Origin of the sequence: Siccirubricoccus phaeus, from assembly GCF_008360935.1 — a bacterium.
GTDB classification, from domain to species: domain Bacteria; phylum Pseudomonadota; class Alphaproteobacteria; order Acetobacterales; family Acetobacteraceae; genus Siccirubricoccus; species Siccirubricoccus phaeus.
Genome location: NZ_SRXO01000006.1, coordinates 226,142 through 281,503, shown reverse-complemented (window position 1 = coordinate 281,503; position 55,362 = coordinate 226,142). Strand labels below are relative to the sequence as shown.

The following is a 55,362-nucleotide window of genomic DNA, read 5'->3' as shown; positions in this document are numbered from 1 at the left end:
TGCGTTTCAAGGGGTAGCCCCGATTCGTAGCTGTGGCCGTTCCGCCGCCACACTGTGGCCCGCATGATTTTTGGGACGGACCCTAGGATTACAGTCTGTTTCAAGCCACAGCGCCCAGGGCCAATCCAACAAATCACGCTTTGCGGAGCTTTGTTGCGGCCGTAGCGGGTTGCCCGCCTCAGCCACGCCTTGTTACGCCGGATTTCAGGCGGCGCGTCACGGCGTCGCGAGGGGCGGCAACAACGGATGGGACCGGCATGCGTGTGAAGAGCTCCACCCTGGTGTTCTGCGTCCTGCTCGGCGCGGCGGCCACCACGCCCGGCGCCGAAGCGGCCTCCCAGCGGAGTTCTTCCCCCGGCGCCCGAACGGCCACCCCGGTGGCCCTCCGCACCGCCACCCATCCGGCGGCGCATCGCGCCACCCTCACCCGGGTAGCCCATGCCAGCCCCGCCCAGCGGCGCTCCTCGGGCAGCGGGGGCGGCATTTCCTGCGTGCCCTATGCCCGCTCGGTCACCGGCATGGCAATTACCGGCAATGGCGGCCAGTGGTGGTACAACGCCGCCGGCCTCTACGCCCGCGACCAGCGGCCGGAGCCAGGCTCGGTGATGGCCTTCCGCAGCTCCGGCGGCATGTCCCGCGGCCATGTCGCGGTGGTGCGCCACGTGGTCGGCCCACGGGAAGTGCTGATCGACCATGCGAATTGGGCCGGGCCTGGCATCCGCCGCGGCACCGTCATGCAGAATGTCGCCGTGGTCGATGTCTCGCCGCGCAATGACTGGACCGCGGTGAAGGTCCAGGTGGGGCATGATTCCAACACCTTCGGCCGCACCTACCCGGTCTTCGGCTTCATCCACAACCGACCGGACGCCGATGGCGGCACCGCCTTCGCCGGGCTGCCGATGCACCGGAACATCCGCTTCGAGCAGGTGGCGGAAGCCCCGGCACCCCTGCCGGTGGTGCTGCGCAGCGACGCGCCGAGCGGCCCGGGCGCCCGCCGACGCTGAGCAAGGACCGGGACGGCCGTCGGCGTAGCCCGTCCACCGGCCCCCTGCGTCTGTTTCAGGCCCCTCGGGCTGAAGCTGCCGGCTGACGGCGGGACCACGGATCAGGCGGCATAGACCGCCCGCTCGAATTCCCCCAGCACCGCCAGCACCCGCGGATCGGCAAAAGGCAGGCTCTGGGTCACGATCACGCCGGCGCGGTCGCGCTTCACGTCGATCCAGTAATAGCAATTGGACAGCCCGGCCCAGAAGACGCTGCCGGCGCTGCGGCCATCCGGCCCGGCCTCGTCATTCACCAGGAAGGAGAGGCCCCAGCCGCAGCGCATGCCGGGGAAGAGCGGCACATCATAGGTGGCATCCGGCACTGCCGAGACCATCTGCTGCACCGCCAGCTTCCCGATGTGGTCGCGCATCGCCTCCGCCACCGTCTCCGGCCGCAGCACCCGCGCCCCGTCCAGCGTGCCGCCGTTCAGCCACATGCGGCAGAAGCGCAGATAATCCCGCGCCGTACCGTAGAGCCCGCCGCCGCCCATATGGAATTCCGGCTCCTGCGGGATTTCGAAGGGGATCGGCGTCAGGCCGCCATCCGCGCCGCGGGCATGCATGGCGGTCAGCTTCGCCCGCTGCTCGGGGCCAAGGCGGAACACCGTATCCGTCATGCCGAGCGGGCCGGTGACGCCCTCCCGGATCAGCACATCGAGGGTCTTGCCGGTGACCGCCTCCGCCGCCTGCCCGGCCCAGTCGATGCCGATGCTGTAACTCCAGGCGGTGCCGGGGTCTGCCACCAGCGGCACTGCCAGCGCCCGCTTCTGGCAGGTGCCGGTGGAGGGGATGCCTTCCTTCGCCATATGGGCGGCCAGGTCGGCATGCCACATATTATAGGCGAAGCCGCTGGTATGGGTGAGGAGCTGGCGCAGAGTGATAACGCCCTTCGCCGGCCGCAGCGTCCCGCCCTCCAGCACCATGGGGTTGGCCAGCGCCGGCAGCACCTCGGCGATCGGCGCATCCAGGGAAAGCCGCCCCGCCTCCACAAGCTGCAGCACCGCCGTGGTGGTGATCGCCTTGGTCATGGAGGCGATCCAGCCCACCGTATCCGGCGTCATCGGCAAGCCATTGCCGCGCGAGCCCGCCGCGCCCTCATAGAGGGTGCCGGCCGCATTCCCCGCCGCGGCGGCGATGCCGACCACGTCGCCCCGCTCCACCGCTGCCTGCAGCAGCGAATCCATCCCTTGCATCGTCCCCTACCCTTCCTGGCCGCGCTTATGGGCGATCAGCGCCATCAGCCGCCGGTCGCGCCAGGCGCTGCGTGCCTCGATCTGCTCCAGCGGCAGGGCGGCGCGGCGCTCGGCCGTCACCTTCCCCACCGTCGGGGCGTCGTAATCATAGGGGGTCTGTTCCTCGGTGATCCCGCCCATCAGCGGGCCGAAACGGTCGGCGTAATCGGCGACGCCGCCCGGGGCGTTCAGGTCGATGGTCTCGAAGGGCCCCATGAAGGCCCAGCGCAGGCCCAGCCCGTCCTTCACGCAGGCATCCACGTCCTCGGGCGACATCACCCCGTCGCGGACCATGCGGAAGGCCTCCGCCACCAGCGCCGCCTGCAGCCGGTTGAGGACGAAGCCGCGGGTCTCCTTGAAGGCCACCACCGGCACCTGGCCCACGCGCTGCATCAGGGCGCGGGTGCGGGCGACCACCGCAGGGTCGGTCCAGGGTGCCCCCACCAGCTCCACCAGCGGCACCAGATAGGGCGGGTTCACCGGGTGGGCGACCAGGCAGCGGCCGCGGCCCGCCAGGTTGCCGGTGAACTCGCTGGCCGGGATGCCGGAGGTGGAGCTGGCCAGCACCACCTCCTGCGGGCAGAGCCGGTCCAGCTCGGCGAACAACTCCTGCTTGGGCGGCAGCCGCTCCGGCCCGTTCTCCTGCACATGCACCGCGCCGGCGACGCACTCCGCCAGGGTGGCGACGGGGGTGATGCGGGCGGCGATCGCCTCCGGCGTTTCCTGCACCAGCCCGGCGGCGCGCAGATCGGCGAGGCTGTTGGCGATGAGGCCCATGGCCCTCCCCGCCACCCCATCCACCTTGTCCCACAGCCGGACCTCCAGCCCCGCCCGGGCGAAGACCATGGACCAGGCCCGGCCGATCAGCCCGGCCCCCACCACCGCGATGCGCTCCATCCCCGCCCCCTTTCCGCTCTTTCACGATTCCTTGCGCGCCCCGCGCTTGATCCGGCCGCGGCGCGTCGCGATCTAACGGCGCGTGAGCGAGACCCGCAACCTGCCCGAGACGGCCCCCCCTCCCCCGCTGCATACCCCGCTGGTCTGGGCCTGGGGCAGCGCGCTGCTGTTCGCGACGCTCTGGCTCACCGGCATCATCGCCATGGTGCGGGCCGTCATCGGCCTGTTCGACTGATGCCGCAGCGCGTGCTCGGCGCCTGGATCGGGCTGCGTGGCCGCTGGCGCGGCTATGGGCTGCCGCTCTACGCCTCGCCGCTGCTGCTGGCCGGGCTGCTCGGCGCCCTGGGCGGGGAGGAGAAGATCGTCCTCGGCAGCGCCCTGGGCTTCGGCCTGACGCTGCTGGCGGCGCGGGTGCTGCGGCGGGGGCGGGAGGGCGACATCCGCCGCGCCTCCATCCTGGTGGCAGTGGCGACCGGCCTGGCGGCGCATTACGCGGCGGGGCTGGGGACCATCTACCCCTTCATTCTCGCCTTCGGCGCGCTTTACGGCACGCGGCTGGCCTATCGGGCCCTGCCGGAAACGCCGGCGCCGGAACCGCCCCCGCCCCCGGAACCGCCCGGCCCGCTGGCGGAAAGCCAGGCCCGGCTGGGCCGCATCCAGGCCGAGGCGGCGCGGCTGAACCATGCCGGGCTGCGCGAGACCGCCGCCGCCATGGCCGAGGTGCTGGAGGATCTGGACGCGCACCCGGATCGCCTGCCCCAGGCCCGCCGCTTTCTCGCCGTGCATCTGGACGGGTTGGAGCGCATTGCCACCAGGCTGGCCGCCGGCGCCGACGCCCCTGCCTCCCTGGCGCCGCTGCTGGCCGAGCTGACCCGGGCCGCGGGGGAATTGCGCGGGAATTTGCGGCGCCATGAGACCGAGAACCTGGAAATTCAGGTGAAGGTCCTGTCCGACCGGTTGCGCGAGGAAGGCTTCCGATGAGCACCACCCAGGAGACCCTCACCCAGGAGACTCTGGCCAGCGCCGAGGCCGCACGCGACGCCACCGCCGCCAGCCTGGCCGCCGCGGCGGAGTCCGTCCCGGAGCGGCGGCGGGCGGAGGTGGAGGCGCTGGCCGCCAGGCTCGACATCCGCGAGCCGGGCAACATCCTGCGCTTCGGCCAGGAGGCGCAGAACCGCGCGACGGCCGCCGCCGACGCCATGCTGGAAGGCGCGCGGAACCGGGAGGCGGGCGAGGCCGGCGTCACCCTCTCGACGCTGATCGGCACGCTGCGCGGCTTCGACATGTCCGGCCTCGCCGAGAAGCCGGGCTTCTTCGCCCGCATCTTCGGCCGCACCGGCGCCGAGGTGGCGAAGGTGGTGCAGCGCTACGAGACCATCAAGGGCCAGGTGGAGGGGGTGGCCGATAGGCTGGACACTCACCGCACCAGGCTGCTGGAGGATGTGGAGAAGCTGGAGCGGCTCTACGGCGCCACGCTCGACTGGTTCCACGCGCTGGGCGACCACATCGCCGCCGGCGATCTGGTGCTGAAGCGGGTGGAGGCGGAGGCGATCCCGGCGCTGGCCAAGGAGGTGGAGGGCGGCGACAGCGTCGCGGCCCAGCGGCTGCGCGATCTGCGCGCGGCGCGGGACGAGCTGGAGCGGCGGGTGCATGATCTGCGCCTGACGCGGCAGGTGGCGATGCAGGCCCTGCCCTCCATCCGGCTGATCCAGGAGAACGACAAGGCCCTGGCGGCGAAGATCCAGAGCGTCATCGCCAACACCGTGCCGCTGTGGCGGCAGCAGCTTGCCCAGGCCCTGGCGATCTCCCGCATGCGGGAGGCGGGGCGGACGCTGAAGGAAGCGACCGACCTGACCAACGAGCTGCTGACGGCGAATGCCGAGCGGCTGCGGCAGGGGAATATGGAGGCGCGGACCCAGTTGGAGCGCGGCGTCTTCGATATCGAGGCGGTGAAGCAGGCCAACGCCGCGCTGGTGGCGACGATCGAGGACAGCCTGAAGATCGCGCAGGAGGCACAGGCGAAGCGGGCGCAGGCGACGAAGGAGCTGGAGACGGCCGAGGCCGACATTCGGCGGGCGCTGACTTCGGCGAGGGCGGGGCGGTAGGGTTGAGGAGGGCTCTGCCCTCCTCAAACTCCACCCGCAAAGGGCCGAAGGGCCCTTTGAACCCTTGAGTTTTGCGGTTGGACCGTCGGGTCTGAAACTCATGGTTTCCAAAGGCCCTTCGGCCTTTGGCGGGGCATCAGCGCGGCGTCCGGTGCGGCGCCAGCCACCCCATGCTCGCCTCCGGCTCCGCATCCGTGCTCGGCAGATAGGGCTTGATGTCCAGCAGCGGCGTGCCGGTGATGCAATCCAGGTTCTGCACAAGCAGCACGCCCGGCGCGGCGAAGCCGAGGAAGCGCACCACGGAAAGCGCCACCGGATTCGGCCGGAAGGGCGCGCGGGTGGCGAAGACGCCGCGTTGCTCGCCATCGAAGGGCGGGGTGAACCGCAGCTTCGGCGGCGGCGCCTGGTGCATCCAGTAGAGCAGGATCAGGTGGCTGAACCCCTCCAGCCCCAGCAGCCCGTCCTGATACTCCGGCAGGACCACGGCGCGGCATTCCGGTAAGAGGTCCGGCTGGCGGCCGTTGCGTGGGCAGTCCCCGGGCTTTGCCCAGGGGGTTTCCAGATGGCCGATCGCCGCCAGCTTCATGGCGGCGGCAGAACCGCGCGGCTGCCGAACAGGCTGTCGATCTCCGCCTCGCTGTAGCCTGCCTTCGCCAGCACCGCGCGCGCATCCTCGGAGAGGCGCGGCGCCAGTTTCAGCTCGTCCGGCCCGGCGGCGGAGAAGGTGACGGGGCGGCCGAGGCCGGTCATCGCGCCCTCTGTCGGGTGCTGCTCCTCGCGCAGCAGCCCCACCTCCCAGAGATGCGGGTCCTCCAGCAGCCCCTCGATAGTGTTGAAGGGCATGGCGGGGATTTCCCGCTTGCGGAATTCCGCCGCCCATTCCGCCGTGGGCCGCGTCCGCAGCGCCTCCGCCCGCAGGGTGAAATAGGCGTCCACGTTGCGGAAGCGGGCGACCACGCTGTTGAAGCGCGGATCCTCTTTCAGCTCCGGCCGGCCGATCGCCTCGAAGAAGGCGAAGGCCTGGGCATCGGTATTGGCGGAGACGGCGATATAGCCATCCTGGGTCGGGATCGGCCTGGCGTCCGGGTTCATCACCCGCGGATCGCCGGTCGGGCCGTCCTTGTCGAAGGTGCGGCGGAACATGTGCTCGGTGAGAACGAAATGCGCCATGCTTTCATACATGGGCACCTCGATCTCCTGTCCCTGCCCGCTGCGCTCGCGGGCGAAGAGGGCGGCGGTGATGGCCTGGGACGCGATGATGCCGGTGATGTGGTCGCAGAGCACGAAGGGCGCGAAGCGCGGCGCCCCCAGCACCCGCCCCAGGGCGGCGGCGAAGCCGGACATGCCCTGGATGATGGTGTCGTAGGCCGGGCTGTCATGGTAGCGGCCGCGCTTGCCGAAGCCGGCGATGACGCAGAAGACCAGGCGCGGGTTGCGCGGCCGCAGCGCCTCCCAGGTGATGCCGAGGCGGGCCAGCGCGGCGCCGCGCATGTTGGTCACCAGCACGTCGGCCTGCTCGGCGAGGCGGAGCAGGACGGCCTTCCCTGCCTCGGTCTTCAGGTCCACGGCGATGCTCTGCTTGCCGCGGTTGAAGTGGATGAATTTCGGCGACATGTCGGGCGAGGGCGCGGGCCCGCCCAATTTGCGCAGCAGATCGCCTTCCGGCGCTTCCAGCTTGATCACCTCGGCGCCCTGCTCAGCCAGCGTCAGCGTGCAGGAGGGGCCGACGACGACGGCGGTGAGGTCCAGGACCTTGATGCCGGAGAGCGGGCCGGTGGGCGCCGCACCCCCACCCCGGCCCTCCCCCGCAGAGCGGGGGAGGGAGTCGGTCCCCTCCCCCGCTGGCGGGGGAGGGTTAGGGTGGGGGTGGTTCATGCCGCCGCTCATGCCGCGCACTCCGCCAGCGTCTCGAAGGCCAGCCTTCCGCCCTCATCCAGCGCCCAGAGCCGCAGCTTGCCCGGCGCTTCCGCATGCGCCGCCAAGGTCACCTCCCGCCCGACGAAGAGCGGCCTTCCCGCGCGCGTCGTCACCTTCGCCACGGGCCCGGGCAGCAGGCGCTTCGCCAGCTCCGTCAGCTTCGTCGTGGTGATGCCGCCATTCACCACCAGCGCGGGGTAGCCCTCCACCTGGCGGGCGTAATCCGCGTCGTAATGGATGCGGTGGCCGTTATTCGTCGCGGCGGAGTAGCGGAAGAGCAGCGTGGTGTCGGGCGTGAAGCTCTCCCGCACCGCCGCCGCCGGCAGGTCCGGCGGCGGCGACTCGGCGGGCTTGGCGCCGGGGGTGGCGGCTTCGCGGTAGACGAGGTCCTGCTCCTCCACCACGCATTCCCGCCCCTCGCTTTCGATGCCGTGGCGGATGGTGACGAAGATCATCCTGCCGCTCCGCCCCTCCTTCGGGGTGATGGCGGCGATGCGGGAGACGCGCCGTACCTCGGCGCCGATCGCGATGGGCGCGTTGAACCAGGTGCGACGGCCGGCGAACATGCGGCGCGGCAGCTTCACCGGCGGCAGGAACTCGCCCTTTGCCGCGTGGCCATCGGGGCCGAGGCCGCTCTGCCGCGCCAGCGGGCCGAACAGCACCACATGCCAGCCCTCCGGCATCGGCGCGCCGCGCCTCAGCGCCATCGGCTCCTGATCCAGCAAGGCGGCGAGGCGGCGGAGCAAGGTCAGGCTAGCCTCATCCTCCACCACCTCGCTGCGGCCGATCCAATCCTGCAATGCGTCCATCGGCGTCCCACCCCCTCGCGCCGCATCATCGGGCGGGGCGGGAGGACGTCAACGGGGCTGCACGCGCGGGTCGCCGCCGGGGGTGCCGGGGGGCGGAATGACCGGGGTGGTGTTGGGCTGCGGCGTCGGGGCCGGGGCATGGATGCCGGGGTCCACCGCCGGCGGCGGGCGCACCGCGCCTTCCGTCGGGGGCGGCGGCGGGGTGATGGGCGGGCCGGAGGGCTGCTCCGGCGGCGCCGGGGCCGGCGCGGGCGGGCGCGGCTGGGGCGATTGCGCCAGGGCAGGCGCCGCCAGCAGGGCAAGAGCCAGGACACCGAGGCGGTTCATCCGCCAGCAACGCGGCAGGGGGCCGCAGGTTCTGGGGGCTCCGCCCCCAACCCCGCCAGGGGCTCCGCCCGTCGGACGCAGCGCGTCCAACCCCCGCCGGGGCCAAGGCTTGGCCTCGGATCCCGCCCTGAGTCTGCTGGTTCAACCCGACGTCAGGCCAAGAGATCAGCCCGCGCTTCCGCCAAATGCGCCGCCAGATGTGGGGCGAAGGATCGGGCGGTCTCGACATGCCAAAGCGCCTCGCCGCGGCGCCAGAGCAGGATCTCCACCTTGCCGAACAGGGTGCGGGTGCAGGCGCCCGCAGGGAAATGCGTCAGATCCAGCGGGCAGCCCTCCGCCAGCAACAGCGGTGCATCGGGACCGGCGAGGCTGACGCCGGCGCGGCCGGCGGAAACCTCCGTCACCCAGGCGCCGCCGGGCCAGGCCGGCGGCGCTTCCGCCATGACCCACCATTCATCGGGGCCCAACGCCAGCACATGCACCGCACCAGCGGCGGCGGCCTGCAGCAGCGGCGGCACCTTCAGGCCCAGCGCCCCCAGCGGCGCGGGATCGCCGCGCAGCACGTAACGGCGCAGCGGCGGCAGGGGCACGATCTCAACCATGCAACCGCTTGCCCTCCGGATCCCAGAAGACGGGCGGGACGACCAGCAGGGGCTGGCGCGGGCAGTCCAGCCGCGTCGCCTGCACCGTCTCGCCGTGCCGGGCCCGGCCGCCGGCCAGCAGCCCCAGCGCGATCGGCTTGCCGAGCGCCGCGCTGGCATAGGCGGAGGTGACATGCCCCTCCGCGACCCTTGCCCCTGACGTGGCGAGGAGCTGCGCCCCTTCCTCGGGCAGGCGCCCATCCAGCGGCGCCAGCCCGACGAGCTGCCGCCGATCCGGCCGCTGCATCTCCGCCCGCGCCAGGCTGCGCTTGCCGATAAAATCCCGCTTGCCCTTCCCGATCGCCCAGCCCAGGCCAAGATCGAGCGGCGTGACGGTGCCATCCGTCTCCTGCCCGACGATCACGTATCCCTTCTCGGCCCGCAGCACATGCATGGCGTCGGTGCCGTAGGGGGTGGCGCCGGCGTCGATCAGCGCCTCCCACAGCGCCGGCAGCCGGTCGGACGGGACGTTGATCTCGTAGCCGGGTTCGCCGGTGAAGCTGACGCGGAAGAGGCGGGCGGGGATGCCGGCAACTTCGGCCTCCGTCACCGCCATATGCGGCAGGGCGGCGAGGTCGCAGCCGCGTACCAGCGGCGCCAACATCTCCCGCGCCGCCGGGCCTTGCAGCGCGGCGACGCCCCAATGCTCGGTGGTGGAGGTGAGCCAGGCGCGCAGCTCGGGGAACTCGGTCTGGGCGTAGTCTTCCAGCAGGTGCAGCACGTGGGCGGCGCCGCCGGTGGTGGTGGTCAGGTGGAAGCGGTCTTCGGCGAGGCGGGCGAGGACGCCGTCATCGAAGAGGAACCCGTCCTCCCGCAGCAGCAGGGCGTAGCGGCAGCGGCCGGGGCGCAGCGAATGCACGGCGTTGACGTAGCAGCGTTCGAGGAGCTCGGCGGCATCCGGCCCGGTGATCTCGATCTTGCCGAGGGTGGAGGCGTCGAGCAGTCCGGCCTGCTGCCGGACCGCCAGGCATTCGCGCGCCACGGCCTCGCGCAACGCCTCCCCGGCCTGCGGATAGGCGCGGGCGCGCTGCCACTGCCCCACCGGCTCGAATACCGCGCCGCGTGCCTCGGCCCATTCATGGCTGGGCGGGGTGCGGATGGGGTCGAAGAGCGGGCCGCGATGGCGGCCGGCCAGGGTGCCGAAGGAGACGGGCGTATAGGGCGGGCGGAAGGTGGTGTGGCCGGTTTCCGGCACCGTGCGGCCGCTGGCCGCGGCGGCGGTGGCAAGGCCCAGCATGCCGCCCACCTTGCCCTGATCGGTCGCCATGCCGGTGGTGGTGTAGCGCTTCACATGCTCGATGGCGCGGAAGCCTTCCTGCACGGCGAGGGCGATGTCGCGCGTCGTGACGTCGTTCTGCGGATCGACGAAGGCATGACGAGCGGTCAGCGCGCCGGCGGCGATGGCGGCGACGGGATGGCCGGGGCCGCGGCCGGTGGCGCAGGCGCCGGTGCAGGTCAGCGCCTCGGCGACCTCGCCGGGCAGGAAGGCATCGGCGGCTGCGTCCCAGCGCAGCTTGCCACGTGCCTGAGAGAACAGGGCGAGGTTCGGCGTCCAGCCGCCGGCCATCAGCACCAGGTCGCAGGAGATGGGCGTGGCGCGGGCAGCGTCTGGGCTGCCATCCGGACGCAGCGGCGCCGCCAGCACGCCGGAGACGCGCACGCCGCCGCGCGTGGCGGCGATGCCGTGCGCGGCGCGCACCTCGATGCCGCGGGCACGGGCGGTGTCAGCCAGGGGCGGTGCGGCGCGCAGATCGAGGATGGCGGCGATGCGGGCGCCGGCCTCCTGCAAGGCGAAGGCTGCCTCATAGCCGCTGTCATGCGCGGCGAGCAGCACCGCCTGCCGCCCCGGCAGCACGGCCCAGCGCGCGGCATAGGCGCGGGCGGCGTCGGCCAGCATCACCCCCGGCCGGTCGTTGTCGCGGAAGGGCAAGGGGCGTTCCAGCGCACCGGTCGCCAGCACCACCCGCACGGCGCGGACCTGCCAGAGACGCTCGCGGAGGCCGTCCGGGCGGTCCAGGATTTCCGCGAGAGAGACGAAATTCTGCAGCCCGTAATGGAAGGCAGTGGTGCGCGGCAGCAGGGTGACACGCGGATTGGCGCGGAGTGCGGCGAGGCCCGGCACCTCCCCGGCAGAGAGGAGGCGGCGGCCGCCGAGCTCCGGCTGCTCGTCGCAGAGGATGACGCGGTCGCCGGCCTCGGCGGCGGCCAGCGCGGCGGCGATGCCGGCACGGCCGGCGCCGATGACCAGCGTCTCGCAATGGGCGTAGCGATGCGCGTAGCGGTCCGGATCCGGCGCCTCCGGCGCGCGGCCGAGGCCGGCCATGCGGCGGATCAGCGGTTCCCAGCGGCGGTGCCAGGCCTCGCGCCCGGGACCGAGGAAGGTCTTGTAGTAGAAGCCCGCGGGCAGCAGCGGCCCGAAGAGGCTGGCCGCCGCCGCAAGGTCCAGGCGCAGCGACGGAAAGCGGTTCTGGCTGCGGGCGGTGAGCCCCTCCACCAGCGGCACCATGGTAGCGCGGGTGTTGGGTTCGCGCCGCCCGGGGCCGCAGTCGAGCTCCACCAGCGCATTGGGTTCCTCGGCACCGGCGGAGAGCAGACCGCGTGGGCGGTGGTACTTGAAGCTGCGGCCGAGCAGGTGGACGCCATTGGCGAGGAGGGCGGAGGCGAGCGTATCACCCGCGACGCCCGAATAGGCACGGCCGTCGAAGGTGAAGCGCAGGGGCTTGCCGCGGTCGATGCGCCCGCCGCTCGGCAGCCTCATGGCGTTTCGCCGGGCTTGGTGGTGGCGGAGATGCGGTCCGTCAGCGTGTGGCGGCGCGCGTTGAAGAAGCGACCGCAGCCATGGGCGTGGCGCCAGCGTTCGGCGTGCTCGCCGCGCGGGTTGCTGCGTTCATAGAGATAGGCGGCCCACGCCGCGTCGGAGACGGCGGCAGGATCGGCAGGGCGGGCGATATGGGCTTCGCCGGCATGGCGGAATTCGATCTCCGGCCGAGGGCCGCACCAGGGGCAGGTGATCAGGAGCATCGGATAGCCCGTACCCTGCAGGACGCCGTAGCGTCCGGGCGCGCGATGCGCGCTCGGCGCCGCGTCGAAGGCGCTTCGAAAGCGCCTTCGGCCAGCGAGAGAGGATGCCGCATCCTCAATGCATCACCGCCGCCGCCGCCGCCTCGTCAATGACGCGGCCGGTCACGAAGCGGTCCAGGCTGAAGGGCGCCGCGATGGGGTGCGGCTCGCCGCGGGCAATAGTGGCAGCGAAGACATGGCCGCTGCCCGGCGTCGCCTTGAAGCCGCCCGTGCCCCAGCCGCAATTCACGTAAAGCCCCGGCACCGGCGTCCTCCCGATGATCGGCGAGCGGTCCGGCGTGACGTCCACGATGCCGCCCCAGGCGCGCAGCATGCGCATGCGCCGGAAGATCGGGAAGATCTCGCAGATCGCCTCCAGCGTATGCTCCAGGATCTGCACGTTTCCCGCCTGGGAGTAGGAGGTGTACTGGTCGGTGCCGGCGCCGATCACCAGCTCCCCCTTGTCCGACTGGCTGATATAGGCGTGGATGGTGTTGGACATGGCAACGCAGGGGAAGACCGGCTTCACCGGCTCGCTCACCAGCGCCTGCAAGGGGAAGCTTTCCAGCGGCATGCGCAGCCCGGCCATCACCATCACCAGGCTGGTGGAACCGGCCGCCACCACCCCCAGCTTGCCGCAGCCCACATGGCCCTTGCTCGTCTCCACCCCCGTCACCGCGCCGCTCCGCGGATCGCGCGCAATGCCGGTGACCTCGCAATTCTCGATGATGTCGACGCCCAGCGCGCTGGCGGCGCGGGCATAGCCCCAGGCTACCGCATCATGCCGCGCAATGCCGCCGCGTCGCTGCAGGGCGCCGCCCAGCACCGGGTAGCGGATGTGGGCGCCGATATCCAAGGGCGGGCAGAATTCCTTGCACTCCGCCGGCGTCAGCCACTCATTGTCCACGCCGGCCAGCCGGTTGGCATGGACATGGCGCTTGAAGCTCTGCACGTCATGCTCGCTATGCGCCAGCATCAGCACGCCGCGCGGGCTGAACATGACGTTGTAATTCAGCTCCGCCGAGAGCCCTTCCCAGAGCTGCACGGCATGATCGTACAGCGCGGCGCTTTCGGGGAAGAGGTAGTTGCTGCGGATGATGGTGGTGTTGCGCCCGGTATTGCCGCCGCCGATCCAGCCCTTCTCCAGCACTGCGATGCGGCCTGGCTTGTGCTCCTTCGCCAGGTAATAGGCCGTGGCGAGGCCGTGCCCGCCGCCGCCCAGGATCACCACGTCATAAGCCGGTTGCGGCCGCTCCGGGCTGCGCCAGTGCGGGTGCCAGCCGGCATGGCCGCGCAGCGCCTCGCGCGCCAGGGTGAGGAAGGAGAAGCGTTGGGCCATCGGCCATCGCTATAGCCCGGGTGAGCCTGGCGGGGAATCGGCCCACCGCGATTCGGCGGCTTGTCACCGAAGGCCCGCATGCGATGCTGCGCTGCATCAGCCTGGGGCCGAGGGGTCGCGGGCGGCACTCCCACCCTCCCAGGCCTGCCGGCCTGGGCCACTCCCTCCCCCGCAAGGCGGGGGAGGGTTGGGGTGGGGGTGCTGCTCGCACGCCGCTCGGCCCCTCACCGCCGCGGATGCCCGATGCCGAGCCTGACACCCACCAACTCCCCCATCGTCGCCGCCTATGTGGCGAAGACCCCGCGCTCCGCTGCGCTGCACGCCCGGGCCAGCGGGCACCTGCCCAGCGGCATCGCGCATGACAGCCGCCACACCGACCCCTACCCCATCTACACCGACCGCGCCCTCGGCCCCCGCAAATGGGACATGGACGGCCATGAGCTGGTGGATTTCTACGGCGGCCATGGCGCCCATCTGCTCGGCCATTGCGACCCGGCAGTGACGGCGGCGGCCCAGGCCCAGCTCGCCCGCGGCACCCAATTCGGCTCCTGCCACGCGCTGGAGGTGGAGTGGGCCGGCCTCATCACCCAGATGGTCCCCTGCGCGGAGCGGGTGCGCTTCACCTCCTCCGGCACCGAGGCGACGCATATGGCACTGCGCCTGGCCCGCGCCTTCACCGGGCGGCGGAAGATCATCCGCTTCCAGAAGCATTTCCACGGCTGGCACGACCACATGGCCTTCGGCGTGGACGGGCATTTCGACGGCAGCCCCTCCCCCGGCGTGCTGCCGGAGCTGGCCGCCGAGGTGGTGCTGCTGCCGCCCAACGACATCGCGGCCGTGCGGCGCGCCTTCGCGGAGGATGACGACATCGCCGCCGCCATCCTGGAGCCGACCGGCGCCTCCACCGGCATGATCCCGACCGGGGCCGAATTCCTGCGCGCTCTGCGGGAAGAATGCACCGCCCACGGTGCCGTGCTGATCTTCGACGAGGTGGTGACCGGCTTCCGCATCGCCCCCGGCGGTGCCCAGCAGGCGCTGGGCGTGACGCCCGACCTTTGCACCCTGGCGAAAATCGTCGCGGGCGGGCTGCCGGGCGGCGCGGTGGCGGGGCGGAAGGGCATTCTCGACTGGATCGATTTCGAAGTGTCGGCGGCCAAGGGGCGGGAGAAGATCAAGCACCAGGGCACCTACAACGCCAACCCGGTCTCCGCCGCCGCGGCGATCGAGACGCTGCGCCGCATCCGCGACACCGATGCCTGCGCCCGTGCCACCGCCGCCGCCCAGGCCATGCGCCGCGCCTTCAATCAGGTGCTGGCGGAGGAAGGCATCCCCTGGGCGGTCTATGGCGATCATTCCGTCATCCATTTCTTCACCAACCCGGCCGGACTCGACCTCGACCCGCTGGCCTGGGACGCCAATGCGCAGCCAACCGCCCGTTTCGGCGCCGACCCGCGCAAGCAGATGCTGGCCAAGCTCTATCTGGCGCTGGTGGTGAACGGCATCGATCCGAAAGGCCCACGCGGCGCCATCCTCTCCGCCACCCATGGCCCGGCGGAGATCGAGGCCGCCGCCGAGGCCTGGCGCCGCAGCCTGCGGATGCTGAAGGAAGAGGGCGAATTGCGGCATTGAATTGACAAGCGCCCGCCGGCGGCAGGACGCTTCGCGTCAACCACCAAGGCGCGGAGGAACGCCATGCGCAACAGCCGAATCACGGTGCGGAAAGTCTCGGGCGCGGTCGGGGCAGAGATCGACGGGGTGGACCTCGCCGAGGCCGCGGATGGCGAAATCGCCGACATCCGCGCCGCGCTCAACGCCCATGGGGTGCTCTTCTTCCACAACCAGCGCCTGAACGCCGAGCAGCAGAAGGCGCTGGCGCGGCGCTTCGGGGAGATCTTCATCCACCCGAACTACCGCGGCATGACCGCAGACCCGGAAGTGGTGACCATCCGGCGGGAGCCGGGCGATACCGCGATCGTCGGCGAGGAATGGCATGCCGACACCACCATGTGCGAGGCGCCGCCCATGGGCGCCATCCTCTATGGCATCGAGGTGCCGGAATGGGGCGGCGACACCCTCTTCGCCAGCCAGGCCGCGGCTTATGAGGCGCTCTCGCCCGGCATGAAGCGGATGCTGGAAGGGCTGCGGGCGGTGCATTCGGACCGCCGCGTGGCCGGCCCCCAGGCCGGGATGAATGCCCGCCGCTCCACCAAGGTGCGGGAGGATGCGGAGTGGCGGGAGACCATCAGCCTGCATCCCGTGGTGCGGACGCATCCGGAGACGGGGCGGAAGATGCTCTTCGTCAACCACAGCTACACGGTGGGGTTCGAAGGCATGTCGGAGGCAGAGAGCCGGCCGCTGCTGCACTACCTGATGGAGCATGGCCACCGGCCGGAATTCACCTGCCGCTTCCAGTGGCGCACCGGCTCCGTGGCGTTCTGGGACAACCGCGCGGTGAAGCATATCGCGCTGAACGATACCGGGCCGCAAAGGCGGGTGATGCGAAGGGTGCAGATTGCGGGGGATGTGCCGGCTTAGGCAGGGCCCCGCGAAGATCGGGGGCAGAGCCCCTGGTGGGGTTGGGGGCGAAGCCCCCATCCTCAATTCGAGAACCACATCCTTCGCAGCTCCCCGCCCGAGCCGACCGGCGAGAAGCTGTAGCCCTGCACCCGCCGCGTCAGCCCGCGCAGGTTCACCGTGTTGTAGACCCAGATATCCGGGCTCTCGGCGATGACGATACGCGAGGCCTCCTGGTACATCGCCTCCCGCTGCGTCTGGTCCAGCGTGGTGCGGGCGCGGGTCAGCAGCTCGTTCACCCGTGGGTTCTCGTACCAGGCGCTGGCCTTCCAGGTGCCGTGGAAGCGGCTGTCATACATCTGGCCGATCCAGTTCTCCGGGTCGATGAAATAGGCGGAGATCCAGTGGATCCACATATCCGGCGTGGTCTCCGGCCTGGTCGCGCTGGTCACCACGTTGGGCATGGTGTCCGGCACGATGCGCACATTGATGCCCAGCCGACGGAGATCCGCTTGGAACATCTGCGCCGCCTGCACCGTCTGGTCGAGATTGGCGAGGCTGTGCAGCTCGATCTCCCGGCCCAGCGGCGCCCCGGCGGCGCGCGCCTTGTCGCAATGCGCCTTCGCCTTGGCCATGTCGTAGGGGATGGGGCGGAGGTCGGGCGGGTTGCCCCAGAGGTTGTTCGGCAGCGGCCCGCCGATGCGCGTCACCATCCCCTTCAGGATGATCTGGTTGAAGCCGTCGTAGTTGAAGGCATGGGCGAAGCAGAGCCGTGCATCCAGATTGTCGAAGGGCGGCTTCCGGTTGTTCATGCGGATCAGGAAGATGCGCATGCTCTGGTCGCGGGCGACGCGGGCCGTCTGGCTGCGCTCGATCCGCTCCACCTGATCGGTCGGCAGATAGCTATCGGTGGCGTCGATCTCGCCGCGCAGCAGGGCGAGGACGCGGGTGCTGGTCTCCATCACATTGCGCCAGCGGACGCTGTCCACCGGTCGGCGCTCGGTGCTCCAGCCCATGAAATGCTCGGGGAAGCGCTCCATGTCCAGCGCAGTGCGCGGCTGGTAGGTGGAGGGCTCGAAGCGATAGGCGCCGGAGCCGGCTTCGTTCGCCGCCAGCCAATCGGCGCCCCAGTCATTGTCCTTGATATGCGGCTGGATGACGCGCGGATTGACGATCGCCACCACCGGAATGGCGGCGAGGAAGGGCGCGTAGACGCTGTCCAGCACGAAGCGCACGGTGCGCGCATCAGGCGCCGTGACGTTCTCCGCCTTCAGCACGGGCGTGAAGGCGGCGGAGGGCGCCATGCGCATGGCCAGCAGGCGGCGGAAACTCCAGACCACATCCTCGGCGGTCAGCGGGCTGCCATCGTGGAAGCGGATGCCCGCGCGCAGCCGGAACTCCCAGGTCAGCCCATCCGGCGAGACGGTGTGGCTTTCCGCCAGCCAGGGGACCAGCTCGTTCCCCTGGTAGCGGTAGAGCCCGTCATAGAGGTTCAGCAGCACGAATTGGCTGGGCACGTCGAAGATGGCGTGCGGGTCCAGCGAATTGGTGAAGGTATCGCCCCAGACCAGCGGCCGCTGCGGCTGCGCGGCGGCAGGGCCGGCGAGCAGCGCGAGCAGGGCAAGCATCGGGGCAAGGCGCGGGCGTGGCATGGGGTGCTCCCGGCAGGGGATGGTGCGCGACCTCATTCCGTGCTGGTGGGCAGGGTGCGGCCGGCGAGGAAGCCGCCATCCACCGGGATGGTGGCGCCGCTGACGAAATCCGCATCGGCGGAGAGCAGGAAGCGCACCACCGTCGCGATGTGCTCCGGCCTGCCGCGGCGGTTCAGCGGCACCATGGCGCGGAAAGCCTCGTCGTATTTCGGGCGGGTGGGCTTGTGCGGCAGCGGGATCATCGCCGGCGCCACCGCATTCACCCGGATGCCCTGGGGGCCGAGCTCCTGCGCCAGGCTCTGCGTCAGCATGACGATGGCGGCCTTGGAGGCGGAATAGGCCGCGGCGCCGATGCGGGCGGAAAAGGCCGCGGTGGAGGCAAGGTTGACGATCGCCCCCTCCCAGCCCTTCGCCGCCGCCAGCAGCGCATAGGCGCGGGAGCAGAGGAAGGTGCCGCGCAGGTTGATGTCCAGCACCCCGTCCCAGGCGGCGGCGTCGGTGGTGGCCAGCGGCGTCGGCGTGGTGACGCCGGCATTGTTCACCAGGCCGATGATCGGCGGCGCCTCCGCCGCCACCTTGGCGAAGAAGGCGTCGATCGCCGCGGGATCGGCGATGTCGAGCGGCAGGAAGCGCACGCCCTCGCCCAGCTCGCGCGCCGTCGTCTCGCCCAGCGCGATCTCGCGGTCCGCGAGGATCAGCCTGCGGTACTTGCCCAGCAGCGCTTCCGCCGTCGCGCGGCCAAGCCCGCGCGCGGCGCCGGTGATCACCACCGTTCCGTCGATCATCCTGCCTCCAGCATTGGTTGCGCCATTCGTGGCGATCAGTCCCGGCCGGTGGCTGGCAGTTCTCCCGGAGAAAAGATAAGCGCGTTTCGGAGAGCGCGGCTAGACCTGCATCGTCCTGACACAGCCAGGCCGATGCAGGTCTGGGGTCCTTGAGCCCGCGATTCACGGCCTGAGCACGCCACCTCCGGCGGGCACGCCCAGGCCGATCGCAGGCTATCCCGCGCGGACGGCACCACAGGCGATGAGGGCCGCAATCTCCGCTTCCGTCATACCGGCTTCGCCCAGGATCTCCACGCCATGCTCGCCCAGCCGCGGCGCCGGGCGGCGCGGCGAGGGTTCACCGCTCGAAAACCGCATCGGCACCGCCATGCGGGTCACGGGACCTTCGCTCGGATGCTCCTCGGTGGAGAAGAAGCCGGTGGCCAGCAGATGCGGGTCCTCGAAGATGCTCTCCAGCGTGTGCACCGGCGTCACCGGCAAATCGGCCTGCTCCAGCAGCGCCAGCCATTCGGCGGTGGTACGGGTGAGGAATTCCTCCGCCAGCATGCCCAGCACGGCATCGATGTTCGCGGTGCGCGTGGCATGGCTGGCGAAGCGCGGATCGGTGGCAACCAGATCCGGCCAGCCGACCGCGGCGCAGAAGCTGCGCCATTGCCGGTCATTGTAGATCATGGTGCAGACATGCCCGTCCTTCGTCCGGTAGGGGCGCCGGTCGGGCGAGAGCAGGCGGCCATAGCCGCCCACGCCCTCCTTCGGGTCGAAGACCTTGCCGCTGAGATGGTCGCCGAGGACGAAATTCACCATGGTCTCGAACATCGGCACCTCGACGAGCTGACCCTCTCCGCCCCGCTCCCGATGCACCAGCGCGGCATTGATGGCGCCGAAGGCGGCGAGGCCGGTGATGCGGTCCGCCATGGCGAGCGGGACGTAGCGCGGCTCGCCGCCATTCACGCGGGCGTTCAACGCGGCGATGGTGGTGGCGCCCTGCATCAAATCGTCATAGGCCGGGCGCGGGGCATAGGGGCCGTCCTGGCCATAGCCGAGCACCGCGGCATAGATCAGCCGCGGATTGACTTCATGCAACGTGGCGTAGTCCAGCCCCAGCCGGGCCATGGCGGCGGGGCGGATATTCGTCACCAGCACATCGGCGGTGCGGGCCAGGCGCAGCAGCACCGCGCGACCTTCCTTGTGCTTCAGGTCCAGCACCAGGCTGCGCTTGCCGCGGTTGATGGTGAGGAACATGCAGCCCATGCCGGGGTTGCGGGCCGGGCCGATGAGGCGGACCACATCGCCCTCCGGCGCCTCCACCTTCGTCACCTCGGCGCCGAGCTCCGCGAGGAGCTGAGTGCAATAGGGGCCGACCAGCACGGTGGTGAGATCGAGCACGCGAATGCCCGCAAGTGGTCCCGGCATGGGGGTTGCGTTCCTCTCCTGAATCCAGCGGCGGTTCAGCATCCGCGGGCCTGGTCTGCGCTGGGCGCGGTGCAACGGGCGCCCACCCCCAGCCCTACACCGCATCGCCGCCGCCGGCCAAGCCACCAGCCAGGGCGCCATGCCTCGGCCGAATGGCGAGGTCCGGGCGGGCCGTGCTAGAATGGAATCATGCGTCGTGCCACAGCCCTGGACCTCCTCCGCCGGCATGAGGCCGAGTTCCGGCAGATCGGCCTGCGGCATCTTCACCTGTTCGGCTCGGTGGCTCGGGACGAGGCCGGCCCCGATTCCGACATCGATCTCTTCTGCGACTATGAAAAGGGCCGGTTCAGCCTGTTCGACCTGATGGACGCGCAGGCCCGGGTGAGCCAGATCCTCGGCTGCAAGGTGGATCTGACGACGCGCGACGGCCTGCACGCCATGCTGCGGCCCGGCATCGAAGCGCAATCCCTGCGGGTCTTCTGATGTCCCGGCGCTCGCCCGCGCCTTGGCTGGCCGATATCCTGGACGCGATCGCCCGCATGCGGGACGCCGTGGGCGATGCTTCGCTGGAGGAATTCGAGGCCGATTGGCAGCGGCAATGGCTGGTCGAGCGCCGCGCGGAAATCGTCTCCGAGGCGAGCCGCCACCTTCCTCCCGAGCTCAAGGCCCGCGGGCCGGACATCTCTGGCCGAAGATCGCCGGCATTGGTAATGTCCTGCGGCATGACTACCACCGGGTGGCGCCGGCCGTGATGTGGGCTCTGATCCGCGGTCATCTGGCGCCGCTGGAGCAGGCCTGCCGGGCCGAATTGGCGCGGCTTCCGCCATCCGACCGGCGTTGAATCCGCCTCCCTACCGCGCCCGCTCGATATTCCATAGCACCGGGAAGCCGAAATCGATCACCCCCCGCAGCTCCGCCCGCCACACCGCCGGCGCCTGGAACTGGCCGGAAAGCGGGAAGGTCGCGTATTCATGGGAAAGCCGCTGCAGCTCCGCCGCCAGCGCCCGCCGCTTCGCCGGGTCGCTTTCCGCGGCGAAGGCGGCCAGCACCGGCTTCATCGCCTCCACGCAATAGCCCCAGGGCTGGTTGTCGGTGCAATTATAGCCGACCGCGACGTTGGAGAGCGGGTCCGCCATGTCGAATCCGGTATAGATCACCGGCACGATGTTCCAGCCGCCGCGGTCGATCGGCTCCCGCCCCACCCAGCGCTGGGCGATGGAGGACCAGTCCGAGGCCTGCACATCAAGATTGAAGCCGGCCCGCTTCAACTGGTCGATCACTACCAGCGCCATCGGGTTGATCAGCGCGCTGTCGGCCGGCTGCAGGATGGCGATGCGCTCGCCATTGTACCCGGCCTGCCGCAGCAGCTCCCGCGCGCGGTCCAGATTGCGGCCGGGCACCAGATCGGCGCCGGCATTGCTCGCATAGCGCGTGCCGCAGAGATAGATGGAGACGCAGGCACTGTCCGCCATGCCGTCCGGCAGCCCATGCCCGGCCACCACCTCCGCCTTGTCGATCGCCGCCTGCACCGCGCGGCGCATCAGCACGTTGTCGAAGGGTGGCTGGTTGAAGTTCAGCGAGACGCCGCCGACGATATGCGCAATGCCGCCGGGATTGGCGATGACCAGATTCCGGTCCCGCCGGAAGCGCGGCAGGTAGTCGATGGGCGCGTATTCCAGATAATCCACTTCGGCCTGGGTGATGGCGGCAGCACGCAGCGCAATGTCCGGCAAGGTCACCAGCTCGGCGCGCTCCAGCTTCACCACCTTGCCGCCGGCCAGCCCGTCGGCCGGCTCGGCGCGCGGCACGTAGCGCGGGTTGCGGCGCACGGGGGTGCGCTCGCCGGGGATCCATTCGCTGCGGTTGAACAGGAAGGGGCCGCTGCCCACCACCTCCGGCACCTGCGTCGTCGGGCCGGTGGTGCCGGCCAGGCGGGCGGGCATGATGAAGGGGACATGGACGCTCGGCTTGCCCAGCGCGTCGATGACGCCGCCGAAGGGTTGGGCAAGTTCCAGCACGAAGACGTTGGGCGCCGTCGCGGTCAGCGCCTTGGCGGCGGCCATCAGTCGCCGCCCGATCGCATCCCGCTGGCCCCAGCGCCTGAGGGAGGCGACGGCATCCTCCGCCGTCACCGGCGTGCCATCGCTGAACTCCAGCCCGGGGCGCAGGGTGAAGGTCCAGGTCAGCCGATCCTCGCTGACCTGCCAGCCCTGCAGCATCTGCGGGCGGTACTCGCCCTTGCTGTCCATCGAGACCAGCGTGTCATAGACCAGATAGGCGAAGTTCCGGGTGACGAAGGAGGGGGAGGCGATCGGGTCCAGATTCTGCAGCCCGACATTCACCACCACGCGCAGCGGCCGCTGCTGCGGCTGCGCCATCGCCCCGCCCGCCAGCATCCCCGCGGCCGTGAGGCCGAGCAGCCAAGATCCGATCCGCATCCCCACCCTCTCCTTCCCTGACCCTGCCCTGCCGCGCGCACCTTCGGCCGCGCGGCATCCGCCCGCCACATGCATGCGGCGGGCCAAGGCGGCAGCGGCGTCAGTCCTCGATCCCTTCCGCCGCCCGTGGCGGGTGCCGCCCGGTCAGCCAACCGCCATCCACCGCCACCACCTGGCCGGTGACGTAGGAGGCCTCCGGCGAGGCCAGGAAGGCGATCACCGCCGCCACCTCCTCCGGCCGCCCGGCGCGGCGCAGCGGCGTCGGGTGCAGGATGGCGCGGCGGTAATCGGCGTTCTTCAGGTAATTCTCGGTCATCGCCGTCTCGATGACGCCCGGCGCCACCGCATTCACCGTAATGCCCTGCGGCCCGATCTCGGCGGCAAGCTGACGGGCGAATTGCGCGATGCCGGCCTTGGCCACGGCATAGGGTGTGGTGCCGGGGTAGCCGGCCATGCCGAAGGTGGAGGCGACGCTGACGATGCGGCCGCCCGGCCGCGGCAGGTGCGGCAGCACCTCCCGCGTCACCCGCAGCACGGCGCCGAGATTGACGTCGAGGAAGCGGGCGATCAGCGCGTCATCCGACTCCGCCAGCGGCCTGGAGCCGCCGATGCCGGCATTGTTCACCAATATGTCGATGCGCCCGAAGGCGGAAAGCGCCGCCTCCGCCAAGCGCCTGCCCGCCCCCGGCGCGGCCAGGTCCAGCACCAGCGCCGGCGCGCCCAGCGCGGCGGCGGTCTGCTCTACCTCCGGCGCCAGATCGGCCAGCAGCACAAGGGCGCCGTCCCGCACCAGCCGCGAAGCGGTGGCGGCGCCGATCCCGCGCGCCGCGCCGGTGACGATCGCCGCCTGGCCGGCGAAGCGCGGCAAGGGAGAAGAATCCTCAGGCAAGCCTTCCTCCATCCACGGGCAGGGCGACGCCGGTGATGAAGGCGGCGGCATCGCTCAGCAGGAACAGCACGGTCTCCGCCACCTCATCCGCATGGCCGAAGCGCTGCATCGGGTGGCGGGCGCGGAAGGCGGCCTGGCGCGCCGCCCGCGCCACCTCGTCGCCGGCGGAGGCGAAGGTCGCCTCCAGCATCGGCGTCTCGATGGAACCGGGGCAGACGGCATTCACCCTTATGCCCTCCGCCGCATGCACCAGGGCAAGGCTCCGCGTCAGCATCACTACCGCGCCCTTGCTGGCGGAATAGGCCGGCAGGGTGGCGGAGCCGGCCAGCCCGGCGGTGGAGGCGAAGGTGACGATGGCGCTGCGCCCCGCCTCCCGAAGCTGCGGCAGCATGGCGCGGATGGTCAGCCAGGTGCCCTTGACGTTCACGTCGAACAGCCGGTCCCACTCCGCCTCCTCCACCATCTCCGGCGGCAGAGCGGGGCCGAGGATGCCGGCCGCGGTCACCAGCAGATCCGCCGGACCGAAGCGGGCGGCGCAGGCCGCGGCGGCGGCTTCCAGATCCGCCGCCTGGGTCACGTCGCCCGTCACCGTTTCAGCATAGGTGCAAAACGTGGCGGTGCCGGCGAGGCCGACCGCGCTGCGGTCGAACAGCAGCAGCCTCGCCCCCTCCCGCGCCAGAGCCAGGGCCGTCGCTCGTCCAAGCCCAGACCCGGCGCCGGTGACCATCGCCACCCGGCCTTCGAAGCGCCCCGCCATCCGCCCCAGCCCGTATTACATAGCAATATGGGACCAAGCGCTTCGGAATAGGTCAACCGGGTCGCGCTATTTTCCTCGCGCTTCCGCCAAATGGTCGAAGCGGCGGGTGAAGCTGCCAAGGCCCTGGGTCTGGCTGCGCAGCTCGATGATGAGGTCGGCGAGCTCGGCTTCCGGCACCAGCGCCTCCACCGCCTCCCAGCCGCCCTGCTCCTCCAGCATGGCGAAGCCGAGGATCTGGCCGCGCCGCGCCGTCAGCAGGCGCTGCGCCCCGGGGGCATGGCCGGCGGGCACGCGCAGGGTGACGTGGTCCACCGGCTCCAGCAGCACCGGCCCGGCCTTGGCCAGGCCCTCCTGCATCGCCATCCGGGTGGCGGTGGCGAAGGCCATGTCGCTGCTGTCCACCGAATGGAAGGTGCCGTCCAGCAGGGTCACCGCCACATCCACCACCGGGTGGCCGAGCGGGCCCTTCCGCGTCGCCGCCTCGGCAGCCTCGGCGACGGCCGGGATGAAGCGCTTCGGCACCGCGCCGCCCACCACCTTCTCGTCGAAATGGAAGCCGGCGCCGCGCGGCCGCGGGGTGATCTCCAGCTTGACGTCGGCGAATTGGCCGTGCCCGCCGGTCTGCCGCTTCAGCCTGGCGTGCTGCACCACGCCATGGCGGATGCTCTCGCGATAGGGCACCAGCGGCCGGGCGGTCTTCAGCTTCACCCCGCCGGCCAATGCCGCCAGCCGGTCCAGCGCCGCGCGCAGATGCAGCTCCCCCTGGCCGGAAAGGATGGTCTGGCCGCTCTCGGCATCGAGGCTGAGGCCGAGGGCGGGATCCTCCTCCACCAGGCGCTGCAGCGCGGCGGCCAGCCGCACCTCCTCCTTGCGGTCCTCCGGCAGCAGGGCGAGGGCGTGCACCGGGGCGGGCGGTGCCGGAAAGGGCAGAGCGGGGCCGCCCGAGGGGATACCGATCGTGGTGCCGGCGGCCACGCCTTCCAGCCGGCCGAGGGCGAGGATCTCGCCTGCCGCCCCCTCCGCCGCCTTCTCCAGCTCGCCCCCCGGGGCGCGGTAGAGGCCGCCGATGCGGTGGCCGGCGAGGCTGGCGCCGTCCCTGAGCCCGCCGCGCCAGAGCCGCGCCCAGGCCAGCCGCCCGGCATGGCCCGCCTGGCGCAGCCGGAACACCTGCGCCAAGGGCGGCCCCTCCGGCGCGATTCCATGGCGCGCGGCGGTCACCTCCGGCCCGGGCGTGTCATGCCGCAGCGCCTTCCACAGCCGGCGGATCCCGCCCGCCGCGGCGGCGGCGCCGAACAGCACGCCGACCACCGCGCCGCTCGCCTCCCCGGCCCGCAGCGGGCGATAGATCTCCGGCGGCTCGGTGGGCTGCTCCTCCAGCAGCTTCTCCAGCAGCCCGTCATCATGGTCGGCGAGGCTTTCCAGCAGGGCGGCGCGGGCTTCCGCCTCGCGCGGCCGCACCGAGTCCGGCAGCGGGATGCGGTCCGAGGCGGCGCCGTTGCGGTAGCGATAGGCGCGCCCATTCACCAGATCGACATAGCCGGTGACCGCCCCCTCCTCCCGGATCGGCACCTGGCGCAGCAGCAGGCGGCGGCTGGTCTCCTCCTGCAGCAGCGGCAGCAGGTCGCGGAGCTGCTCGGCGCATTGGTCGATCTTGTTGAGGAAGAGCAGGGCCGGCAGCCCCGCCGCCTCGATCTGGCGGAAGACCGGGCCGAGGGCGGCGACGCGGCCCGGCACCGGCTCCGCCACCACCAGGGCGAGGTCGGCGATGGCAAGCGCCGCGGCGGCGTCATGGGCGAATTCGACGGAGCCGGGGCAATCCAGCAGCGCCCAGCTTTCCGCGCCATGCATGGCGTGGGCGATGCGCAGCTCCCCCGGGGCGGCGCGCGGCGCGCCGCGGCGCAGCGGCGTTTCGGCGGCGGCCAGCAGTGCCTCGAACAGGGTGGATTTGCCGCTGCCCTGCGGCCCGACCAGCGCGATGCAGCGCGGCCCGGCCGCGCCGCCTCCTCTGCCGCTTTCGGGGGTTCCGGTGGGGGTTTCTGCCATGACATGCCCTCCGCATGGTGGCGGTCCGGGCGCGGGCGGAAAGGCGCCGCCGTCGCGGCCGGCCGCTGGGCCTTTCCGGCCCATTGCCTGCGCCGCGCCGGGGGCGAGGCGCCCGGCCAGCCTAGACCCGGCGGGGCGGCGGCTGGCCAGGAAATTCGGGCCTCCGGCACCGGCGCGGTGAACCAATGGGAAATAATCTCTCGGCAAGGTCTGTTCCACTGGAGGAGACCGTTGCGGTTTGGCGGGATTTGCCCCGGCTGACGCGGTGACGGCGCGAAAGGATGAAGGAGCATGACGTCCCCCCCGCCCCCCGTTTCGGCCGGCAGCCTTTCCGCGCCGATCTCGCTGGGCCTGGCCGGGCTGGTGGCCCTGGCGCTGCTGCCGCCGGAGGCGGGCTTCCTGGCCGGGCTGGCGGCGGCGCTCTGGCTCGGCATCTCCATCGCCGTGGCGCGGCGGCGGGTGAGCGCGGCGGGCCGGGCGCGGTAGGCCCCGCCCGCCGCCGGGCGCGCGCCGAGGCCCCTTCCGCTTCCGGCCCGGCGGGTTAGGCTGGCGCCGAGGATAAGGGAGGGACGGCATGAGCGAGGCACGCGCCGGCAATCTGGGCGAATATCCCCTGCAGGGGAAAGTCGCGGTCATCACCGGCGGCAGCAACGGCATCGGCGCCGCCGCGGCCCGGCGCCTGGCGGCCGCCGGGGCCAGGATAGTGGTGGGCTACAACCAGGGGGCGGAGCGCGCCGCCGCGCTGGTCGCCGCCCTGCCTGGCGAAGGCCACAGCGCCCTGCGCACCCCGATGGAGGACAGCGCCGCGCTGCGCGACGCGGCCGCGGCGGTGCAGGCGACATACGGCCGCTGCGACGTGCTGATCAATTCCGCCGCCACCACCCGCCCGGTGCCGCATGCCGATCTGAAGGCGCTGGACGATGCGCTGATCGACCGGGTGCTGGTGACCAATGTGCGCGGCCCCTTCGCCACCATCCGCGCCTTCGCGCCGATGCTGAAAGCCAGCGGGGATGCGGTGATCGTCAACATCTCCTCGCTGGCCGCCATCACCGGCAGCGGCAGCAGCGTGATCTACGGTGCATCGAAAGCGGCGATCGACACCATGGGGATGTCGCTGGCGCGGGCGCTGGGGCCGGAGATCCGGGTGGTCTCCATCTCGCCCTCGATGGTCGCCACGGATTTCGTGCCGGGGCGCGGCCGCGAGGTGGTGGAGAAAGCGGCGGCGAAAACGCCGCTGAAGACGGTAACGGAGGCGGATGACGTGGCGCTCGCCGTCATGGCGGCGATCACCCATCTGCGGCTGACCACGGGAAGCGTCATCCTGGTGGATGGCGGCAACCACCTTTAGCAATCCCCACGACGCCGCCACGCGGCGCCGCGGGGGCTCCGGAATCGCTTGGCGATCAGCGCCCCGCACAGGCCGCAGCGGCAAAGCCCGCCGCAGCGCAACGGGCAGCGCAGCCGGCAACGGGGCAGGCGGCGGCCCGGCCCGCTCAACCCGCTACACCGCCTCGGCATCGGCGACACCGGGGATGACCTTCATCGCCTGCACCAGCTTCGGCGAGACGTTGAAGCCGCCGGGCAGCGCCATCTCCACCTCCTGCCCCTGGCCGGTGCGGGCGACGACGGTGACGCGGCCCTTGCCGCGCCCCTCGCGCAGCAGCATGGCATGGATGTGCTCCACCGCGCCGGTGCTCTCCAGCCACAGCCTTATGCCCTGGCCGACGCCCTGCGCCGCTTTCTCCAGCGCCTCCACCTCCTGCGCCGTCAGCCGCAGCATCTCGCCATCCATCCGCAGCTCGGCGGTGACGAGGATGGCATTGCCCTCCGCCAGCAGTTCGCGGCAGCGGGACAGCACCTCGCTGAACAGCGTCACCTCGATGCTGCCGCTGGCATCGGAGAGGCTGACCCAGGCCATGCGGCTGCCGGTGCGGGTCGGGCGCTCCTTGGCTCCCACCACCGTGCCGGCCAGCTTCACCCGCCCGGTGCCGCCCTTGGCCCGCTCCGCCACCCGCACCACCGGCGTCACGCCCAGCCGCGCCAGCACCGGCTTGTAGGTGTCCAGCGGATGGGCGGAGAGGTGGAAGCCCACCGCCTCCGCCTCATAGCTCAGCTTCTCCAGCATCGGCCAATCCGGCACATCGGGCAGGCGCAGCGGGTCCGGCTTCGCGCCGGCACCGCCGAACAGGGCGATCTGCGCGCTGACGCGATCCTCGGCAGCGGCCTGGGCGCGGCGGAGGATGGTCTCGGCACCCATCACCAGCCGGGCGCGGTTCGGCTCCAGGCTGTCGAAGGCGCCGGCCTTGGCGAGGTTCTCGATCTGCATCTTGTTCAGCAGCTTCGGGTCCACCCGCGCGGCGAAATCCGCGACCGAGGCGAAGGGCCCGCCCTGATCCCGCGCCGCCACCAGATCCCGCATCGCCTGGGCGCCGACGCGCTTCACCGCGGCGAGGGCGAAGCGGATGGCATCCTTCCCCTCCTCCGTCCGCTCCACCAGGAAGTCGGCGCCGGACCGGTTCACATCCGGCGGCAGCACGGCAATGCCAAGCCGCGACGCCTCCTGCATATGCCCCGCCAGCTTCTCCGTCTTGTCGAGGTCGAGCGTCATCGATGCGGCGAGGAAGGCCACCGGATGGTTCGCCTTCAGCCAGGCCGTCTGGTAGGAGACCAGAGCGTATGCAGCAGCGTGCGACTTGTTGAAGCCGTATTCCGCGAACTTGGCCATCATGTCGAAGATCTCGGTCGCCTTGCCGGGATCGATGCCGTTCTTCACCGCGCCCTCGGTGAAGATGGCGCGCTGCTGCTCCATCTCCTTGGCGATCTTCTTGCCCATGGCACGGCGCAGCAGGTCGGCGCCGCCGAGCGAATAGCCCGCCAGCACCTGGCTGATCTGCATCACCTGCTCCTGGTAGACCATGATGCCGTAGGTCTCGGCCAGGATGTCGTGGATCTTCGGGTGCGGGCTCTCCCAGGGCTCGCCATGCTTGCGCTGGCAATAGGCCGGGATATTGGACATCGGGCCCGGGCGGTAGAGCGAGACGGCGGCGATCAGATCCTCGAAGCGGTCCACCTTCATCTGCCGCAGGCAATCCCGCATGCCCTGGCCTTCGAACTGGAACACCCCGGCCGCGTCGCCCTTGCGCAGCATCTCATAGGTTCGGGCATCGTCCAGCGGGATGGCGGCGATGTCGATGTCCTGGCCCTGGCTGCGCAATATGGCCAGGGCCTGCTGGATCACCGTCAGCGTCTTCAGGCCGAGGAAGTCGAATTTCACCAGGCTCGCCTGCTCGACATATTTCATCGAGTACTGGGTGATCAGCATCTCGCTGCGCGGATCGCGGTAGAGCGGCACGATATCCAGCAGCGGCTTGCGGCCGATGACGACGCCGGCGGCATGCGTCGAGGCGTTGCGGTAGAGGCCTTCGAGCTGGTTGGCGATTTCCAGCAGCCGCGCCACCTGCTCATCCGCGTCGCGCATCTGCTGCAGCCGCGGCTCACCCTCGATCGCCTGGGCCAGGGTGACGGGCTTGGCCGGGTTGAAGGGGATGAGCGAGGCGATGCGGTCCACCTGGCCATAGGGCATGCCCAGCACGCGGCCGACATCGCGCACCGCCGCCTTGGCCTGCAGCTTGCCGAAGGTGATGATCTGCGCCACGCGGTCCGCGCCATATTCGCGGCGGACATAGTCGATCACCTCGTCGCGCCGGTCCTGGCAGAAATCGATGTCGAAGTCGGGCATCGAGACGCGTTCCGGGTTCAGGAAGCGCTCGAAGAGCAGACCGAAGCGGAGGGGGTCCAGATCGGTGATGGACAGCGCCCAGGCGGCGACGGAGCCGGCGCCGGAGCCGCGGCCGGGACCGACAGGGATGCCCTTCTCCTTCGCCCATTGGATGAAGTCGGCGACGATGAGGAAATAGCCGGAGAAGCCCATCTGCTCGATGACGCCGAGCTCATAGGCGAGCCGCTCGCGGTAAATCTCGCGGTCGGTGACGTTGAGCGCATCGAGCCGGGCTTCGAGACCGCGCTTCGCCATGAGCTGCACGGTTTCGGCTTCCGTCATACCCTCCTGCACCTTGGGGCAGATAGGTAGTTCCGGCTTCTTCGTCTCCGCCATCACGGCGCAGCGGCGGGCGATGGCCAGGGTGTTGTCGCAGGCCTCCGGCAGATCGGCGAAGAGGGCACGCATGGCGGCGGCGGGCTTGAACCAGTGCTCCGGCGTCACGCGACGGCGGTCGGGCTCCGCCATGGTGCGGCCCTCGGCGATGCAGAGCAGGGCGTCATGCGCCTCATGCATCCCCGGCGTGGCGAAATAGACGTCGTTGGCGGCGACGATGGGCAGTTCCAGCTCCTCGGCCAGGCGCAGCAGGCCGGGTTCGACGATGCGCTCGATGTCCAGGCCGTGGCGGTTGAGTTCCACCACCAGCCGGTCGGCGAAGCTTTCCTTGAGCTGGGCGAGCAGCGCCTTCGCCACGGGGAAGCGGCCCTCCGCCAGCAGCCGGCCGAGCGGGCCGAAACTGCCGCCGGTGAGGAGGATGAGGCCCTCGGCATGCTCCATCAGCGTCGCCAGCTTCAGGCTGGCGCGGCCGGAGGGGTCGTTGCCGAGGAAGCTTTTCGAGGACAGGCGCTGGAGGTTGTCGAGGCCCTGGGCGTTCATCGCCAGGGCGACGATGGGGTCGGGCGGCTGGCGCTCCGCCTCCGGCCGCTCATCGCTGGCGGCGCGGGAAAGGAAGAGCTGGCAGCCGATGATGGGCTGCACGCCCTTGCCGCTGCAGGCCTGCGAGAATTCCAGGGCACCGAAGAGGTTGGCGCTGTCCGTCAGCGCCACGGCAGGCATGCCGGCCTCCTTCGCCAGCGTCGCCAGCTTCTCGGCTTTGATGGCGCCCTCGCTGAGGGAATAGCTCGAATGAACGTGGAGGTGGATGAAGGCCGAGTCGCTCATGGGCCCAATTTAGCACCGAGGGAGGGCCCTGGCTGCGGCAGTGCCGCAGCCCCTCAAGCTCCACCCGCAAAGGGCCGAAGGGCCCTTTGAACCCTTGCGTTTTGCGGTTGGACAGTCGGGTCTGAAACTCATGGTTTCCAAAGGCCCTTCGGCCTTTGGCGGAGGGAGCTCGAGGGAGGCAGAGCCTCCCTCGAACCGGTGACGCCGGTTACAGCTTCCAGGCCGGCCTACGCCTATCTCGCGGCCCCAGATCACAGGAGCCGCCCATGTCCCGCCTGCCTCTGCTTTTCCTCGCCACCGCCGCGCTGTGCCTGGTGGTCGGCGTCGCCATGGGGATCGCCATGGGCATCACCCATGATTTCCACCTGGCGCCGGTGCATGCCCATCTCAACCTGCTCGGCTGGGCATCCCTGGCCCTGATGGGCCTGACCTACCGCGCCTGGCCGGTGCTGGAGGCGAGCCGCGCAGCCGCCCTCGCGCAATACGGGCTTTCCGCCGGCTCGGCCCTGGCCTTCCCCTTCGGCATCTATCTCTCCATCGAGCACCAGCAGCCCATGCTGGCGATCATCGCCGCCATGGTCTGGTTCGCCGGTGCGCTGCTCTTCCTCGCGCGGCTGGTGCTGCTGCTGCTGGGCCGCACGGCGCCGGCGCCCGCCCTGCAGCCTGCCGAGTGATCAGGCCGGCACCACCTTCCCGTCCCTGAGCGTCACAACCCGATCCATCCGCGCCGCGAGGGCCGGGTTGTGCGTGGCGATCAGCGCCGCCACGCCCTGGCCCCGCACCGCTTCCAGCAGCTCGGCGAAGACGAGGTCGGAGGTGGCGACGTCCAGATTGCCGGTCGGCTCATCCGCCAGCAGGATGCGCGGGGCGTTCGCCAGCGCCCGGGCGATGGCCACGCGCTGCTGCTCGCCACCGGAAAGCCGGCCCGGCCGGTGATGCTCCCGCCCCGTCAGGCCGAAGCCGGCGAGCAGCGCCCGCGCCCGCTCTTGCGCCTGACCGTGGGGCGTGCCGGCCGCCATCTGCGGCAGCACCACATTTTCCTCGGCGGTGAATTCCGGCAGCAGGTGATGGAACTGATAGACGAAGCCGATGGTGGTGCGGCGGATCGCCGTGCGCCCGTCATCGGACAGCGTGCCGGCGGCGCGGCCGCCGACGAACACCTCGCCGGCATCCGGCCGTTCCAGCAGCCCGGCCAGATGCAGCAGGGTGGATTTGCCGGTGCCGGAAGGCGCGACGAGGGCGACGATCTCCCCCGCCTCCAGCGCCAGCTCCGCGCCGACCAGCACGGGCAGTTCCCCTGCCTCGGTGCGGTAGCGCCGTTCCACCCCCGCCAGGCGCAGCGCAGATTCACTCATTCCGCAGCGCCTCGACCGGATCCAGCCGCGCCGCGCGCCAGCTCGGGTAGATGGTTGCCAGCAGGGAGAGGCCGAGGCCCATGCCGACCACCTGCATCACCTCATTCGGGTCGACCACCGCCGGAAGCTGGGAGAGGAAATAGACCTCCGGGCTGAACAGCTCCGTTCCCGTCAGCGCCTGCAGACCCTGGCGGATATGCTCGATGTTCATGCAGAAGGCGAGGCCCAGGGCGAAGCCGATCAGCGTCCCGGCAAAGCCGATGGAGGCGCCGCAGAGCAGGAAGATGCGCAGCACATTGCCCCGCGTCGCCCCCATGGTGCGCAGGATGGCGATGTCCCGCCCCTTGTCCTTCACCAGCATGATGAGGCTGGAGATGATGTTGAAGGCGGCGACGATGATGATGAGGGTCAGGATCAGGAACATCACGTTCCGTTCCACCTGCACCGCATTGAAGAAGCTGCTGTTCGCATCCTGCCAATCGACGATGCGCACCGGGTGCTGGCCGAGGGCGCGGCGGATCTCGAAGTTCAGGGCGCGGATGCGGGTCGGGTCCTGGGCGAAGACCTCTATCTGGGTCGCGGCGTTGCCGGTCTGGAAGTAGAGCTGCGCCGCCTCCATGGGCATGAAGACGAAGCTGCTGTCGTACTCGTTCATGCCGACATTGAAGGTGGCGATGACGCGATAGGCGCGGACGCGCGGCACGGTGCCGAAGACGGTGGCGCGGCCTTGCGGCGAAACCAGCGAGAGGCGGTCGCCGACCGTGATGCGCATGCGGTTGGCCAGGCCGGTGCCGATGACGACGACATCGTCACCGGCAAATTCCTCCAGGCTGCCGCGGCGGATGTTGTTGGCGATGATGCCCTTGGCGCGGAGATCCTCCGGCTTGATGCCGCGCGCCAGCCCGCCGGCGGCGCCACCCGCCTCGCTGGTCAGCAGGACCTGGCCTTCGATGATGGGGTTGGCCGCGGTCACGCCAGGGACGCGGCGGATGGCCGCGGTGATCTCGTCATAGTCGGACAGCGGCCTGCCATCGACGGAGAAGACGCCGAGATGGCCATTCAGGCCCAGGATCCGCCCCAGCAGCTCCTGCCGGAAGCCGTTCATCACGCTCATCACGATGATCAGCGTGGCGACGCCCAGCGCGATGCCGACCAGGGAGAAGATGGCGATGACGGAGACGAAGCGCTCCCCCTTCCGCGCGCGGAGATAGCGGAAGGCGACGGCGCGTTCGAAGGCGTTGAACATCAGGCGCCTCCCTCCCCCGCTCCACGGGGGGTTGGACGCACTGCGTCCAGCGGGGTGGGGGCGTTGCCAGGCGTCGGGGCGAACGCACCCCCACCCCGGCCCCCCTCCGCAGGGCGGGGGAGGGAGACGTGGCCCGTCATCAACCCGCCTTCACCCGGGCGATGGCGTCATCCACGGAAAGCTCCACCCGCTCCCCGGTGGCGCGGCGCTTCAGCTCCACCTTGCCGGCGGCGGCGCCGCGCGGGCCGATGACGGCCTGCCAGGGGTAGCCCATGAGGTCGGCATCGGCGAATTTCACACCGGCCCGTTCCTCGCGGTCGTCATAGACGGCGTCGGGGGCGAAGGCGTCGTAGAACCTGGCCGCCAGCGCATCGGTACCGGCATCGCCCTGCTTCAGGTTCAGCACCGCCAGCTTGAAGGGCGCCACCGCTTCGGGCCAGCGTATGCCGGCCTCGTCGTGATTCGCCTCGATGATGGCGCCGACCAGGCGCGAGACGCCGATGCCGTAGCTGCCCATCTCCGGCACCACCGGCTTGCCATCCGGGCCAGAGACCGAAAGCCCCATCGGCGCGCTGTACCTGGTGCCGAAATGGAAGATGTGGCCGATCTCGATCCCCCGCGCGGAGACGCGCTGCGCCTCGGGGATCGCCGCCCAGGCCGCCAGATCGTGCTTCTCATCGGTGGCGGCGTAGCGGCTGGTCCAGAAATCGACGATGGGCGAGAGATCGCCGCCATAGTCCACCGGCTGGGACAGCACGTCGAACTCCAGCAGGTCCTTGTGCAGGAAGACCTGGCTCTCGCCGGTCTCCGCCAGGATCAGGAATTCATGGGAGAGGTTGCCGCCGATCGGGCCGGTATCGGCCTGCATCGGAATCGCCTTCAGCCCCATGCGCGCGAAGGTGCGCAGATAGGCGACGAACATCTGCCGGTAGCTGCGCACCGCGCCGTCATGGTCCAGGTCGAAGGAATAGGCGTCCTTCATCAGGAATTCGCGGCCGCGCATCACGCCGAAGCGGGGGCGCACCTCGTCCCGGAATTTCCACTGGATGTGGTAGAGGTTGCGCGGCAGGTCGCGGTAGCTCTTCGCATAGCCCTTGAAGATCTCGGTGACCATTTCCTCATTGGTCGGGCCGTAGAGCATCTCCCGCTCGTGCCGGTCCTTCAGGCGGAGCATTTCCGGGCCATAGGCGTCGTAGCGGCCGGATTGGCGCCAGAGATCCGCGGTCTGGATCGTCGGCATCAGGATTTCCTGGGCGCCGGTGGCGTCCTGCTCCTCGCGGACGATCTGCGCCACCTTCTGCAGCACGCGCCAGCCCAGCGGCAGCCAGGCATAGATGCCGGCACTGGTCTGCCGGACCATCCCGGCCCGCAGCATGAGGCGGTGGGAGGCGATCTGCGCCTCCGCCGGGGTTTCCTTCAGGGTCGGCAGGAAGGCGCGGGAGAGGCGCAAGGCGGGCTCCTGGGAAGACTGGAGCGTGATCGCGCGGGCCGGGGCGGCCGCAAGCGTGAATCACGCGGTCGGACATGGGTGGCGGCGGACACTAGCTTGCGGCGCCCCCGGTGGGAACGGCCAGGGCGATGCGGCAGCCCGGGGGCAGCCCAAGCCGCGCCGATGACCATTGCTCAGGCATGGGAATAATCGAACACGCCACCCGGCTCTGCCTTGGCGGAAATTGCTTGGCGGTCGGCCGTCCATCCGCTAGACGAAAAAAAGGGCCGCGCCCGTCAGGGCACGGCCCGAGTTTAGGGAGGAAACGCCAGTCACACGGCAGGAAGAGGACCAACCCTCTTCCTGCAGGCATGGTGGCGCGGACCCACAACACCGCACAATGCCAAAGGCTGCCGCCATCGCCAAAAAAAACGGCGTTCAGACAGTGCCTGCAACAACAGAAGGCGACATCCGGGACAATCCCCGGAAAGTCGCTCATTTTTCAGGCAGAGCTAACCAGCCGCTGCGGAAGCTCAGCCAGTCACTGGCGATCAACGCATAGGCCCCGGCGAAGATCACCGCCGCCACCAACGTCGTCAGCCCCACCTTCATCAGGAGTCGTGGCCGCTCCGGCAGGCCGCGCCAGCCGCCGGCGGCGTCGCCCTCCGCCCGCGGCGCGGTGCCGATGGGCAGGATGGCGAAAAGCGTCAGCCACCAGATCAGGAAATAGACGACAACGCCGTTGAACCAGCCCATGGGCCGCTAGATCCGCAACAAATGGACTTCCACATTGGGCCGCTTGCGCAGCCGCCGGCCGACCGCCTTGCGCAGCACGCTGCGGGCGGCTTCGCGCAGGGCGTCATCCTCCCGCCTCAGGGCGCTGGGCAGCTCCCCCACCGCCCGGGCCAGATCGGCGGCGAGCTGGGCCGATTCAGGCGTCTCGCCATCGAACAGGCCGGGGGCGGAGATCTGGGGCTGGCCGATCACCCGCCCCCCGGCATCGACAGCGAAGGAGGCCATGACGACGCCGTTGAACAGCATGCGCTTGCGCGCCGCCAGCACCCCGCCGGAGAGCGGCAGCAATCGGCCATTGTCCACCGCCAGCCGGCCGGTGGGCACGCCCTCCACCACCTCCGGCCGGCCGGGGGCGAGGCGGAGGACGTCGCCATCCTCCACCAGCACCGGCGTGGCCTGCAGCGACTTGGCCAGCGCCGCATGTTCCGAGAGGTGCCGCCATTCGCCATGCACCGGCACGGCGTATTTCGGCTTCACGAGCTGGTAGAGCCGCTTCAGCTCATCCCGCGCCGGGTGGCCGGAGACATGCACCATATGATCGTCGGCCGTCATCACCCGGCAGCCGCGGCGGGCGAGCTGGTCCTGCAACAGCAGGATGCCGCGCTCATTCCCGGGAATCATGCGGGAGGAGAAGATGACCGTATCCCCCTCCCCCAGCGCGATGCTCGGATGGGTGTCGGCGGCGATCTTCGCCAGCGCCGAGCGCGGCTCCCCCTGGGAGCCGGTGCAGATGATGAGGAGGTTGTCATCCGGGATGAAGCCCGCCGCCTCCTCCGCCACGAATTCCGGCAGGCCGGTGAGGTAGCCGCATTCCCGCGCCGCCGCCTCCGCATTGCGCAGGCTTCGGCCGAAGAGCGAGACCTGCCGCCCCGCCGCCTCCGCCGCCCGGGCGATGCTCTCGACGCGCGCGACATTGGTGGCGAAGCAGGTGACGGCGACGCGGCCGCGCAGCCCGCGGATGATGGCGGTGAGGTTCCGCCGCACCTCGGCCTCGGAGCCGGAATGGCCCTCGACCAGCGCATTGGTCGAGTCGCAGACCATGGCAAGCACGCCCTCCTCGCCCAGCCGGGCGAAGGCAGCCTCATCGGTCGGGCCGCCGATCAGCGGGTCCGGGTCCAGCTTCCAATCGCCGGTATGGACGACGAGGCCGTGCCGCGTGCGGATGGCCAGCGCCTGCGCCTCGGGCACCGAATGCGCGACGCGGAGGAATTCGAGATCGAAGGGCCCGAGGCGGAAGCGGCCGCCCAGCGGGATAGTATGGATCTTCGCCTCGCCCAGCAGCCCTGCCTCGCCCAGCTTCCGCCGCAGCACGGCGGAGACGAAAGGGCCGGCATAGATCGGGCAGCGGAATTGCGGCCAGAGATGCGCAACGGCCCCGACATGGTCCTCATGCGCATGGGTGATGACGAGGCCTTCCAGCCTCTCCCGCCGCTCCGCCAGCCAGGCGGGGTCCGGGACCATCACCTCCACCTCCGGATGCTCCGGCCCGCCGAAGCCGATGCCGCAATCCACCGCCAGCAACCTGCCGTCGCAGCGGTAGACGTTGAGATTCATCCCGATCTCGCCGGTACCGCCAAGGGGGATGAAGGCCAGGTCGTCGGCGGCGTCGGGTAGGGCCGCGGGCAAAAAATCGTTCATTCCCTCATCTTCTGGTGTCGGCTGCCGCAGGATCCGGGTGGCACGGGGACGAGTATAGCGCAGACGGCCGCTTCTGCCGCCCCCGCCGCCTCAATCCCTTGCCTGGGTCCGACTCAAGATGGGGGTGGGGTTGCGTTCCGCCAACAGGCGCAGCCCTTCCAGCGTGATATCGGGATCGACGATCTCGATCACCTCCGTCCCTTCGGCGATGAGCGGGGCCAAGCCGCCGGTCGCGACGATCTTCAGATGCGCCTCCTGCTCGGCCTGGATGCGCCGTACGATGCCCTCGATGAGGCCGACATAGCCCCAATAGATGCCGGATTGCATGGCGGCGACGGTGTCCCGCCCCACCACCGCCTGCGGCCGGCCGATGCCGATGCGCGGCAGTCGCGCCGCCGCCTTGTGCAGGGATTCGATGGAAAGGTTGATGCCGGGCGCGATGACGCCGCCGAGATAGGCGCCATCCTCCCCGACCACGTCGAAGGTGGTGGCGGTGCCGAAATCGATGACGATGAGCGGCCCCTTGTAATGGTGATGGGAGGCAAGGGAGTTCAGCAGCCGGTCCGCGCCCACCTCCTGCGGCCGGTCCACCCGGATCTCGAAGCCCCATTCGACGGTGGAGCGGGCGATCAGCGGCTCCACGCTGAACCATTCGCGCGACAGGCGGCGGAGGTTGTAGAGCGCCGCGGGCACCACCGTGCCGATGGCGCAGCGGTCGATCTCGGCCGGCTTCAGCCCCGCATATTGCAGCAGGGCGAGCAGCCAAACGGCGTATTCGTCCGAGGTGCGGCCGGCCTCCGTCGCGATGCGCCAGCGGCCGCGCCATTCCGTGCCGTCATGCACGGCGAAGACGACATTGGTGTTCCCCGCATCGATCGCGAGCAGCATGGGTTTCGTTATCCTCCCACCTCGCCCGCCAGGATCCGGTGGCGCGTGCCGCCGGACTCCAGCAGCAGCGCACCATCCTCGGCGAGGCCAGCGAAGGCGCCGGCAGTAACCGGGCCGGCGGTCAGGGTCAACTTGGCACCTGGTTCCGGGCCGCGCCGCAGCCATGCGGCGCGGATGGGGGCGAAGCCCTCGGCCAGCATGGTGCCGCGCCAGTGCAGCAGCCGGGCGAGCAGGCAAGGGGCGAATTCCTCCGGCGTGGCGGTGGTCGCCAGGCAGGCGGTGGGGCGGTCCGCCAGGCTCGGCGCGTGGCGCAGATTGACCCCGATGCCATAGGCCAGCCAGGCGAGGGTGCCGTCCGGCGCCAGGGCGGTCTCGGTGAGGATGCCGGCGCATTTGGCGCCATGGCGGAGCAGGTCGTTCGGCCATTTCAGCCGGAGCGAGGCGGGTTCGGCATCGAGCTCCGCCGCCGCCTCCGCCAGGGCCACGGCGGCGAGCAGCGCCCATTGCGGCGCCTGCCGCGCGGGGACGGCAGGCCGCAAAAGGGCCGAGAGATAGAGATTGCCCGGCGGCGACCGCCAGGGCCGGCCTTCCCGCCCCCGCCCCGCGGTCTGTTCCCGGGCGAGGATGGCCAGCCCTTCCGCCTCCCCCGCCTCCGCCCTTTCCCGCAGCAGGGTGGCGGTGCTGCCGAGCTCGGCATGCACCTCCACACGCCAGAAGGGCAGCCGCCAGAAAGGCGCGCCCCGGCCTGGCGGCGGCGCGGTCAGCCGAGCAGCGCCGCCGCGGCCGCCTGGGCCGCGGCCAGCAGCGGCGCCGGCCAGAGGACGAAGAACAGGGTGAAGAGGCCGGAGGCCGCCATCACCACGGTCAGGCTGGCGGGCGCCGGATCCAGCGCGCCGGCGGGCGCATCGAAGAACATCACCTTCACGATGCGCAGGTAGTAATAGGCGGAGACCACGCTGGTCAGCACGCCGACCACGGCGAGGGTCCAGAAGCCCGCCTGCACCGCGGCGAGGAAGACGTAAAGCTTGCCGAAGAAGCCGGCGAGCGGCGGGATGCCGGCCATGGAGAACATGAAGACCGCCATCCAGACGGCGGTGCCGAGATCCGTGCGGCCGAGCCCCGCGAGATCCTCCACCTGCTCCACCGCGCGGCCCTTGCGGCGCATGGCGATGAGCACGGCGAAGGTGCCGAGATTCATCGCGACGTAGATGGCCATATAGACCAGCAGCCCGCGCAGCCCGACGTCATTGGCGACGGCCAAGCCCATCAGCGCATAGCCGACATGGCCGATGGAGGAATAGGCCATCAGCCGCTTGATGTTGCGCTGGCCGATGGCGGCGAAGCCACCGAGGGTCATGGAGCCGAGCGAGACCAGGGTGATGACCTGCTGCCACTGCCCCGCCAGGTCGCCGAAGGGCCCGACCAGCACGCGGGCCAGCAGGGCGATGGCGGCGACCTTGGGCGCGGCGGCGAAGAAGGCGGTCACCGGCGTCGGCGCGCCTTCGTACACGTCCGGCGTCCACATATGGAAGGGCACGGCCGAAACCTTGAAGGCGAGGCCGGCGATGACGAAGACGATGCCGACCACGACGCCCGCGGTAACGCCGCTATCGGCCGAGAAGGCATCCGCCAGCCGGTCGAAATTGGTGGTGCCGGCGAAGCCATAGACCAGCGAGCTGCCATAGAGCAGCAGGCCGGAGGCGAGGGCGCCGAGAACGAAATACTTCAGCCCTGCTTCGGCGGAGCGGGCGCTGTCCCGGTTGAAGGCGGCGATGACGTAGAGCGGCAGGGAGAGCAGCTCCAGCCCCAGATAGAGGGAGAGCAAATCATTCGCCGAAATCATCACCATCATGCCGATGGTGGCGAGCAGCATGAGCAGGGGGAATTCGAAGCGCCCCAGCCCTTCCTTCGTGTTGTAGTCGAGCGAGAGGAGGATGCCGATGGCGGCACCGCCGATCGCCAGCAGCTTCATGAAGCCGCTGAAATCATCCGCCACGTAATGGCCGCCGAGCGCCGTGCCCTCCGGCTGGCCCAGCACCAGCACGGCGGCGAGCAGCAGCGAACCGATGCAGGCCATGCTGACGGGGAAGAAGGTCTCCTGCTTCGGCAGCACGCCGGCGACGAGGATGACGAGGCCGGCAATGGCCAGCACCAGCTCCGGCAGGGCAAGGGTCCAGGTCATGCGCTTACATCCCCGCCAGGCGGCTGACACTCATCGCCGCCTCATGCCGCTGCACCAGGGCAGCGACGGAGGCTTCGAAGAAATCCAGGAAAGGCTGCGGATAGACGCCCATCCACAAGGCCAGCAGGATGAGCGGTGCGAAGACCGCATATTCCCGCGGCGAAAGGTCGAGCAGCGCCCGCAAATCCGGCTTGGTCAGCTTTCCGAAGATCACGCGGCGATAGAGGTACAGCATATAGGCCGCGCCCAGCACCATGCCGAGCGCGCCGCCGAAGGCGACCCAGGGGTTGATCCGCCAGGCGCCGACGATGACGAGGAACTCGCCGACGAAATTGGCGGTGCCCGGCAGCCCGACCGAGGCCATGGTGAAGAGCATGAAGACCATGGCGTAGGAGGGCATGATCTTCGCCACGCCGCCATAGCGCAGGATATCCCGGCTATGGACGCGGTCATACAACACGCCGACGCAGAGGAAGAGCGCGCCGGAGACGACGCCATGCGCCAGCATGGTGAAGAGCGCGCCGGACAGGCCCTGGGCGTTGATGGTGAAGATGCCGATGGTGACGATGCCCATATGCGCCACGGAGGAATAGGCGATGAGCTTCTTCATATCCTCCTGCGCCAGCGCCACCAGCGAGGTGTAGACCACCGCGACGACCGACAGCACGAAGATCAGCGGCGCGAATTGCACCGAGGCTTCCGGCAGCAGCGGCAGCGAGAAGCGCAGGAAGCCATAGGCCCCCATCTTCAGCAGCACCCCCGCCAGGATGACGGAGCCGGCGGTCGGCGCCTCCACATGCGCATCCGGCAGCCAGGTATGCACCGGCCACATCGGCACCTTCACCGCGAAGGAGGCGAGGAAGGCAAAGAAGATCCAGGTCTGGGCCGCGCGCGGCACCTGGTACTCGAACAGCTCCGGGATGTCCGTGGTGCCGGCATTGTACCAGAGGTAGAGGATGGCCAGCAGCATCAGCACGCTGCCGAGCAGGGTGTAGAGGAAGAATTTGAAGGCGGCATAGACCCGCCGCGGCCCGCCCCAGACCCCGATGATGAGGAACATCGGGATCAGCACCGCCTCGAAGAACACGTAGAAGATGATGAAGTCGAGCGCGGCGAACATGCCGACCATCATCGTTTCGAGGATGAGGAAGGCGACCATGTATTCGCGGACGCGCGTCTCGATCGCCTCCCAGGAGGCGAGGATGCAGAGCGGCGTCAGGGCGGTGGAGAGCAGGACGAAGAGGACGGAGATGCCGTCCACGCCCATATGGTAGCCGACGCCGAATTCCGGCAGCCAGCTCAGCTTCTCCTCGAACTGGAAGCCGGCGGAGGAGGTGTCGAACTTCACCCAGAGAATGAGGCTGAGGAAGAAGACCAGCAGGCTGGTCCACAGCGCCGTCCAGCGGGCGTTGCGGGCAACCACCGCCTCCTCCCCGCGCACGAAGAGGATGATGGCCGCCCCTGCCAGCGGCAGGAAGGTGAGGAGCGAGAGCAGCGGGAAACCAGCGGCGTTCATGCTCAGCGCCCGATCAGGAAGAGGGAGACGAAGACGACCAGGCCGATGATCATCGCGAAGGCGTAGTTCGCCACCCGCCCGGTCTGGATGCGGACCGCGCCGCGGGCGACGCCGACGGCAAGGCTGGCGGCGCCGTTCGGCATGCCGTCGATGATCTGCGCATCGCCGGTCTTCCAGAACACCATGGCAAGGCGGCGCGCCGGGCGAACGAAGATGGCGTCGTAGAGCTCGTCGAAATACCACTTGTTCAGCAGGAACAGGTAGAGGCCACGGAAGGCGGTGGCGAGCCGGCCGGGGATGCCTGGCGCCAGCATGTAGAAGACATAGGCCAGCGCGATGCCGCCGATGCCCATCACCGTCGGCGCCAGGGGCACCCAGGCCGGCACCTCATGCATGGCGTGCAGGATGTGGTTGTGCTCCGCGTTGAGGATGGCGCCGTGCCAGAAGCCATGCTCGTGCTCGCCGATGAAGAGCGGCGCGAAGATATAGCCGGTCAGCACCGCGCCCACCGCCAGCAGCAGCAGCGGGATGAGCATCACCGCCGGGCTCTCATGCACATGCTCCATGGTGTGGTGGTCCGCCCGTGGGGCGCCATGGAAGGTGAGGATGAGCAGCCGCCAGGAGTAGAAGGCGGTGAGGAAGGCGGCGATCATGCCGCAGAGGAAGGCATACATCCCGACGCCGCTATGGCTGGCGAAGGCGGCTTCCAGGATGGCGTCCTTGGAATAGTAGCCGGCGAAGAAGGGGATGCCGGCCAGCGCCAAATTGCCGATCCACATCACCGCATAGGTGATCGGGATCTTGCTCCAGATGCCGCCCATCTTCCGGATGTCCTGCTCATCCGACATGGCGTGGATCACGCTGCCGGCGCCGAGGAAGAGCAGGGCCTTGAAGAAGGCATGGGTGAAGAGGTGGAACATCGCCACCTGATAGGCGCCGACGCCGGCGGCGAAGAACATGTAGCCGAGCTGCGAGCAGGTGGAATAGGCGATCACCCGCTTGATGTCGTTCTGCACGCAGCCGATGGTCGCGGCGAAGAGCGCGGTGGAGGCGCCGACCACGGTGACGACGGCGAGCGCCGTCGGCGCGTATTCGAAGACCGGCGACATGCGGCAGACGAGGAAGACACCCGCCGTCACCATGGTAGCGGCATGGATGAGGGCAGAGACCGGCGTCGGGCCCTCCATCGCATCCGGCAGCCAGGTGTGCAGGCCGAGCTGGGCAGACTTGCCGCAGGCGCCGATGAAGAGCAGCACGCCGATCAGCTCCAGCGCCGGGATGCCGCCGAAGCGGTCCTCCAGATGCTGCGGCACGGCGGCGAAGATGGTGTCGAATTCGATGCTGCCGAAGACGTAGAAGGTCAGCGCCACGCCCAGCATGAAGGAGACATCGCCGACGCGGTTCACGATGAAGGCCTTCATCGCCGCGCGATTCGCGCTCTCCCTATCGTACCAGTAGCCGATGAGGAGATAGCTCGCGAGGCCGACGCCCTCCCAGCCGAAGAAGAGCTGGGCGAGGTTGTCCGCCGTCACCAGCATCAGCATCATGAAGGTGAAGAGGGAGAGATAGGCGAAGAAGCGCGACGGCGTCTCGTCATGCGACATGTAACCCACCGAGTAGAGGTGGATCAGCGTCGAGATGAAGGTGACCATGGCCACCATGACAGCCGCCAGCGTGTCGTAGCGCAGCGCCCAGGCGAATTCTAGGCCGCCGACATCCATCCAGGTGACGATCTCCACCGTCACCGGATGGCCGGAGAGCGCGACCTGGCCGAAGGCGAGGCTGCCGCAGATGGCCGCCAGCACCATGCAGATGACGGTGGACCATTGCGCAGCCTTGTCGCCGATCCAGCGGCCGAGGAAGCCGCTGATACAGGCCCCGAGCAGGGGGAAGAAGATGGCGCCGACGAACATGCCCCCTAGCCCTTCAGGGTCGAGATGTCCTCGACCTCGATGCTCCCGCGGTTGCGGAAGTAGATGACGACGATGGCGAGGCCGATCGCGGCTTCCGCCGCGGCGACGGTCAGGACGAACATGGCGAAGACCTGCCCCGCCAGATCGTCCAGGAAGGCGGAGAAGGCGACGAAATTCAGGTTCACCGAGAGCAGGATGAGCTCCACGCTCATCAGGATGACAATGACGTTCTTCCGGTTGAGGAAGATGCCGAAGATGCCGAGGACCAGCAGGATGGCGCTGACGGTCAGGTAATGGGCGAGGCCGATCGTCATCTCAGTGATGCCCCCCATGGTGCGCGTCGTGGGTCACCTTGGGCGGCTCGGCCTCCGGCTCCGGCGGGCGGCGGATGCCGAGGGCCTTGATGCCGGCGCCGACGGGCACTTCTTCCAGCACCACGGAACCGCTGCGGGCGACCTGCACGGCGATGTCCTGCCGTTTCGTTCCCGCCCTCTCCCGATGCGTCAGCACGATGGCGCCGATCATCGCCACCAGCAGGATCAGCCCGGCAAGCTGGAAGAGATAGACGTAATCCGTATAGAGGATGCGGCCGAGCGCCGCGGCATTGGTGACGCTGGCGCCCGGGTTGGGCGAGAGGCGCAAATCATCCGCCTGGTCGGCGAAGGACCAGCCGCTCAGCACCAGCAGCAGCTCCAGGAACAATATGCCGCCGATGATGGCGCCGATCGGCGCGTAGCGCTGGAACCCCTCGCGCAGCCGGGCGAAGTCGATATCCAGCATCATGACGACGAAAAGGAACAGCACTGCGACGGCGCCGACATAGACGATGACCAGGATCATCGCCAGGAACTCCGCCCCGGCGATCAGGAAGAGCGCCGCAGCGTTGAAGAAGGCGAGGATCAGGAAGAGCACGCTGTGCACGGGATTCCGCGCCGTCACCACCATCACCGCGGAGGCGATGAGGATGGCGGCGAAGAGGTAGAAGGCGAGAGCAGCGATCATGGTCGTCCCGCCTCAGCGATAGGGGGCGTCGAGTTCGAGGCGCCGGGCGATCTCCGGCTCCCACCTGTCGCCGTTGGAGAGCAGCTTCTGCTTGTCGTAAAGCAGCTCCTCCCGCGTCTCGGTGGAGAATTCGAAGTTCGGTCCCTCGACGATGGCGTCCACCGGGCAGGCTTCCTCGCACATGCCGCAATAGATGCATTTCACCATGTCGATGTCGTAGCGCGTGGTGCGGCGGCTGCCATCCTCGCGCGGCTCGGCCTCGATGGTGATGGCCTGGGCGGGGCAGATCGCCTCGCACAATTTGCAGGCGATGCAGCGCTCCTCCCCGTTCGGATAGCGGCGCAGCGCGTGCTCCCCCTTGAACCGCGGCGAGAGCGGCCCCTTCTCATAGGGGTAGTTGATGGTGACCTTCGGCCTGAAGAAGTACTTCAAGGTCAGGGCCATGCCGGAGACGAGCTCCGAGAGCAGCAGGCCGCGGGCAAGGCGATCGAGCGTAGCCATTTTTCCCCTCAGGCCGGCAGCCAGCCGGTCAGCTTCAGGACGGCAGCGGTGATGACGAGCCAGACCAGGCTGAAGGGCAGGAACACCTTCCAGCCGAGGCGCATGAGCTGGTCGTAGCGGTAGCGCGGGAAGGTCGCCCGCACCCAGATGAAGACGAAGAGGCAGAGGCAGATCTTCAGCGCGAACCAGATCGGCCCGGGGATCCAGGTGAAGGGCTCCACCGCCACCGGCGGCAGCCAGCCGCCGAGGAACAGGATGGTGGTCAGCGCCGACATCAGGATCATGTTGGCGTATTCGCCGAGGAAGAAGAGGGCGAAGGTCATCGAGCTGTATTCGACGAAGAACCCCGCCACCAGCTCGCTCTCGCCCTCCGGCAGGTCGAAGGGCGCCCGGTTCGTCTCCGCCAGGATGGAGATGAAGAAGATGACGAACATCGGGAAGAGCGGGATGAAGAACCACACATTCTGCTGCGCCCGCACCACCTCGGAGAGGTTCAGGGAGCCGACGCAAAGCAGCACGGTGACGATGACGAAGCCCATGGAGACTTCGTAGCTGACCATCTGCGCCGCCGAGCGCAGCGCGCCGAGGAAGGCGTATTTCGAGTTGGACGCCCAGCCGGCGATGATGATGCCGTAGACGCCGAGCGAGGAGATGGCGAAAAGGTAGAGCACCCCGACATTGATGTCGGCGATCGCCCAGCCGTCATTCACCGGGATCACCGCCCAGGCCAGCATGGCCAGCATGAAGAGCAGCATGGGCGCCAGGATGAAGAGGAACCGGTTCGCGCCGGAGGGCACGATGGTCTCCTTCATCAGCATCTTCAGCGCATCGGCGAAGGGCTGCAGCAGGCCGAAGGGGCCGACCACATTGGGGCCCTTCCGCAACTGCATGGCGGCCAACACCTTGCGCTCCGCCAGCGTGAGGTAGGCCACGGCGATCAGCACCGGCACCAGCAGCGCCAGGGTCTGCGCGATGGTGATGGCCAGGATGCCGATGGGCGTGGAAAGGAAGCCGTCCATCGCCGCCTACTCCGCCGCCAGCCGCGCTTGCGGCGCGCCATAGACCCGCGCGCATTCCGCCATGGTGGCGGAGGCGCGGCTGATGGGATCCGCCTGCCAGTAATTCGTCACCGCCAGCGCGAAGGGCGCATCGCTCACCGCCGTCGGATCGCCGGTCGGTCCGCTGGTGTCGGCGCAGCCATGCGGCACGAAGCCGTGGCCGGCGAAAACCGGATTCGCCTCCGCCAGCTTCGCCCGCAGCGCATCCAGCGTGTCGTAAGGCAGGCGGTGGCCGAGCAGCTCGGATAGCGCGCGGAGGATCTTCCAATCCTCCCGCGCCTCGCCCGGCGGATAGACCGCCAGCCGGCCATGCTGCACCCGCCCCTCGGTATTCACCCAGGTGGCGTCCTTTTCGGTATAGGCAGCGCCGGGAAGGATCACATCGGCGCGGCCCGCGGCCGCCTCGCCATGATGCCCCTGGTAGATGACGAAGGCGCCCTCCGGCAGCGCCGGCGGCTCCGCCCCCAGCAGCCACAGCACCTCCAGCCCCACCGCCAGGCCGCCGGTGAAGCCGAGATCCAGCGGCGCCACCTGGCCGCCGAAATGGTGCAGCAGGTTGAAGCCGTGCCACTCCGGCTGCAGCATGTTGTTCCCGGCGGCGATCTTCCAGGCGGCGGCCAGCACCGCCTCGCCATCCGCCCGCGCCAGCGCGCCGCGGCCGAGGATCAGCATCGGCTTCTTCGCCACCCGCAGCAGCTCGTTGAAGCGATGCGTGCCGGCGGCCAGGGCGCGCAAGGTCACGCCCCCCTCCCCCAGCCAGTCATGGCCATAGGTGAGGTCGAGGCCGCGCGGCCCGACGAAGCCGATCGGGAAGCCGCCCGCCACCGCGCGCTTCCTGATGCGCGCATTGATCACCGGCGCCTCGATGCGCGGATTGGCGCCGATGATCAGCAGCGCATCCGCCTCCTCGATGCCGGCGATGCCGGTGTTGAAGGTGTAGAAATCCCGCCGCGAGGCATCCACCGCCGCGCCATCGGTGCGGCATTCGAGGTTCCTGCTGCCCAGCGCCGCCATCAGGTCGCGCAGCGCCAGCGCCGCCTCGGCATCCACCAGCGGCCCGGCCACGGCGCCGATCTTCTCGCCTGGCACGCCCTTCAGCTTCGCGGCGATGGCGGCGAAGGCCTCGGCCCAGCTCGCCGGCTGCAGCTTGCCATTCTTGCGGATCCAGGGGCGGTCCAGCCGCCGGCGCTTCAGCCCGTCAAAGGCGAAGCGGCCGCGATCGGCCATCCACTCCTCATTCACGTCGTCATTGGTGCGCGGCAGGATGCGCAGCACCTCGCCCGAGCGCGTATCGACGCGGATATTCGTCCCGGTCGCGTCCAGCACATCGATGCTGTCCGTCTTCCGCAGCTCCCAGGGCCGCGAGACGAAGGCATAGGGCCGCGAGGTCAGCGCACCGACCGGGCAGATATCGATGAGGTTGCCGGAGAGCTCGGTGGTCAGCGCCTTCTCGACATAGGTGCCGATTTCCATGTTCTCGCCGCGATTGGTCGCGCCGAGCTCCGGCACCCCGGCCACTTCCGTGGCGAAGCGGACGCAGCGGGTACATTGGATGCAGCGGGTCATGATCGTCTTGACCAGCGGCCCCATATACTTGTCCTTGACCGCCCGCTTCTCCTCCATGTAGCGGCTGCGGTCGAGGCCATAGGCCATCGCCTGGTCCTGCAGGTCGCACTCACCGCCCTGGTCGCAGATCGGGCAGTCCAGCGGGTGGTTGATGAGCAGGAATTCCATCACCCCGCGGCGGCCGCGGCGGACCATCTCGCTGTCGGTGAAGACCTTCATGCCATCGGCCACCGGATAGGCGCAGGAGGCGATGGGCTTCGGCGCCTTCTCCACCTCCACCAGGCACATCCGGCAATTGCCGGCAACGGAGAGGCGTTCATGGTAGCAGAAGCGCGGGATCTCCTTCCCCGCCGCCTCGCAGGCCTGCAGGACGGAGACGCCGTTCGGCACCTCCACCTCGATGCCATCGACCGTGACCTTCGCCATGCGCGCCTACTCCGCCGCCATGGGCAGCGTCGGGGCGGGCGAGCCCTTCGACGCCTTGTAGGCGGCAATGCGTTCTTCCATCAGCGGGCGGAAATGCCGGATGAGGCCCTGCACCGGCCAGACGCCGCCATCAGCGAGGGCGCAGATGGTGTGGCCCTCGATCTGCCGCGTCACCTGCTCCAGCACGTCGATCTCCTCGACCTCCGCGCGGCCCTCGACCATCCGGTCCATCAGACGCTTCTGCCAGCCCATGCCCTCGCGGCAAGGGGTGCACTGGCCGCAGCTCTCATGCTTGTAGAAGGCGGCCAGCCGCGCGATCGCCTTGATGAGATCGGTGGATTTGTCCATCACGATCACCGCGGCGGTGCCGAGGCCGGTGCGGTGCTCGCGCAGCGCGTCGAAATCCATCAGCACGTCGTCGCAGATCTTCTTCGGGATCATCGGCGTGGAGGAGCCGCCGGGGATCACCGCCAGCAAATTGTCCCAGCCGCCGCGCACCCCGCCGGCATGCCGCTCGATGAGCTCCTTCAGCGGGATGCTCATCTCCTCCTCCACATTGCAGGGCTTGTTCACATGGCCCTGGATGCAGAAGATCTTGGTGCCGCTGTTCTTCGGCCGGCCGAAGCCGGCGAACCAGGCGGCGCCGCGGCGGAGGATGGTCGGCACCACCGCGATGGTCTCGACATTGTTCACCGTGGAGGGGCAGCCATAGAGCCCGACGGCCGCCGGGAAGGGCGGCTTCAGCCGCGGCATTCCCTTCTTGCCCTCCAGGCTCTCGATCAGCGCCGTTTCCTCGCCGCAGATATAGGCGCCGGCGCCACGATGGACGTAGAGGTCGAAATCCCAGCCGCTGCCGCAGGCATTCGGCCCGAGCAGCCCCGCCGCATAGGCCTCGTCGATCGCCGCCTGCAGCACCAGATGCTCGTTGTAGTATTCGCCGCGCACATAGATGTAGCCGGCATGCGCGCCCATCGCGACGCCGGCGATGAGGCAGCCCTCCACCAGCGTATGCGGGTCATGCCGCAATATGTCGCGGTCCTTGCAGGTGCCGGGCTCCGACTCGTCGGAATTCACGACGAGGTAGTGCGGCCGCCCATCGCTCTGCTTCGGCATGAAGGACCATTTCAGGCCGGTGGGAAAGCCCGCGCCACCACGCCCGCGGAGGCCGGAATTCTTCACCTCCTCGATGATCCAGTCGCGGCCCTTCTCGATCAGCGCCTTGGTGCCGTCCCAATGGCCGCGCCGGCGCGCCGCCTCCAGCCGCCAGTCATGCAGGCCATAGAGGTTGGTGAAGATGCGGTCCTTGTCGGTCAGCGCCATCGCCTCACTCCCCCGGCACGTCGGTCAGCGTCAGCGGCCCGCCTTCCGGCGCGCTGGTCTGCCGCCCGATCACGGAACCCGGCTTCGGCCGCTCGCCGCGCCGGAGCGCCTCGATCAGCTTCACCGTGCTCTCGTAGTCCAGATCCTCGTAGTAATCATCGTCGACGCAGAGCATCGGCGCGTTCACGCAGGCGCCCATGCACTCCACCTCGCTCAGCGTGAACATCCCGTCCTCGCTGGTCTGGCCATAGCCGGAGACATGCGCCGCATCCTTGCAGGCCCGCAGCACCTCGTCGGAGCCGCGCAGCCAGCAGGGCGTGGTGCCGCAGATCTGCAGATGGTAGGTGCCGATCGGCTTCATGTTGAACATGAAGTAGAAGGTGCCGACCTCATAGACCCGCATCGGCGCCATGCCGAGCCGCGCCGCCACCGCATCCATGCCCTTCACCGGGACCCAGGCGCTGCCCGTCACGCGCTTCATCTGCCGCTGCACCACATAGAGCAGTGGGATGACGGCGCTGGCCTGCTTGCCCGGCGGGTAGCGCTTGAGGATCTTCTCGATCTGCGCCTCGCTCTCCGCGTCGAAGGCGAAGCTCTCCGGCTGCACGACCTCTTCACTCACCGGTCGATCTCCCCGAAGACGATGTCGAGCGAGCCGATGATCGCCACCGCATCGGCCAGCATATGGCCCTTGGAGAGCGCCTCCATGGCCTGCAGATGGGCGAAGCCCGGGGCGCGGATCTTGCAGCGATAGGGCCGGTTGGTCCCGTCCGCCACCATGTACACGCCGAACTCGCCCTTCGGCGCCTCGGTCACCGTATAGGTCGCACCCTCCGGCACGTGATAGCCCTCGGTGTAGAGCTTGAAGTGGTGGATCAGGCTTTCCATGGAGCGCTTCATCTCACCCCGCTTCGGCGGCGCGATCTTGTTGTCCTGGATCTTCACCGGGCCGGGCTTCAGCCGCGCCAGGCATTGCTGGACGATGCGCAGGCTCTGCCGCATCTCCTGCATCCGCACCAGATAGCGGTCATAGCAGTCGCCATGGCGGCCGACCGGGATCTCGAAATCGAGGTCGGCGTAGATCTCATAGGGCTGCGCCTTGCGCAGATCCCAGGGCAGGCCGGAAGCGCGGATGCAGGGGCCGGAGAAGCCCCAGGCCATCGCCTGCTCCGCGCTCATCACCCCGATGTCCACGGTGCGCTGCTTGAAGATGCGGTTCCCGGAGAGCAGCGATTCCAGCTCATCCACGAATTTCGGGAATTGCTCGCACCAGCCGGCGATGCGGTCGGTGAGCCCCGCCGGCAGATCCTTCGCCACGCCGCCGGCGCGGAAATAATTCACATGGTAATGGCTGCCGCCCACCGCCTCGTAGAATTCCAGCAGATGCTCGCGCTGCTCGAAGCCCCAGAGAGAGGGAGTGATGGCGCCGCAATCCAGCGCATAGGTGGTGATGTTCAGCAGGTGGTTCAGGATGCGCGTCAGCTCCGCGAACATGGTGCGGATCACCCGCGCCCGCTCGGGGATCTGGTCCTCGATCCGCAGCAGCTTCTCCACCGCCAGGGCGAAGCTGTGCTCCATGGACATCGGCGAGACATAGTCCAGCCGGTCCATATAGGGCAGCGCCTGGAGATAGGTCTTGTACTCGATCAGCTTCTCGGTGCCGCGATGCAGCAGGCCGATATGCGGATCGGCGCGCTCCACCACCTCGCCCTTCATCTCCAGGATGAGGCGCAGCACGCCATGCGCCGCCGGGTGCTGCGGGCCGAAATTGATGGTGTGGCTGTCCACCTCCACCGTACGCGTTGCCTCCTCCGCCCCGGTGGCGGAGGCGACCTGGCGCGGATCGGCGGCGACGGAAAGCGGCCCCGCCTCGGAGGCCATGGCGGAAGAACTGCTCATGGCTTGGCCCCCTCATCCGCCTGGGACGGCTTCGGCGTCTCCAGGCGGTTCAGATGCACCTTCTCATCGCCCGGCAGCGTCGTCAGCGCCTCCCAAGGGCTGAGGAAGTCGAAGTTGCGGAAATCCTGGGTCAGCGCCACCGGCTCATAGACCACCTGCTTGCGCTCCTCGTCGTAGCGCACCTCGACATAGCCGGTCAGCGGGAAGTCCTTGCGCAGCGGATGGCCCTCGAAGCCGTAATCCGTCAGCAGGCGGCGGAGATCGGTCTGGCCGGCGAAGACGATGCCGTACATGTCCCAGGCCTCGCGCTCATACCAGGTGGCGCTCGGCCAGACGCTGGCGACCGAGGGCACCGGCGTCGCCGCATCCGTGCTGACCACCACGCGAAGGCGCTGGTTCAGCGCGAGGCTGAGGAGGTTGTACACCACCTCGAAGCGCTCCGGCTTCTCCGGCCAATCCGTGCCGCAGATATCCATGCACTGCTCGAAGGCGAAGCGCGGATCGTCGCGCAGCGTCAGCATCGCCTCCGGCAGCGCCTCCCGCCGCAGTCGCAGCACCAGCTCCGCGCCGCGCTCCAGGCTGACGCTTTCCCGCGGGAAGGCGGCAGCGACCTGATCGGCCAGTTGAGCGATGTCAGCCACGCAGGATGGTCCCCGTCCGCCGGATCTTCTTCTGCAACTGCAGGATGCCGTAGACCAGCCCCTCCGCCGTCGGCGGGCAGCCCGGCACATAGACATCCACCGGCACGATGCGGTCGCAGCCGCGCACCACGCTGTAGGAGTAGTGGTAGTAGCCGCCGCCATTGGCGCAGCTACCCATGGAAATCACCCAGCGCGGCTCGCTCATCTGGTCGTAGACCTTGCGCAGGGCGGGAGCCATCTTGTTGGTCAGCGTGCCGGCCACGATCATCACATCCGACTGCCGCGGCGAGCCGCGCGGGATGATGCCGAAGCGGTCGAGGTCGTAGCGCGCCATATAGGCGTGGATCATCGGCACGGCGCAGCAGGCGAGGCCGAAGGTCATCGGCCAGAGGCTGCCGGTGCGCGCCCAATTGACGATCTTGTCGAGGTTGGCGACGACGAAGCCCTTATCCTCGATCTCGCCGGTAATGCCCTTTACCACCGCATCCTGCGCCGCGCCCGGCGGCAGGTGCTCGCGGTTCCAGGCCAGCATGTCCGGCGCGCCCTGGCGCGCGGCACTTTCAGTATTTCCGCTCATGCGTCTCTCCGGTCGGGCGGCGGCTGGGCCGGGCGGCGTCGCCTCACTCCCAGTCCAGGGCGCCCTTGCGCCATTCGTAGATGAAGCCGACGGTCAGCACGCCGAGGAAGGCGATCATCGAGAGGAAGCCGAACCAGCCGATCCCGCCGAGCGAGACCGCCCAGGGGAAGAGGAAGGCCACTTCCAGGTCGAAGATGATGAACAGGATCGCCACCAGGTAGAAGCGCACGTCGAAGCGCCGGCGGGTGTCGTCGAAGGGCTCGAAGCCGCATTCATAGGCCGAGAGCTTCTCGGCATTCGGCTTCTGCCGCGCCAGCAGCAGGCTGCCGCCCACCATGGCCAGGGCGATGCCGCCGGCGATGGCGAGGAAGACGAGGATCGGGAAGTATTCTGCCAGCAGCGGCTGGGTCATACGGTGCTCCGCCCTTCTTGGCGCCCCAGCGGGGCCCCGGGGGCGCGAGGCCGCACCCTCGGCGCGCCGCGCGGCGGTTCTGCCGCAGCGCAACGCGGCCGGACATTAGCCGCCCCCCGCGCCACTGGCCATAGGGGGTAACCGGCCTATCCCAGGGCCGCAATGAAGATTCTGCGCCGAAAGATGAAGGAACGGCAAAGGAGGCCGCTGCCGCCACGGCCCCGCTGGCCCAGGGCCCGAACGGTGATGCTTTGTAAAAGCCGTTGCCGACGGGCCTCCAACGGGCCCGCCGCGTGGCGCGAGTGACGGGGCTCGAACCCGCGACCTCCGGCGTGACAGGCCGGCGCTCTAACCAACTGAGCTACACCCGCTTGCGGCGTGGCGGGGGGAATAGGGCCCGCCACCCGGGCTGTCAACCGCATTGCATGCGGGTTGCGGGAATGGGCGCTGAGGGATTCGAACCCCCGGCATCTTCGGTGTAAACGAAGCGCTCTACCGCTGAGCTAAGCGCCCCTGCCGCCGCCGCAGCATGGCGCGGCCGGGCAAAAAGAAAAGGGCCGGCGTTGCCGCCAGCCCCCTGAAAAAGCCCCGGCCCGGTCCCCGGCCGGAACGCGGTTCCCGGTCCGCGCCTGCCTTCAGTTCACCGCGTCCTTCAGGCCCTTGCCGGCCTTGAAGCGGACGGTGGTGGTGGCGGGGATCTTGATCTCCTCGCCGGTGCGCGGGTTGCGGCCCTTGCCGGCCTTGCGCTTGCTGGTGCTGAAGGTGCCGAAGCCGACCAGCCGCACATCCTGCTTCTTCTTCAGCGACTTGGTGATCGCCTCGAAGACCGCATCCAGCACCTCCCCGGCCTTCGCCTTGGGGAGGTCGCCGGTCTCGGCGATGATCGCCACCAGATCCTGTTTGTTCGCCATGCAGTTCCCCCTTCCCTGAGGTCACACTTCACCCGACCGGAGGATTCCGGACCAGAAACCTGCGGCGACTGTAGGGGCCAGGATTCTCGCGCGTCAATCGCGCGTGCCCCGATTCGCGGCGGTTATCCGCCATTTTCTGCCAGTTCAGGGGGGCTGGAAACGCTGAAGGCCGGGCTTTCGCCCGGCCTTCGCCTTACGCGCTTCAGTGTGGCCGTACTGCCGCCGGCGCCTCGCCATCCGCCGGGATCGGAGTCGGTGCTTCCGGCGGTTCTGTCCACTCGATGGCTTCGGGCTTCCGCACCAGCGCCGTGCCGATCACCTCATCCACGTGGGAGACGGGGTGGATGGAGAGCCCCTTCTTTACATTGTCCGGGATCTCGGCCAGGTCCTTCTCATTCTCCTTAGGGATGAAGACGGTGGTGATGCCGGCGCGCAGCGCCGCCAGCAGCTTCTCCTTCAACCCGCCGATGGGCAGCACCCGGCCGCGCAGCGTGATCTCGCCCGTCATCGCCACATCCTTCCGCACCGGAATGCCGGTGAGGACGGAGACGATGCTGGTCGCCATGGCGATGCCCGCGCTCGGGCCGTCCTTCGGGGTCGCCCCCTCCGGCACATGCACATGGATGTCGCGCCGGTCGAACAGCGTCGGCTTCAGGCCGAAGCTGGTCGCGCGGGAGCGGACATAGGACATCGCGGCGGAGACGCTTTCCTGCATGACATCGCCGAGCTTGCCGGTGGTCTGCACCTTGCCCTTGCCGGGCACCGTCACGCTCTCGATGGTCAGGATCTCCCCGCCCACCTCGGTCCAGGCGAGGCCGGTGACGACGCCCACCATGTCCTCCGCCTCGGCCTCGCCGTAGCGGAACTTCCGCACGCCGGCGAATTTCTCGAGGGTCTTGACGGTGATCGCGACCTTCTTCGCCTTCTTGGAGACGATCTCGCGCACCGCCTTGCGGGCAAGGCCGCCGATCTCGCGCTCCAGGTTCCGGACGCCGGCCTCGCGCGTGTAGTAGCGCACCAGGTCGCGCAGCGCCTCGTCGGAGACGCTCCACTCGCCCGGCTTCAGCCCGTTGGCTTCGGTCTGCTTCGGGATCAGGTGGCGCTTGGCGATCTCAACCTTCTCATCCTCGGTGTAGCCGGGGATGCGGATGATCTCCATGCGGTCCAGCAGCGGCTGCGGCATGCGCAGGCTGTTGGCGGTCGTCACGAACATCACGTCCGAGAGGTCGTAATCGACTTCCAGATAATGGTCGTTGAAGGTCGCGTTCTGCTCCGGATCCAGCACCT

General features: G+C 69.5%; 53 protein-coding genes and 2 tRNA genes (1 of these 55 running past the window's edge). 12 read left to right on the top strand and 43 right to left on the bottom strand.

Going from position 1 to position 55,362, the window contains the following annotated elements:
• Window positions 1–257 precede the first annotated feature (257 nt).
• Window positions 258–1,004, top strand: coding sequence for a CHAP domain-containing protein (locus E5N76_RS11320; RefSeq protein ID WP_149537396.1), 747 nt, complete (start codon window positions 258–260; stop codon window positions 1,002–1,004).
• A 101-nt stretch (window positions 1,005–1,105) separates the two neighbouring features.
• Here the strand turns inward: E5N76_RS11320 and E5N76_RS11315 are convergent, their stop codons facing one another.
• Complete coding sequence (locus E5N76_RS11315; RefSeq protein WP_149537395.1) at window positions 1,106–2,236, bottom strand: serine hydrolase domain-containing protein; 1,131 nt, start codon at window positions 2,234–2,236, stop codon at window positions 1,106–1,108.
• Window positions 2,237–2,242: 6 nt separating this feature from the next.
• Window positions 2,243–3,172, bottom strand: coding sequence for a 3-hydroxyacyl-CoA dehydrogenase (locus E5N76_RS11310; protein WP_149537394.1), 930 nt, complete (start codon window positions 3,170–3,172; stop codon window positions 2,243–2,245).
• A gap of 82 nt (window positions 3,173–3,254) precedes the next feature.
• On the opposite strand from E5N76_RS11310, the gene E5N76_RS29480 reads away from it, so the two are divergent.
• The 3 genes from E5N76_RS29480 to E5N76_RS11300 are packed head-to-tail and all read left to right on the top strand — an operon-like array spanning window position 3,255 to window position 5,277.
• Window positions 3,255–3,407 (top strand): hypothetical protein, encoded by a 153-nt coding sequence (locus E5N76_RS29480; RefSeq protein ID WP_187830105.1) that lies wholly within the window; start codon window positions 3,255–3,257, stop codon window positions 3,405–3,407.
• Window positions 3,407–4,153: a hypothetical protein gene (locus E5N76_RS11305; RefSeq protein WP_149537393.1), complete on the top strand. Its 747-nt coding sequence runs from the start codon at window positions 3,407–3,409 to the stop codon at window positions 4,151–4,153. The genes E5N76_RS29480 and E5N76_RS11305 overlap by 1 nt, the downstream gene beginning before the upstream one ends.
• A complete protein-coding gene (locus E5N76_RS11300; RefSeq protein WP_149537392.1) occupies window positions 4,150–5,277 on the top strand; it encodes a toxic anion resistance protein in 1,128 nt (375 codons plus the stop codon). Before E5N76_RS11305 ends, E5N76_RS11300 begins: the two co-directional genes overlap by 4 nt.
• A 136-nt stretch (window positions 5,278–5,413) precedes the next feature.
• On the opposite strand, the gene tsaA is transcribed toward E5N76_RS11300, so the two are convergent.
• From tsaA to E5N76_RS11260, 8 genes are all read right to left on the bottom strand, one after another.
• Window positions 5,414–5,863, bottom strand: coding sequence for a tRNA (N6-threonylcarbamoyladenosine(37)-N6)-methyltransferase TrmO (gene tsaA / locus E5N76_RS11295; protein WP_149537391.1), 450 nt, complete (start codon window positions 5,861–5,863; stop codon window positions 5,414–5,416).
• Window positions 5,860–7,164: a CaiB/BaiF CoA transferase family protein gene (locus E5N76_RS11290; protein ID WP_235907665.1), complete on the bottom strand. Its 1,305-nt coding sequence runs from the start codon at window positions 7,162–7,164 to the stop codon at window positions 5,860–5,862. The genes tsaA and E5N76_RS11290 overlap by 4 nt, the downstream gene beginning before the upstream one ends.
• The gene (locus E5N76_RS11285; RefSeq protein ID WP_149537390.1) at window positions 7,161–8,003 is read right to left on the bottom strand and encodes an HTD2 family dehydratase; all 843 of its coding nucleotides are present in this window, start codon (window positions 8,001–8,003) and stop codon (window positions 7,161–7,163) included. The genes E5N76_RS11290 and E5N76_RS11285 overlap by 4 nt, the downstream gene beginning before the upstream one ends.
• A gap of 48 nt (window positions 8,004–8,051) precedes the next feature.
• Window positions 8,052–8,330 carry a hypothetical protein gene (locus E5N76_RS11280; protein WP_149537389.1) on the bottom strand — a complete coding sequence of 93 codons (279 nt, stop codon included), beginning with the start codon at window positions 8,328–8,330 and terminating at the stop codon, window positions 8,052–8,054.
• A 152-nt stretch (window positions 8,331–8,482) separates the two neighbouring features.
• Complete coding sequence (locus E5N76_RS11275; RefSeq protein ID WP_149537388.1) at window positions 8,483–8,932, bottom strand: sarcosine oxidase subunit gamma; 450 nt, start codon at window positions 8,930–8,932, stop codon at window positions 8,483–8,485.
• Window positions 8,925–11,729, bottom strand: coding sequence for a 2Fe-2S iron-sulfur cluster-binding protein (locus tag E5N76_RS11270; protein ID WP_149537387.1), 2,805 nt, complete (start codon window positions 11,727–11,729; stop codon window positions 8,925–8,927). Before E5N76_RS11270 ends, E5N76_RS11275 begins: the two co-directional genes overlap by 8 nt.
• Window positions 11,726–11,992: a sarcosine oxidase subunit delta gene (locus E5N76_RS11265; protein WP_149537386.1), complete on the bottom strand. Its 267-nt coding sequence runs from the start codon at window positions 11,990–11,992 to the stop codon at window positions 11,726–11,728. Before E5N76_RS11265 ends, E5N76_RS11270 begins: the two co-directional genes overlap by 4 nt.
• A 115-nt stretch (window positions 11,993–12,107) precedes the next feature.
• The gene (locus E5N76_RS11260; RefSeq protein WP_149537385.1) at window positions 12,108–13,370 is read right to left on the bottom strand and encodes a sarcosine oxidase subunit beta family protein; all 1,263 of its coding nucleotides are present in this window, start codon (window positions 13,368–13,370) and stop codon (window positions 12,108–12,110) included.
• A gap of 243 nt (window positions 13,371–13,613) precedes the next feature.
• On the opposite strand from E5N76_RS11260, the gene E5N76_RS11255 reads away from it, so the two are divergent.
• Window positions 13,614–14,999, top strand: a complete 1,386-nt coding sequence (locus E5N76_RS11255) for an aspartate aminotransferase family protein (RefSeq protein ID WP_149537384.1) — start codon at window positions 13,614–13,616, stop codon at window positions 14,997–14,999.
• Window positions 15,000–15,062: 63 nt separating this feature from the next.
• Window positions 15,063–15,905, top strand: coding sequence for a TauD/TfdA dioxygenase family protein (locus tag E5N76_RS11250; protein ID WP_149537383.1), 843 nt, complete (start codon window positions 15,063–15,065; stop codon window positions 15,903–15,905).
• 62 nt (window positions 15,906–15,967) lie between these two features.
• Here the strand turns inward: E5N76_RS11250 and E5N76_RS11245 are convergent, their stop codons facing one another.
• The 3 genes from E5N76_RS11245 to E5N76_RS11235 all read right to left on the bottom strand — a co-directional run bounded on the left by E5N76_RS11245 (window position 15,968) and on the right by E5N76_RS11235 (window position 19,734).
• Entirely contained in the window at window positions 15,968–17,512 is a 1,545-nt protein-coding gene (locus E5N76_RS11245; protein WP_187830104.1) for an ABC transporter substrate-binding protein, read from the bottom strand.
• A gap of 56 nt (window positions 17,513–17,568) precedes the next feature.
• A complete protein-coding gene (locus E5N76_RS11240; RefSeq protein WP_149537381.1) occupies window positions 17,569–18,321 on the bottom strand; it encodes an SDR family NAD(P)-dependent oxidoreductase in 753 nt (250 codons plus the stop codon).
• Between the two features lie 213 nt (window positions 18,322–18,534).
• Complete coding sequence (locus tag E5N76_RS11235) at window positions 18,535–19,734, bottom strand: CaiB/BaiF CoA transferase family protein (protein WP_149537380.1); 1,200 nt, start codon at window positions 19,732–19,734, stop codon at window positions 18,535–18,537.
• 189 nt (window positions 19,735–19,923) lie between these two features.
• Here E5N76_RS11235 and E5N76_RS11230 point away from each other — a divergent pair, with 189 nt between their 5' ends.
• From E5N76_RS11230 to E5N76_RS31370, 3 genes are read left to right on the top strand one after another with little or no spacing between them, the layout of a single operon-like run.
• Complete coding sequence (locus E5N76_RS11230; protein ID WP_149537379.1) at window positions 19,924–20,217, top strand: nucleotidyltransferase family protein; 294 nt, start codon at window positions 19,924–19,926, stop codon at window positions 20,215–20,217.
• The gene (locus tag E5N76_RS30460) at window positions 20,217–20,486 is read left to right on the top strand and encodes a HepT-like ribonuclease domain-containing protein (RefSeq protein WP_235907664.1); all 270 of its coding nucleotides are present in this window, start codon (window positions 20,217–20,219) and stop codon (window positions 20,484–20,486) included. The genes E5N76_RS11230 and E5N76_RS30460 overlap by 1 nt, the downstream gene beginning before the upstream one ends.
• Complete coding sequence (locus E5N76_RS31370) at window positions 20,471–20,575, top strand: hypothetical protein (RefSeq protein ID WP_408021704.1); 105 nt, start codon at window positions 20,471–20,473, stop codon at window positions 20,573–20,575. Before E5N76_RS30460 ends, E5N76_RS31370 begins: the two co-directional genes overlap by 16 nt.
• 10 nt (window positions 20,576–20,585) lie before the next feature.
• On the opposite strand, the gene E5N76_RS11220 is transcribed toward E5N76_RS31370, so the two are convergent.
• The 4 genes from E5N76_RS11220 to E5N76_RS11205 form a co-directional block, all read right to left on the bottom strand.
• Entirely contained in the window at window positions 20,586–22,172 is a 1,587-nt protein-coding gene (locus E5N76_RS11220) for an ABC transporter substrate-binding protein (protein ID WP_149537378.1), read from the bottom strand.
• Between the two features lie 100 nt (window positions 22,173–22,272).
• A complete protein-coding gene (locus E5N76_RS11215) occupies window positions 22,273–23,061 on the bottom strand; it encodes an SDR family NAD(P)-dependent oxidoreductase (protein ID WP_235907663.1) in 789 nt (262 codons plus the stop codon).
• Complete coding sequence (locus E5N76_RS11210) at window positions 23,054–23,818, bottom strand: SDR family NAD(P)-dependent oxidoreductase (RefSeq protein WP_149537376.1); 765 nt, start codon at window positions 23,816–23,818, stop codon at window positions 23,054–23,056. The genes E5N76_RS11215 and E5N76_RS11210 overlap by 8 nt, the downstream gene beginning before the upstream one ends.
• Window positions 23,819–23,884: 66 nt before the next feature.
• Window positions 23,885–25,861, bottom strand: a complete 1,977-nt coding sequence (locus E5N76_RS11205; RefSeq protein ID WP_149537375.1) for an elongation factor G — start codon at window positions 25,859–25,861, stop codon at window positions 23,885–23,887.
• 291 nt (window positions 25,862–26,152) lie between these two features.
• On the opposite strand from E5N76_RS11205, the gene E5N76_RS11200 reads away from it, so the two are divergent.
• Both E5N76_RS11200 and E5N76_RS11195 read left to right on the top strand, forming a co-directional pair.
• Window positions 26,153–26,347 carry a hypothetical protein gene (locus E5N76_RS11200; protein ID WP_149537374.1) on the top strand — a complete coding sequence of 65 codons (195 nt, stop codon included), beginning with the start codon at window positions 26,153–26,155 and terminating at the stop codon, window positions 26,345–26,347.
• An 88-nt stretch (window positions 26,348–26,435) separates the two neighbouring features.
• On the top strand, window positions 26,436–27,209 hold the full coding sequence (locus E5N76_RS11195) for an SDR family NAD(P)-dependent oxidoreductase (protein ID WP_149537373.1): 774 nt from the start codon (window positions 26,436–26,438) through the stop codon (window positions 27,207–27,209).
• Window positions 27,210–27,362: 153 nt separating this feature from the next.
• Here the strand turns inward: E5N76_RS11195 and dnaE are convergent, their stop codons facing one another.
• The gene (gene dnaE, locus E5N76_RS11190) at window positions 27,363–30,800 is read right to left on the bottom strand and encodes a DNA polymerase III subunit alpha (RefSeq protein WP_149537372.1); all 3,438 of its coding nucleotides are present in this window, start codon (window positions 30,798–30,800) and stop codon (window positions 27,363–27,365) included.
• A 266-nt stretch (window positions 30,801–31,066) separates the two neighbouring features.
• Here dnaE and E5N76_RS11185 point away from each other — a divergent pair, with 266 nt between their 5' ends.
• Window positions 31,067–31,474 carry a hypothetical protein gene (locus tag E5N76_RS11185; RefSeq protein ID WP_149537371.1) on the top strand — a complete coding sequence of 136 codons (408 nt, stop codon included), beginning with the start codon at window positions 31,067–31,069 and terminating at the stop codon, window positions 31,472–31,474.
• On the opposite strand, the gene E5N76_RS11180 is transcribed toward E5N76_RS11185, so the two are convergent.
• From E5N76_RS11180 to lon, 25 genes are all read right to left on the bottom strand, one after another.
• On the bottom strand, window positions 31,475–32,155 hold the full coding sequence (locus E5N76_RS11180) for an ABC transporter ATP-binding protein (protein WP_149537370.1): 681 nt from the start codon (window positions 32,153–32,155) through the stop codon (window positions 31,475–31,477).
• Window positions 32,148–33,401, bottom strand: coding sequence for a lipoprotein-releasing ABC transporter permease subunit (locus tag E5N76_RS11175; protein ID WP_149537369.1), 1,254 nt, complete (start codon window positions 33,399–33,401; stop codon window positions 32,148–32,150). Before E5N76_RS11175 ends, E5N76_RS11180 begins: the two co-directional genes overlap by 8 nt.
• A 139-nt stretch (window positions 33,402–33,540) precedes the next feature.
• Window positions 33,541–34,851, bottom strand: a complete 1,311-nt coding sequence (proS, locus tag E5N76_RS11170) for a proline--tRNA ligase (RefSeq protein WP_149537368.1) — start codon at window positions 34,849–34,851, stop codon at window positions 33,541–33,543.
• A 474-nt stretch (window positions 34,852–35,325) separates the two neighbouring features.
• Complete coding sequence (locus tag E5N76_RS11165) at window positions 35,326–35,586, bottom strand: DUF1467 family protein (RefSeq protein WP_149537367.1); 261 nt, start codon at window positions 35,584–35,586, stop codon at window positions 35,326–35,328.
• A gap of 6 nt (window positions 35,587–35,592) precedes the next feature.
• On the bottom strand, window positions 35,593–37,263 hold the full coding sequence (locus tag E5N76_RS11160) for a ribonuclease J (protein WP_149537366.1): 1,671 nt from the start codon (window positions 37,261–37,263) through the stop codon (window positions 35,593–35,595).
• Window positions 37,264–37,353: 90 nt separating this feature from the next.
• A complete protein-coding gene (locus E5N76_RS11155) occupies window positions 37,354–38,151 on the bottom strand; it encodes a type III pantothenate kinase (protein WP_149537365.1) in 798 nt (265 codons plus the stop codon).
• Between the two features lie 8 nt (window positions 38,152–38,159).
• Window positions 38,160–38,852 (bottom strand): biotin--[acetyl-CoA-carboxylase] ligase, encoded by a 693-nt coding sequence (locus E5N76_RS11150; protein ID WP_235907662.1) that lies wholly within the window; start codon window positions 38,850–38,852, stop codon window positions 38,160–38,162.
• A 59-nt stretch (window positions 38,853–38,911) separates the two neighbouring features.
• The gene (gene nuoN, locus E5N76_RS11145; RefSeq protein WP_149537363.1) at window positions 38,912–40,333 is read right to left on the bottom strand and encodes an NADH-quinone oxidoreductase subunit NuoN; all 1,422 of its coding nucleotides are present in this window, start codon (window positions 40,331–40,333) and stop codon (window positions 38,912–38,914) included.
• Between the two features lie 4 nt (window positions 40,334–40,337).
• Window positions 40,338–41,849, bottom strand: coding sequence for an NADH-quinone oxidoreductase subunit M (locus E5N76_RS11140; protein ID WP_149537362.1), 1,512 nt, complete (start codon window positions 41,847–41,849; stop codon window positions 40,338–40,340).
• Between the two features lie 2 nt (window positions 41,850–41,851).
• On the bottom strand, window positions 41,852–43,762 hold the full coding sequence (gene nuoL, locus E5N76_RS11135) for an NADH-quinone oxidoreductase subunit L (RefSeq protein ID WP_149537361.1): 1,911 nt from the start codon (window positions 43,760–43,762) through the stop codon (window positions 41,852–41,854).
• A gap of 5 nt (window positions 43,763–43,767) precedes the next feature.
• On the bottom strand, window positions 43,768–44,076 hold the full coding sequence (nuoK, locus tag E5N76_RS11130) for an NADH-quinone oxidoreductase subunit NuoK (RefSeq protein ID WP_149537437.1): 309 nt from the start codon (window positions 44,074–44,076) through the stop codon (window positions 43,768–43,770).
• Window position 44,077: 1 nt separating this feature from the next.
• A complete protein-coding gene (locus E5N76_RS11125; RefSeq protein WP_149537360.1) occupies window positions 44,078–44,764 on the bottom strand; it encodes an NADH-quinone oxidoreductase subunit J in 687 nt (228 codons plus the stop codon).
• Between the two features lie 12 nt (window positions 44,765–44,776).
• Entirely contained in the window at window positions 44,777–45,265 is a 489-nt protein-coding gene (gene nuoI / locus E5N76_RS11120) for an NADH-quinone oxidoreductase subunit NuoI (protein ID WP_149537359.1), read from the bottom strand.
• A gap of 8 nt (window positions 45,266–45,273) precedes the next feature.
• On the bottom strand, window positions 45,274–46,284 hold the full coding sequence (nuoH, locus tag E5N76_RS11115) for an NADH-quinone oxidoreductase subunit NuoH (protein ID WP_149537358.1): 1,011 nt from the start codon (window positions 46,282–46,284) through the stop codon (window positions 45,274–45,276).
• Window positions 46,285–46,290: 6 nt separating this feature from the next.
• Window positions 46,291–48,315, bottom strand: a complete 2,025-nt coding sequence (nuoG, locus tag E5N76_RS11110; RefSeq protein WP_149537357.1) for an NADH-quinone oxidoreductase subunit NuoG — start codon at window positions 48,313–48,315, stop codon at window positions 46,291–46,293.
• Window positions 48,316–48,321: 6 nt separating this feature from the next.
• Window positions 48,322–49,635, bottom strand: a complete 1,314-nt coding sequence (gene nuoF, locus E5N76_RS11105; protein ID WP_149537356.1) for an NADH-quinone oxidoreductase subunit NuoF — start codon at window positions 49,633–49,635, stop codon at window positions 48,322–48,324.
• A gap of 4 nt (window positions 49,636–49,639) precedes the next feature.
• Window positions 49,640–50,257, bottom strand: coding sequence for a complex I 24 kDa subunit family protein (locus E5N76_RS11100; protein WP_149537355.1), 618 nt, complete (start codon window positions 50,255–50,257; stop codon window positions 49,640–49,642).
• Entirely contained in the window at window positions 50,254–51,534 is a 1,281-nt protein-coding gene (locus E5N76_RS11095; RefSeq protein WP_235907661.1) for an NADH-quinone oxidoreductase subunit D, read from the bottom strand. The genes E5N76_RS11100 and E5N76_RS11095 overlap by 4 nt, the downstream gene beginning before the upstream one ends.
• Window positions 51,531–52,166: an NADH-quinone oxidoreductase subunit C gene (locus E5N76_RS11090; RefSeq protein WP_408021705.1), complete on the bottom strand. Its 636-nt coding sequence runs from the start codon at window positions 52,164–52,166 to the stop codon at window positions 51,531–51,533. Before E5N76_RS11090 ends, E5N76_RS11095 begins: the two co-directional genes overlap by 4 nt.
• 1 nt (window position 52,167) lies before the next feature.
• Window positions 52,168–52,752 (bottom strand): NuoB/complex I 20 kDa subunit family protein, encoded by a 585-nt coding sequence (locus tag E5N76_RS11085; RefSeq protein ID WP_149537353.1) that lies wholly within the window; start codon window positions 52,750–52,752, stop codon window positions 52,168–52,170.
• A gap of 43 nt (window positions 52,753–52,795) precedes the next feature.
• On the bottom strand, window positions 52,796–53,164 hold the full coding sequence (locus E5N76_RS11080) for an NADH-quinone oxidoreductase subunit A (RefSeq protein ID WP_149537352.1): 369 nt from the start codon (window positions 53,162–53,164) through the stop codon (window positions 52,796–52,798).
• Window positions 53,165–53,458: 294 nt separating this feature from the next.
• Window positions 53,459–53,535, bottom strand: a tRNA-Asp gene (locus E5N76_RS11075).
• A 70-nt stretch (window positions 53,536–53,605) separates the two neighbouring features.
• A tRNA-Val gene (locus tag E5N76_RS11070) sits at window positions 53,606–53,677 on the bottom strand.
• 122 nt (window positions 53,678–53,799) lie between these two features.
• Complete coding sequence (locus E5N76_RS11065) at window positions 53,800–54,075, bottom strand: HU family DNA-binding protein (protein WP_149537351.1); 276 nt, start codon at window positions 54,073–54,075, stop codon at window positions 53,800–53,802.
• 202 nt (window positions 54,076–54,277) lie between these two features.
• Window positions 54,278–55,362 carry the 3' portion of an endopeptidase La gene (lon, locus tag E5N76_RS11060; protein WP_149537350.1) on the bottom strand. The gene runs 1,330 nt beyond the window's last position, so 1,085 of the gene's 2,415 nt are visible here — the last part of the coding sequence; its start codon lies off the right edge, out of view — the gene reads right to left on this strand; its stop codon occupies window positions 54,278–54,280.

Bases quoted from the DNA above. Each gene is read 5' to 3' on its own strand.
- E5N76_RS11180 (WP_149537370.1), bottom strand. From the start codon at position 32,155: ATGAGTGAATCTGCGCTGCGCCTGGCGGGGGTGGAACGGCGCTACCGC.
- E5N76_RS11185 (WP_149537371.1), top strand. From the start codon at position 31,067: ATGTCCCGCCTGCCTCTGCTTTTCCTCGCCACCGCCGCGCTGTGCCTG.
- E5N76_RS11235 (WP_149537380.1), bottom strand. From the start codon at position 19,734: ATGCCGGGACCACTTGCGGGCATTCGCGTGCTCGATCTCACCACCGTG.
- nuoI (WP_149537359.1), bottom strand. From the start codon at position 45,265: ATGGCTACGCTCGATCGCCTTGCCCGCGGCCTGCTGCTCTCGGAGCTC.
- E5N76_RS11250 (WP_149537383.1), top strand. From the start codon at position 15,063: ATGCGCAACAGCCGAATCACGGTGCGGAAAGTCTCGGGCGCGGTCGGG.
- E5N76_RS11080 (WP_149537352.1), bottom strand. From the start codon at position 53,164: ATGACCCAGCCGCTGCTGGCAGAATACTTCCCGATCCTCGTCTTCCTC.
- E5N76_RS11200 (WP_149537374.1), top strand. From the start codon at position 26,153: ATGACGTCCCCCCCGCCCCCCGTTTCGGCCGGCAGCCTTTCCGCGCCG.
- nuoK (WP_149537437.1), bottom strand. From the start codon at position 44,076: ATGACGATCGGCCTCGCCCATTACCTGACCGTCAGCGCCATCCTGCTG.
- E5N76_RS11285 (WP_149537390.1), bottom strand. From the start codon at position 8,003: ATGGACGCATTGCAGGATTGGATCGGCCGCAGCGAGGTGGTGGAGGAT.
- E5N76_RS11125 (WP_149537360.1), bottom strand. From the start codon at position 44,764: ATGATCGCTGCTCTCGCCTTCTACCTCTTCGCCGCCATCCTCATCGCC.
- nuoH (WP_149537358.1), bottom strand. From the start codon at position 46,284: ATGGACGGCTTCCTTTCCACGCCCATCGGCATCCTGGCCATCACCATC.
- E5N76_RS11240 (WP_149537381.1), bottom strand. From the start codon at position 18,321: ATGATCGACGGAACGGTGGTGATCACCGGCGCCGCGCGCGGGCTTGGC.
- E5N76_RS11245 (WP_187830104.1), bottom strand. From the start codon at position 17,512: ATGCTTGCCCTGCTCGCGCTGCTCGCCGGCCCTGCCGCCGCGCAGCCG.
- tsaA (WP_149537391.1), bottom strand. From the start codon at position 5,863: ATGAAGCTGGCGGCGATCGGCCATCTGGAAACCCCCTGGGCAAAGCCC.
- E5N76_RS11270 (WP_149537387.1), bottom strand. From the start codon at position 11,729: ATGAGGCTGCCGAGCGGCGGGCGCATCGACCGCGGCAAGCCCCTGCGC.
- E5N76_RS11140 (WP_149537362.1), bottom strand. From the start codon at position 41,849: ATGAACGCCGCTGGTTTCCCGCTGCTCTCGCTCCTCACCTTCCTGCCG.
- E5N76_RS11265 (WP_149537386.1), bottom strand. From the start codon at position 11,992: ATGCTCCTGATCACCTGCCCCTGGTGCGGCCCTCGGCCGGAGATCGAA.
- nuoL (WP_149537361.1), bottom strand. From the start codon at position 43,762: ATGTTCGTCGGCGCCATCTTCTTCCCCCTGCTCGGGGCCTGTATCAGC.
- dnaE (WP_149537372.1), bottom strand. From the start codon at position 30,800: ATGAGCGACTCGGCCTTCATCCACCTCCACGTTCATTCGAGCTATTCC.
- E5N76_RS11230 (WP_149537379.1), top strand. From the start codon at position 19,924: ATGCGTCGTGCCACAGCCCTGGACCTCCTCCGCCGGCATGAGGCCGAG.
- E5N76_RS30460 (WP_235907664.1), top strand. From the start codon at position 20,217: ATGTCCCGGCGCTCGCCCGCGCCTTGGCTGGCCGATATCCTGGACGCG.
- E5N76_RS11260 (WP_149537385.1), bottom strand. From the start codon at position 13,370: ATGGCCCAACGCTTCTCCTTCCTCACCCTGGCGCGCGAGGCGCTGCGC.
- E5N76_RS11175 (WP_149537369.1), bottom strand. From the start codon at position 33,401: ATGTTCAACGCCTTCGAACGCGCCGTCGCCTTCCGCTATCTCCGCGCG.
- E5N76_RS11310 (WP_149537394.1), bottom strand. From the start codon at position 3,172: ATGGAGCGCATCGCGGTGGTGGGGGCCGGGCTGATCGGCCGGGCCTGG.
- E5N76_RS11300 (WP_149537392.1), top strand. From the start codon at position 4,150: ATGAGCACCACCCAGGAGACCCTCACCCAGGAGACTCTGGCCAGCGCC.
- E5N76_RS11165 (WP_149537367.1), bottom strand. From the start codon at position 35,586: ATGGGCTGGTTCAACGGCGTTGTCGTCTATTTCCTGATCTGGTGGCTG.
- E5N76_RS11305 (WP_149537393.1), top strand. From the start codon at position 3,407: ATGCCGCAGCGCGTGCTCGGCGCCTGGATCGGGCTGCGTGGCCGCTGG.
- E5N76_RS11160 (WP_149537366.1), bottom strand. From the start codon at position 37,263: ATGAACGATTTTTTGCCCGCGGCCCTACCCGACGCCGCCGACGACCTG.
- E5N76_RS11195 (WP_149537373.1), top strand. From the start codon at position 26,436: ATGAGCGAGGCACGCGCCGGCAATCTGGGCGAATATCCCCTGCAGGGG.
- E5N76_RS11085 (WP_149537353.1), bottom strand. From the start codon at position 52,752: ATGAGCGGAAATACTGAAAGTGCCGCGCGCCAGGGCGCGCCGGACATG.
- E5N76_RS11275 (WP_149537388.1), bottom strand. From the start codon at position 8,932: ATGGTTGAGATCGTGCCCCTGCCGCCGCTGCGCCGTTACGTGCTGCGC.
- E5N76_RS11155 (WP_149537365.1), bottom strand. From the start codon at position 38,151: ATGCTGCTCGCGATCGATGCGGGGAACACCAATGTCGTCTTCGCCGTG.
- E5N76_RS11220 (WP_149537378.1), bottom strand. From the start codon at position 22,172: ATGCGGATCGGATCTTGGCTGCTCGGCCTCACGGCCGCGGGGATGCTG.
- E5N76_RS11280 (WP_149537389.1), bottom strand. From the start codon at position 8,330: ATGAACCGCCTCGGTGTCCTGGCTCTTGCCCTGCTGGCGGCGCCTGCC.
- E5N76_RS11095 (WP_235907661.1), bottom strand. From the start codon at position 51,534: ATGAGCAGTTCTTCCGCCATGGCCTCCGAGGCGGGGCCGCTTTCCGTC.
- E5N76_RS11205 (WP_149537375.1), bottom strand. From the start codon at position 25,861: ATGGCAGAAACCCCCACCGGAACCCCCGAAAGCGGCAGAGGAGGCGGC.
- E5N76_RS11320 (WP_149537396.1), top strand. From the start codon at position 258: ATGCGTGTGAAGAGCTCCACCCTGGTGTTCTGCGTCCTGCTCGGCGCG.
- E5N76_RS11210 (WP_149537376.1), bottom strand. From the start codon at position 23,818: ATGGCGGGGCGCTTCGAAGGCCGGGTGGCGATGGTCACCGGCGCCGGG.
- E5N76_RS11315 (WP_149537395.1), bottom strand. From the start codon at position 2,236: ATGCAAGGGATGGATTCGCTGCTGCAGGCAGCGGTGGAGCGGGGCGAC.
- nuoG (WP_149537357.1), bottom strand. From the start codon at position 48,315: ATGGCGAAGGTCACGGTCGATGGCATCGAGGTGGAGGTGCCGAACGGC.
- nuoN (WP_149537363.1), bottom strand. From the start codon at position 40,333: ATGACCTGGACCCTTGCCCTGCCGGAGCTGGTGCTGGCCATTGCCGGC.
- E5N76_RS11290 (WP_235907665.1), bottom strand. From the start codon at position 7,164: ATGAGCGGCGGCATGAACCACCCCCACCCTAACCCTCCCCCGCCAGCG.
- E5N76_RS11255 (WP_149537384.1), top strand. From the start codon at position 13,614: ATGCCGAGCCTGACACCCACCAACTCCCCCATCGTCGCCGCCTATGTG.
- nuoF (WP_149537356.1), bottom strand. From the start codon at position 49,635: ATGGCGCTGACCGACAAGGACCGCATCTTCACCAACCTCTATGGCCTG.
- E5N76_RS11065 (WP_149537351.1), bottom strand. From the start codon at position 54,075: ATGGCGAACAAACAGGATCTGGTGGCGATCATCGCCGAGACCGGCGAC.